This window comes from Gluconacetobacter entanii, assembly GCF_003206495.1.
Classification (GTDB): Bacteria; Pseudomonadota; Alphaproteobacteria; order Acetobacterales; family Acetobacteraceae; genus Novacetimonas; species Novacetimonas entanii.
On the sequence record NZ_NKUF01000001.1, the window covers coordinates 170,357 to 226,186 of the forward strand.

A 55,830-nucleotide genomic window follows, 5' to 3' on the forward strand; every position below is an offset into this window, starting at 1 on the left:
ATGGCGTGGACGTGGCAGCAGGCCAAGGCGGAAGCTGCTTTTGCCCAGGTGGGTATGGATCACGTCGGGACGAAAATCCGCCAGCGTCTTCAGGTAGGACACGCAATATCCCCCACGCCCGGCGCGGACCATGCGTACCGGTGGTGCGATATGGGGGGTGATGTCGCTGCCGGTCAGCGGGTCGGTGGTCCGGCGGTCGATATGGATGCAGACTTCGTGGTGGTGTGCCTGCATCGCGGCCAGTTCGGTGACATAACGTTCTGTTCCGGCAAATTCACGGGTCATTATGCAATGCAGAATGCGCAAGATGACATCCTCAGGAGGCTGCGGGATACACGACTATCGTGCATGGATAGTGGAAAAAAAAACCTACAAAGCGGAGAATGCTTAAAAACTGTTTCAAAGTGGCGCGGACATGCGCCCACCGTCCCGGCGATATGAGAGGGGAATATCGGGGCGACTGCGCTTTTTTCCTTGTCTGCGGGGGACGATCGTGCTTCAACGCGCACCTTCCCTGCCGGGTGCGTGGCATCGTCCCCGGCTATACCCGCGTCATGTGACAGCATGATGGCGCGGCGGACCGTGTCCGTTGCGAAAGGGGTTGAACAGATCCGAAGGGAGTTCCCATGCCATTGTATGAAACCGTGCTGATTGCACGTAACGACGTGTCGCAGCAGCAGGTCGAAGCCATCGCCGATGGCATCGCAACCGTGCTGGAAGCGGAATCCGGTTCGATCAAGAAGCGTGAATACTGGGGCCTGCGTACCCTGGCGTACCGCATCAAGAAGAACCGCAAGGGACACTACATGCTCCTCGGCCTGGATGCGACGCCTGCCGCCATCAAGGAAATCGAGCGTCAGCTCAGCCTGAACGAAGACGTCCTGCGCGTGCTGATGCTGCGCGTTGACGAAATCGACGAGGCCCCGTCCGTGATCCTGTCGCGCAAGGGTGACGAGCGCGAGCGTGGGTTCCGTTGTCCGAAGCCCGCCGGTCGTTTCGAAAGCGGCCGTGGCAACAGTGGCGGCCAGCGCCGCAACTATGACGACCGCGAAGAGTTCCGCGCCCGTAACGAGCGTGAAGAACAGCAGCGCAACAATGCCGGCGCCCCCGCCAGCAGCGAAGCGGAGTAAGAGCTGATGTCCGAGACAACCGAGATCAACCCCGCCGCCCGTCGCGTGGCCGTGGGTGCGCGTCGTCCGTTTTACCGTCGCCGCAAGTCCTGCCCGTTCTCCGGCCCCAACGCGCCGCAGATCGACTACAAGGACGTGCGCCTGCTGAGCCGCTTCCTGTCCGAGCGTGGCAAGATCGTCCCCAGCCGCATCACGGCAGTGTCCGCCAAGAAGCAGCGTGAACTGGCCCAGGCCATCAAGCGCGCCCGTTTCCTGGCCCTGCTGCCCTATATCGTAAGCTGAGGGAGGCAGAACCATGTCCGCAGTAGAACTCATCCTGCTCCAGCGCGTCGAGAAGCTGGGCCAGATGGGCGAGATCGTCACGGTGAAGCCGGGCTATGCCCGCAACTTCCTCCTGCCGCAGGGCAAGGCGATCCGCGCCAACGCACACAACCGCGAGCGTTTCGAGCGTGAGCGCGTGCAGCTTGAGGCCCAGAACCTCAAGCGTCGCGAGGAGGCCGAGCGCCTGTCCGAGCGCATGCACGGCCTGTCCGTCATCCTGATCCGTCAGGCCGGCGACAGCGGCAGCCTGTATGGCTCCGTCACCACCCGCGACATCGCCGAGGCGACGACCAAGGCTGGCCTGACGATCTCGCGCTCGCAGGTTATCCTGCCCGAGCCGATCAAGCAGCTTGGTGTGTACGAAGTCCGCGTGGCCCTGCATCCGGAAGTTTCGATGCAGGTCAGCGTGAACGTCGCACGTTCGGAAGAAGAAGCCGAACGTCAGGCACGCGGTGAGGAAATCGGCGCCGAGCGCGACGATGATGCCTCCGGCTTTGTCTAGGAAGCGGTCGAAACCGAAGCCGCCCCCGAAGAAGCCGTCGCGGAGACGACGGAAGAACACCCCGCCGCCTGATTTGGCGTGCAGGCCGGTCCATCCCTGTGATGGGCCGGATGTTCAAGGCATGAAGGCCCGGTGGGAATGTCCCGTCGGGCCTTCTGTCATTTTGGGAAGCTTTCTCAGGGCTCTGCCCTGAAACCCGCCAAAGGGCATTGCCCTTTGGAAACCATGACTTGCGGTTGTTCCGGAAGCCTCAGACATTCAAAAGTTTTTGGTGAAGCTTTTTTCAAAAAGCTTCAGAAGACGCCGCCTTTATTCTTTGATCAGGAAGCCGAAGACTGACGCCCCAGATGGGCATGGGCCAGCCGGTCGAAATCAGCGATGTCGAGCGTCTCCGCACGCCGGTTCCCCGCAATGCCTGCGGCCTCCAGCAATGCTTCCCCGCCGATGCCCCGCAACGCGCCCCGCAGCATCTTGCGCCGCTGGCCAAAGGCGGCCGCCGTGACCTGCTCCATCGCGCGGAACAGGGCAGGGGCAGGCTGCTGCGCATGGGGGATCAGGTTCACCACGGCGGACTGCACCTTGGGCGGCGGGGAAAAGGCGCCGGGCGGAATGATCATGACGATGCCGCACCGCGCAACCCATTGCGACAGGACCGCAAGCCGCCCGTAATGATCGGAATCCGGCGTGGCGCAGATACGCTCCGCCACCTCAAGCTGGAACATCAGCGTCAGGCGCGCCCACTGCGACGCCTGCCGCAGCCAGCCAATCAGCATCGGCGTGCCGACGTTATAGGGCAGGTTGGCGACGATCTGGCGCGGGGCGGGGCACAGGGTGGTCAGGTCACGACGCATGGCGTCGGCCTCCACCACATGCAGGCGCCACGGATATGAGGCGGCCAGTTCGTTCATGATGACAATGGCGCGGGCATCGACCTCCACCACCGTCAGGCTGGCGGCAGGGGTATTGAGGAGTGCGCGCGTCAGGCCGCCCGGACCGGGGCCAACCTCCACCACGTTTACACCATCGAGCCTGCCTGCCATGCCCGCGATGCGCGCGGTGATGCCGGGGTCGAGCAGGAAATGCTGCCCCAGTGACTTGCGCGCGTCGAGGCCATGGCGCGCGATGACGTCACGCAGCGATTCGCGCGGCGGGGAACCGGAAAGCGTCATGCCTGGCGGGATCAGGACTTGGAACGCATGTCGATGACCGCACGACGGTGCAGGTCACGATCCAACTGCCGCGATGTCTGTTCCACACGTTCATTGAGCAACTGGTCGGCGATCTCGCTTGGTGTCTGCAGGGCGACGTTACGCTCCTCCCGCTTGCAGACCATGATGAGGGCGATGCCGTACATCGACACCAGCGGGTGGCTGGTTTCCCCGGGCTTGAGGCTTTCCATCACTTCGCGCATCTGCGGGTTCAGGCGGTCAACGCGCAGTTCGCCGGGATCGGTGGGGTGTTTTTCGCCGTATTTCTTGTTAAGCGCTTCCATCTCGTCACAGGACTTGATCTTGCCGGCAAGGTCGCTGGCCTGCTGGAGGGTCTGCTTCTGCTGGTCGGACGGGTCCTGCGGGTTGAGGGGCTGCGTAAAGGGCAGGAATGCCTGATGGATGCTCAGGATGGTCGCCATTTCATGGCCGACCGTACGGCGGCTGTTGATGGTCGCGATCACGTACCCACCGGCAACACGGATGGGGTTGGAAATCGCGCCGTCGGGCATCTTGCGCGCGACCTCGACCACTTCGGGGTCAAGGCTGTCTTCCTGCGTCCAGCCGAGCATCCCGCCTTCAAGCGCGCTCTGGCTCTGGGAGAACTGGGCCGCGACGATGGGGAACGGCGCGCCTTCGCGCAGTTCCTGAATGATGGTCTCGGTGAATTTGAGTTCGGTTTCGGGATGGTGGGGATCCTCGACCGGGACGAAGATCTCGCTGATCATGTACTGCGGCTTGCCATCCTCGCGCTTCAGCGCGTCGGTGCGCTGCTGGATCTCGGTCGCGGTGATGCGCCCGCGTGACCCGGTTTCCATGCGCAGCACCTGCGACCAGCCCACCTGCACGCGGATCTGGTCGATCAGGGTCGTGAGCGAGATGCTGTCCTGCGCCAGGCGGTTGCGCAGGGAGTTTTCGGGCATGCCATTGCGCTGCTCGATCCCGGAAATGGCGGCGGCGATCTGTGCGACGGGCACGTTGATGTGCCGCTCCAGCATCGCCTCCATGCGCAGGCGTTCGTCAATCAACTGGCGCACGATCTGCGGGCGCAGGCGGGTCATGATGTCGTCGCTGACATCCAGCCCCGATGACAGCGCGAACAGCCGCCCGCGCGTATCGACATCGCGCTTCGTCAGGACGGATCCATTGACGATGGCGATGATCGAATCCTCGGTCTGCGGTTCCGCGCTGGTGCCTGCATCCGTCTTGTGGCGGGCATGGCGGGTGCTTGCGGCATCGGCGCCGTGGCAGGTGGCGACGGCCATCGCCGCCGTCATCAGCCCCGCGCCCATGCACGATGCCAGCCTGCGTGCCTGCCGGGCCGCACGACGGGAAGGGACGCTGCCAGGGGTGGCGGAAAACCAACGCATTCAGATCAATCTTTCACGCATCATCAGCCATTCATGCCAAACGAACCGATGGTCTTGAACGTCAGGGAGAACATTACGGTCGAATTGCTCTGCTGACCACCAATTGTGGTGTACTGCTTGAGGTACATCACATCAATGCCGAAACAGTCATTCTGGTAGCCCGCATCGCCACCCACGGACACGCTCTGCTGGCGTGACAGGCTGCGGCGGATATATCCCGCAAGGTGCCAGTTGTCCCATGTCGTTGACGCGCCGAATGTCAGTTCGCTGATCGGCTTATAGTAGATCGAGGGCGGCGTCGAGGTATAGGGATTGTTTGCGTAATAATAGTAAGGCGTCACCGGTTCATAGATATAGCCGCCATTGACACGGAAATACTTGAAGCCCGCACTTCCCAGCGCATCGGCGAAATCGACGCGCCCGGCATAGGGATCAAGCCGCATTTTCCCATCAAAATCAAAGAAGTGGTTGGGGACGATGCGCGTGCCCATCACCACGTCCGACAGATGGTGGCTCAGCCCCGAATAGGGGATGCGGTCATGTTCGACATGCTCCTGGAAGCTTTCACCCACCAGTACGTCAACCTGGTGACCGTTCCATGTCCAGTTCGAATGCAGCCCGACATTGGCGCGCAGGCCACCATCAAGCCGGTCCGTCCCGGCATAGCGGTTCAGCGCGAACAGCGTCTGGTCGGTGAATTCATACGACAGGCTGTCTTCGTTGGGGATGAAGCGCGACGAACTGTTGCCGGTGTTGGGGGCAGCGATGATCTGCGCGATCGGTTCAAGGATTTCCGACCCGCGGCCATGGTTGAAGCTGCGCAGGAAGGGCCAGTTGAGCTTCAGCGCCACGGTGGGCAGGACCTGTCCCGCCACCTGGCTGCGGGTGGTCTTGGCATAGTTTGGCTGCTCGTTAAGCTGTGTCGCGCGGTGGATGGCCGATTCGACATGCAGCGTCAGGTCCCAGATCTGCCCCAGCGAGTTGCGGAACGGCCTGTCCCAGTTGAGCGTCAACTGCCCGCGCTGGTCCGATGTCCCGTTTTCACGATAGACGTAGAAATCGGTGGTATCGAGGCTGAAACGCCCGCCAAGCGCGTCAGGCTGCCCGAAATAGCTGTAGGTGTAGCGCGGCAGCACCCATGGCAGGTCGCGGTTGTGGATGATGCCTTCGTTCAGCCCCTGATAGGCCTGCGCATCGACGCGCGAATACGACCCGGTGCCGAATCCCTCAAGGTAGATGTTCGAATTCAGCGTATCCTGCCCGTAGCCGGAAATGCGGTAGTCACGCATGTAGTTGGCGGAACTTGCGACGTTGATATGCGCGCCAAGCCGCCATGTCTTGTTCAGGGAGAACCGGCCCGAGCCAAAGAAATACCCCTGGACGCCGTGGTTGTCCTTACTGTCAACCTCGTCACCGAAAGTATTGATGTAGTTGATGTCATGATGGGTGTCATAGGCGATGCCCGCGCGCACGTTCATGCTGCCGAAGTTGAAGCGGTGGCGGTACTGCGCGCTAAGCTGCGGGCCGGTGCGGGTGGAGAACAGCCCTTCGGCCACCAGGTCCGACTGCCCGTCGATCACCCAGTAATACGGGATGGTGACATACGTGCCGAGATAGCGGTTGTGCGGCGTGAAGCCGGGCGTGAGGAAGCCGCTCTGGCGTCGCACGGACTGGTCGGTCATGGAGAAGGCGGGCAGGTAGAAGATCGGCACGCCAAAGAAATCGACAAATGCGTCACGGAACTCGATGCGCTTGTGCTGCAGGTCATGCGACGCGTCATAGGCGCGGATCTGCCAGAAGGGCGCGCGTTCGGGATGGCGGTCACAGATCTCGCACGCGGTATAGACGACGCGCGTCAGGTCATTGACCTTGCCGCCCGTGCGCCGCACGCCGTTCGCCGCCATGCGGGCGTTGTCGTCCATCTGCGCGTACATCTTGCTCATGATGCCATCGCGCATGCCGTTGCTCAGCTCGGCATAGCTGGTGAACATCACCGTCCCGTCGGGTTCGACCACCGCGACATTGCCCGAGGCCGAGGCCACGCCGGTATTGCGGTCGTAGATCACCTTGTCCGCCCGCATGACCTGGTCGTTCTGCCAGATCTGGACATTGCCGCTCCAGATCGCAAGGCCGTTCTTGCTGTCATAGGCGACATGGTCGGCCTGGAAGGTGACGGGATCGCCCGTGGACACGGTGCTTGACGATGCCGCACCGTGCTGTGTCCCCGTGGTGGCGTCCGGCTGCGACGCTGCCGTCTGCGAATGGACATGCCGCCCCCGCATGGAGGGGGAGTTCTTGCTGGCCGGGGTCGGAAGTGGCTGCGACGCATCGGGGGTCGTGTCCGTCGCGCTGGCCGCGCGTGCCGTCGCCACGCCGCCCGGGGCCCCCAGCAGCATCATCATCCCCCCAAGGATCGTCGCCGACAGCAAGGCGATGCGCGATGCCCGTCTCGGCGGGGCAGGGCGCATGCGCTCAGGGTCGCGGGTGCGGCGCGACAGGGGGAAGGGACGGACCATTAACCGTCCTCTAGATGAAGAAGTAATGAAACTGCAAGACAAAGCCCTGCCCCGGTGGGGGCCCATGCCGCAAGCACGGGGGGCAGGGCGCCCGATTCACCGAACTGTGCCGCGATCTTGGAGATGGCGAACAGTGCAAAACCCGCCCCCACGCCCAGACTGATCATCCGCACCACGCCCCCGCGCCGCGCCGGGCGCATCGAAAATCCCGCCGCCACCAGCGCCATCGTGCCGCACAGGACCGGCAGCGTCAGCAGGCTCTGGAAACGCAGGCGGTGGCGGATGGAGGAAAAGCCCGAACGGTTGAGCAGCTTGATGAACCCCGGCAGCGCCCAGACCGACAGCGTGTTGGGGGAGGCGAGGCTGTCCTGCACCCCCGCCAGCGTCAGGTCGGCGGGCAGCGTCATCTGCCCCATGTCCACCGGGTTTTCATCGGGGCGGAGCAGTCGCGCCCCCTCCAGCACCCAGCGCCTGTTGCCGAGGTAGCCGTGCGCGGCCTCGATACGCGTCAGCATGTGGTCATGCCCGTCAAGGCGGAAGATGCTGACGCCGGAAATGCGCATCACATGGTCACGCAGCCTGACGCGCCGGGCATGGACGATGGCGACGCCATGATCGACAAGGCCGTTGTCGGACTGGCGCATCCACAGGGCGCCGCCGCTCATGTTGATGGTCTTGACCGTGCTTTCACGCAGGTACTGCTGGTCCAGGATTTCCGCCCGGCGGTACATGGCCGATGACAGGGGGCTTATGACCGTGGTGGACAGGGCGCCGATCATGATGGCGCACCCGACCGGCCCGGCCAGGAACTGCCACGCGGAAATGCCCGCCGCGCGCGCCACCACCAGTTCGGACGAACGCGCCAGGCGCCAGAAGCAGATGATCCCGCCAAGCAGGACGCCAAAGGGCAGGATCTCCAGCATGGCGAAGGGGATGTGCAGGACCGCGATCTCGCTGACGAGGGAGGCGGGCACGTTGGGCCTGCTGGAGACGCGGCGCAGCAGGTCGATGAAATCGAACAGCGTGATCAGTCCCGTCAGGAACGCGATCACCGCCAGCACGGCATAGGTGAACTGGCGCGCGATATAGAGCGAGAGGGTCCGGGCGAAGGTCATCGTGGCGGGAGTGTCCCCGGAGCAGGGCCGCGGGTGCGGAATTCGGGCCAGAACAGGATGGCCATGCACACCAGTCCCGGCACGAGGGCGCAGATCCACATCAGCGGCATCAGTGCGAGGTTGCGGCTGGCGAGGTTCTGCACCAGCAGCGCCAGCGCCTGCACCGCGACCACCGCCAGCGTGGCCGCCACGGGACGCATGATGTTGCCATGGCGCGAAAACCCGCCCCCCAGCGCGCCAAGCAGGCCGATCATGGCAAAGGAAAACGCACAGAGCGGCGATGTCAGCCGACGCCATGCCTCGATGATCATCTTTTTCTCGTCACGTGGTGAAAACTGCCGCAGGTTCGGATGCAGCAGGGCGGTGATCGGCAGTTCGTTCGCATCGGGCTGGCGGGTCTGCGTGCCGTGCGGGGCGGACAGGTCGATGGTGTTGCGCTCGAAACTCAGCATGTTCAGCCGTCCCGTCTTGCGGTCGATTTCCTGGCGGGACCCATTGAACAGGACAACGCGCGGCTGGTCATTGATGATGACCAGGCTGCCTTCCTCCGCCAGGATGGTGGCCTGCGCATCAGGCTGGCGGTCGTCTTCGACCATGATGCCATGCAGCAGCCCGTTTTCATCGCGGGTGCGGATATAGACGGTCATGTTGTCCGAAACCTGCGTGAACACCCCATCCTGTATCAGGAAGGCCGCCATCTTGTTGCGGATCTGGTATTCATACTGGCGAAAGCCGTGATACGACGCGGGCACCACCCACAGGTTGAGCGCATAGCACGCCAGTACCGACACCATGGCGCACAGCAGCGCCGGGCGCGCCATCATGAAGGGCGACAGCCCCGCCGCCTGCATGACCGTCAGTTCCCGGTCCGATCCCAGCCGCTGATAGATGAACTGCACCACCACGAATGTCGTGATCGGCAGGATGACCGCGACGAAGGAGGGGATCAGCAGGCTGGTCAACTGCACGAACACCCGCAGCGACAGCCCGCGCCCGACCACCAGCGAGACGAAATGCAGCGACTGCGTCAGCCAGATGAGCAGCACGAGCGCCCCTGTCGTCGCGACGAGCGCCAGCAGCAACTGTCGCAGGACGTAGCGGTCCAGAATCGACAGACGCGTGGAGAAGCGTTGGATGACGGGATAGGCGACAGGCATGCTCCTGTCTAACCCTCATCGCGGTGCATAAAAAGGTATGTTACCGCAAAGGTCTGAAACAGTCTGTGTCCGTCGGGCATCGTGTCGGGTCGTCACGACGTGGCGGGCGGGAAGATTTTGCCCGGATTCATCAGGTCATGCGGGTCCAGCGCCGCCTTTATGCGCCGCATGGTCGCCAGTTCCGCGCCACCGCGCCATTCCGCCATCATGTAGGGTTTGAGCTGTCCCACCCCGTGTTCGGCGGAAAACGACCCGTCAAGGTCGCGCACGATGTCGGCCACCGTGTCCATGATGTCATGGCTGCGCGCCAGGAAGGCGTCGGCGGGCATGTCCACTGGCTGCACCACGTTGAAATGGATGTTGCCATCGCCCAGATGCCCGAACGGCGCGGGGCGGATGCCGGGGATCAGGTCCTCGCACGCCCGTGTCGCGCGCGCGATCAGTTCGGGCACGCGCGCAACGGGAACGGATACGTCGTTCTTCACGCTCGCGCCCGCGCGCTTCTGTGCCTCGGCATGTTCCTCGCGCAGTTTCCACAGGTTGGCGCGCTGCCCCTCGCTCTCGGCCATGACGGCGTCGGTCACGATGCCCTTTTCCATTGCATCGGCCAGCACGCCTTCCATGAACTCGCGCAGGTCGGCGCCCGGGCGCGGTGTCGCAAGCTCCACCAGGACATAGGCCGGGGCGGGCTGTTCCAGCGGCAGGCTGGCCCCCGCGATCAGGTCGTTGACCAGCGCCATGCCCGTGCCCGACATGTATTCGAACGCCTGGATCAGCGCGGGGTCCAGCGCGCGGAACGCACTGAACAGCGCAAGCGCGCCCTGCGCGTCCTCGACCGCGCACAGGGCGACCTCGATCTCCTTCGGCGCGGGCTGGAGCTGGATGATCGCGCGCGTGATGAAGCCCAGCGTCCCTTCGGAACCGACGAAAAGCTGGCGCAGCGCGTATCCGGTGTTGTCCTTGCGCAGGCGGCGCAGGCCGTGGAACACCTCCCCGTCAGGCAGGACCGCCTCCAGCCCCAGCACCAGTTCGCGCGCGTTGCCGTACCGCACGGTGTTGTTGCCGCCCGCGTTCGTCGCAAGGATGCCACCCATCTGCGCCGACCCTTCGGAGGAGATCGACAGCGGCAGCATCATCCCCGCCTCCCGCGCGGCGTCCTGCGCGACCTTCAGGGGCACGCCCGCTTCGACCTCCATCGTCATTTCATGGGGGTCGATGCCCCGGATATGGTTCATGCGCCCCATGCAGATGACCACCTCGTGCCCGCTGTCATCGGGGGTCGCGCCGCCGACCATGCTGGTATTGCCGCCCTGCGGCACCATCGGGACGCCATGGGCGACACACAGGCGCACCGCCTCTGACAGTTCGCGCGTATCCGCCGGGCGCAGCACCGCAAGCGCGCGGCCATGGTACAGGTTGCGCCAGTCGGTGCAGAACGGGTCCATGTCGCCCGCCGCCGTCAGCATCCCCGACGGTCCCAGAAGCTGGCCAAGCCGTTCAAGCAGCTTCGCGGGATCTGCGGGTGTGGGGGATACGGCGGTCATGATGGCAGGCCTCCTGAAAGCTGGTGCGGATACGTCAATGGCTGGGCGGGGGGATGCGTATTCTGCGCGTGCGATTGTGGCGCGGTATAGGGCGCGCTGGCCTGCGCGGGCGAACTGTCCAGCGCGTGGAACAGTTCCGTCACCGCGATCCCCGCCAGCGTGCCGATGGCCAGCGCCAGCATCAGGGTGGTGCGCCGGGGCGTGGCGCGCGTGCCCGTCGCGGCCAGGCGCGCCTGGATCTGCGCCAGCGCCGTCTGCGTTTCCGCGCGTGCCTGCTGTGTCAGCAGCAGTTCGTCCTGCAGCTTGTCATTGATCCTGCGTGAATTGCGCAGTTCGTCGTCAAGCCTGCGGATGCTGTCCGCCATTTCGGAGATACGGCTGTGGGCATCCTTGATCTCCCGCGCCGCCGCCGCGCTCGTGCGTCCGCCGCGCGGGGCGCGTGGCTTGGCTGCCGCGCGGGGCGGGGGATTGGGGGCGATGGCCGTAAACAGGTTTTTCAGCGCGCCACCCGTCGTCTGGTTCTTGCGCGCGCGGGCGCGGATGGCCGACAGCGCGCTTTCCGACTGTCCCGGATTGTCCTCCAGCACGAGTGCCAGAATATCCGACAGGATCTTGAGTTCCTTGGGGTCTAGGCTATCGCTCATGTCAGGTATCGCCAGGGTCGGGTCATCAGGGTCGGGTCATCATGTGCGCGGGCAGGCGGCGCGGGACAGGCGGTCGGCAATGGCGGCGCCCAGCCCATGCGTCGGCACGGGCTGGACCGCGATCGCGCGCAGTCCGCGCCTGCGCCCCTCCATATCAAGAAACCGCAGCCCGGCGAAGAGGCGCGCGGCCGCTTCCTCCAGCTTTTCGCCCGGGCTGAGGTTCCATGTCAGAGAACTGCCGGGCAATTCCGGGCCGAACGCCAGCAGCGCTTCGTCCGGGGCGACGGACACGGCACCAAGGCGGACCGGCAGCGTGGGGGCGTAATGCGACGACAGCCGCCCCGGCGCGGCGGGGCGCGCGTCGCTGCTGTCATGGGGCAGGGTGATGTCGGGGCATATTTCGCGCAGGGCCTCGATCGGGATCCCGCCGGGACGCAGCAGGACCGGGTGCGGTCCCGTCAGGTCCACGATCGTGCTTTCGACCCCCACGGCACACGGGCCGGAATCGAGCACGGCGTCGATCCTGCCTTCCAGCCCGTCAAGGACATGTTCCGCGCGTGACGGGCTGACGCCGCCCGACGGGTTGGCCGAAGGGGCCGCGACCGGAACCCCCGCCGCCGCCAGCAGCGCGCGCGCCACATCCCCCGCCGGCACCCGCACCGCGACGGAGGGCAGGCCCGCCCCGGCAAGGTCACAGATCGCGCAGTCGGCCGTGCGCGGCAGCACCAGCGTCAGCGGCCCGGGCCAGAAACGTTGCGCAAGGCGACGCGCCCGCGCATCGGCGTGCGCATGGACGAAGGCGCTGGCGGCATCGGGAAAATGGCTGATGAGCGGATTGAACGCCGGGCGCTGCTTCGCCGCGAAGATGCGTGCGACCGCGTGGGCGTTGGTGGCGTCGGCGCCAAGGCCATAGACCGTCTCCGTCCCGAACGCGACCAGTCCGCCGCCACGCAGGATGTCCGCCGCCTGCGCGATGCCCGCGCTGTCCGCCGCCAGCCGTCGTGTCATTGCGCGCCGCGGCAGATGAAGGGCGGATTGCGCCACCCCGCCTTGCCATAGGCCAGCGGCGTGCCGTCGAATTCGGTGATGCTGCCGCCTGCCTCCTCCAGCACGGCCTGCGGGGCCGCGGTGTCCCATTCCATCGTCGGGCCAAGGCGGGGATACAGGTCCGCCACCCCTTCGGCCACACGGATGAACTTCACCGCCGATCCGATGTTGCGGATGCTGGCGACGGGCTGGCGCGACAGCAGGTCCTTCAGGCGCGGGTCATCGGCGTAATGGCGTGATGCCAGCACGTCCAGCCCCGCCGCGGGTGCGGTGCGGGCATGGATCGGGTGCTGCCCGGATTCGTCACGCCGCCACGCGCCATGGCCGATCCGCCCGGCATAGACCTGGTGATACGCCGGCAGCGCCACGGCGCCGAGGATCGCGCGACGGTCGCGCACCAGCCCGATATTGACGGTGAAATCCTCCCGCCCCGCCGCGAATTCCCGCGTCCCGTCCAGCGGATCGACCAGCCAGTAGGTCCGGTCGGTCTCCACCTCGATCCCCGCCGCCGCTTCTTCCTCGGCAATGACGGGAATGGACGGGGCGGCGGCCCGCAGCCCGGCAAGGATATGCGCCTCCGCCGCGTGGTCGGCCTCCGTCACGGGGGAATCATCTGTCTTGGTGTGCGTGATGAACCCGCGTGCGCGGATGTCGCGGATCAGGGCTGCGGCCTCCGTCGCAAGACGGACCGCCAGATCGAGCAGGGCCTGATCGTCGGGGGCGTGCAAGGATGGTATGTTCATGCAGATGGCATTAGCTTACTCATGCCGCGCCGTCATGCGTTTATGCGATGCGACATGCAATCACCCGCCGCGGCGGGGCCTGTCCGGCGTGTGCGCCATCGTGGCGCGGGGGAAGGCTTTCCCCGGCGTATCAGGGGCCTGTGCGTGCCCCGCGCGTGATTTTGCGTCATGCGTGGTCTGTTGGTTTTCTCAAGCGGAGCGACTGCTTCATGCTCGATACCGGTTTTTCTGAGTCCCGCCTGCCGCACGAAGGCGTGCTGGCGATTCTGGCGCCATCCGACGGGGCGCCTTCCGCGCTGTATGCGCAGGCGGATGCGGCGACGGATGGTGCGCTGTCGCGCGCGGCGAAGGCGGCGGATTTCTCCTTCGCGGCAAAGGCGTCGTGTGTCGTGCTCGCCCCCGGTGCGGGGCTGGATCGCGTGGTCCTCATCGGCCTTGGCCCGCGCGACGCGATTGACGCGCGCGTGGCCGAACAGGCGGGCGGGACTGTCGCCTCCGCGCTGGGCAAGGTCGCGGCGCGGGCCACGGTCGCGCTCGATACGCTGCCCGGCGGGCTTGCGGCGCATGTCGCCCTCGGGGCGGTGCTGGGGGCCTACCGCTTTGACTCCTACCGCACCACCTGGCGCGAGGGCGAGGCATGGAAGCTCGAAGGGCTGGAATTCCTGGGCACCGACGTCGCCGGGGCGCAGGCGGCATGGACGTCGCTGTCGGCGGTGGCGCGTGGCGTGCTGCTGTGCCGTGACCTGGTCAACGAACCGGCGAACATGCTGCGTCCCGACACGTTCGAGGCCCGCATCACAAAGCTGCGTGACCTTGGGGTGGAGGTCGAGGTGCTCGACCGCGAGGCGATGCACAGGCTTGGCTTCGGCGCGCTGCTTGGCGTGGGACAGGGCAGTTCCGTGCCGCCGCGCACCGTCATCATGCGCTGGAACGGCGGGGCGGAAGGCGAGGCCCCGGTGGCCTTCATCGGCAAGGGCGTGACCTTCGATTCGGGTGGCATCTCCATCAAGCCCGCGGGCGGCATGGAGGAAATGAAGACCGACATGGGGGGCGCCGCCGCCGTGGTCGGCACCATCGCCGCACTGGCGGGGCGCAAGGCGCGGGTCAATGCCGTGGGTGTCGTGGGACTGGTGGAAAACATGCTGTCGGGCGATGCGCAGCGGCCGGGCGACGTGGTGCGTACCGCGTCGGGCCAGACGGTCGAGGTGCTCAACACCGACGCCGAAGGCCGCCTGGTCCTGGCCGATGTGCTGTGGTACGCGCAGGACCGGTTCAGGCCGCGCTTCATGGTTGACCTCGCCACCCTGACGGGCGCGATCGTCGTCAGCCTTGGCAACGAACGCGCGGGCCTGTTCTCCAACGACGATACGCTGGCGCAGCAGCTTGCGACGACGGGCGAGGGCGTGGGCGACAGGCTGTGGCGCATGCCGATGTGCGCGTCCTACCTTGAACTGCTGCGCTCTGACATCGCGGACCTCAAGAACATTGGCGGCCGCGCGGGCGGGTCGATCACGGCGGCGAAATTCCTCGAATGTTTCGTCAACAAGGTGCCGTGGGCGCACCTCGACATCGCGGGCACGGCGTTCGCGCACAAGGGGACGGCCTGCGTGCCGAAGGGGGCGACGGGCTTTGGCGTGCGCCTGCTCGATGCGCTCGTGCGTGAACATTACGAAGGCTGACCGGGGGCGGGTGGCATGGCTGCCGCCCGCTACGGACAGGCCTGCGGAAGGAACTTCATGGCGGAGGTCGGTTTTTATCACCTGACGCGTTCCACGCTGGAGCAGGCGCTGCCTGCCCTGCTCGGGCGGACGCTTGACGCCGGCCGCCGCGCGGTCGTGCGCTGCGGGGACGAGGGCCGGGTCAAATGGCTCGACGATGCCCTGTGGCGCGCCACCGACCCGGTCTGGCTGCCGCATGGCACCCGCGCGCTGGGCCATGAAAGCTGGCAGCCGATCTGGCTGACGGCGGGGGAGGACGTGCCCAACGGCGCGACCTTCCTGTTCCTGATTGATGGCATGTCGGCTGATGGCATGGGCGATTTCGAGCGGGTGTTCGACCTGTTCGACGGCCATGACGAAAATGCCGTCGCGGCGGCACGGCAGCGCTGGAAGGCATGTCGCGAGGCGGGGCACACCCTGACCTACTGGCAGCAGCAGGCGAAGGGGTGGACGCGTCGGTAATCCCTGCACCGAGGCAGGGATGACCCACGGGGCCATGGCGGTCATGGCCCGCAGGCGGCAGACCATGGCAAGGAAAGGCCGCGCAGCATGAAGAACGTTACATTCCCCGATGGCATCACGGTTCCCGCGCTGGGAATGGGGACATGGAACCTCGGGGATGACGAGGCGCGTCGCGATGCGGAAATCCGCAGCATCCGCATGGGGCTCGATGCGGGCCTGCGGGTTGTCGATACGGCGGAAATGTATGGCTCCGGCCGGTCCGAACGCCTGGTGGGACAGGCGATCGCCGGGCGGCGCGACGACGTGTACCTTGTGGACAAGGTCCTGCCCTCCAATGCCTCACGCGATGGAGTGCGCAAGGCCTGCGCGGCGTCGCTGAAGCTGCTGGGCACGGACCATCTGGACCTCTACCTCCTGCACTGGCGCGGTTCGATCCCGCTGGAGGAGACCGTGGCGGGGTTCGAGGACCTGAAACGCGCGGGCATGATCCGGGCGTGGGGCGTGTCCAATTTCGATGTCGATGACATGCGCGAACTGGCGCGGATCCACACGCCGGACCCGTGCTGCGCCAACCAGATCCTCTACAGCCTCGATTACCGTGGCGTGGAATATGACCTGCTGGCCCATGACCGGGCACAGGGGATCGTGACCATGGCCTATTCCCCGCTGGGGCAGGGGGGCGAACTGCTGCGCGCCCCGGTGCTGAAGCGGGTGGCGGCGCGGCACGAGACCTCGCTTGGCCCGGCAACGCCCGCGCAGGTCGCGCTGGCATGGGTGCTGCGGCAACCCGGCGTGCTTGCGATTCCCAAGGCGGGGTCGCCCGCGCACCAGCGCGAAAACATGGCGGCGGTCGAACTGGAGTTGACGAAAGCCGATCTGGCGGAGATTGATGATGCAATCCCGCCGCCGCATCGCAAGGTCTCCCTTGCGATGATCTGAGCCATGACCTGAGTGCCCGGGCATGGCCGTGACGGGGTGGGCCGTCGTCACCATGCCGCGCGGGAGCAGGTCGGATCATCAGCACTACACTCCTTGTCGTTCTGGGCGCGATGCTTGCCTGTGCGCTTGCGCCGCGGGCGTGGCCCGCCACACGCGCGACCTGCGCGCCGCTGCTGCGCGTGGGGTGGGTGGTTGTCATGGTGGCGGTGCTGGCGGCCGAACTGCCCGGCCTGCCGGGGCATGTCGTGGCATCCGGGGGGATGCGACCCCTGCTGGCGATGTTCCATCCCGACCCGCTGGCGCTTCTGGCGCTGCTGCTGGTGGCGCTTGTGGGGCTGTATGCGGGGCAGGGGGGCGCGCTGGCGTGCATCGCCGCCGCGTTCGCCGTGGCGGGTGGCCCGCTGGTGTCGGGCCTGGCCGGGGCGTGCGTCATTGTCGCGCTGCATGATGACGCGGCATGGCGCGGGCGCGGGACCGGGGGGCTTCTTGGCATGGCGCTGCTGTCGATGCTCGATCCCATCGGCAATGGTCCTGCCGCGTTCGCACTGGCCGGGGCGGGGGCCGCCTCACGCGCGTTTGTGCTGCCGGCGGTGGTGCTGATGGCCACGTGGCCGCTGCTGCACCTGTCATGGCGGCCCGGCGGCGGCCGGCGGCATGTGCCCGCGCTGCGCATGGCCGATGTCGCGGGCTTTGTCGTGGGCTGCCACCTGTGGCTGCGTCTGCTGGCCTGCTATCCTGATATTCCTGTCCTGTCCGAACGCTGGGGCGATGCGCTGGTGGCGCTGTCGGCCGGGCTGTTCCTTGTGGCGTCGCTGCGTGCGCTGGTGGCGCGAGACGTGCGCCGTGTCCTGTCGGGCCTGTTCGGCGGCACGGCGGCCCTGCCGGTCATGCTGGCGGGACTGGGGCTGGTGGCGCGGGCCAATGACCTTCCGGACATGCTTGGCGGGGTGGTGGCATGCCTGATGCTGCTGCTGGCGGCAGGAAGCATCGTGTGGGTCGCGCTGCTGGCCCTGTGTGATGCGATCGGGGCGGAGGCCGGGCGTCTGGTGCTGATGCATCTGGGGGGGCTGGCGACGCTGATGCCCCGCCTGTCGGCACTGCTGTCGGTCGGGTTGCTGGCGCTGGGGGGCATGCCGCCGCTGATCGGGTTTTCGATATCGTGGATGCTGCTGCGCCTGTTCGGCGCCATGCCGCATGGGGGAAGCCTTGCGCAGGAAATTCCCGTGGTCTGTGTCCTGATCGTCATGGGCGCGGCGTGGGGCGTGCGGCTGCTGGCGCTGGTGCGTCTGGTGGGGGTCGTGCTGTGCGGGCGGCCGCGTACGCCACGCGGGGCGGGGGCGTGCGATCCGCCGTGGCCGGTCCTTGGCCGGTGTGCGGCAGGCGTGGCGCTGGCCTGCGTGGTGTCGCTGCTGCCCGGCGCGTGGATCGCCCTTGCGCGGGCAGGCATGGCGCGGGTGGTGCGGCAGGCCAATGGCCCGGCGGGTGCGGGCGGGACGCTGTTTGCCCTGCCATCGCCCGATGGCGTGTCCGTGCTGGTGCCGGTCCATGGGTTTGTGCTGCTGCTGGTGGTCGGGGCCATGGTGGGGATGGTGTGGTGGATGCGCGGGGTTTCCGCCACGCGGCAGGTGGCGACATGGGAACAGGGCGCGCCGCCGGCCCCGCCATGGATGCCCTTTGGCGACCCGCTGACGCAGGTGGGGGCGGGTGTGTTCGTGCGCCTGCTGCAGGACATGGCGGGCTGGCCCGAAGGGGCTGCGGCGGGGCTGCGGCGGGCGCTGCGGGCATGGCGCGCGGGGGGACATGCCCTGCTGCTGCCCCTGCGGCGTTTTCCCGATGCGCCGGAACGCCTTGCGCCGCTGGCGCTGCCGGTCGGGGTCGCGATCGCCATGGCCATCCTGTGCTGGCTGGCCTGACATGGGGGGATGGTGATGGGCGCGCTGGCTGTCGGGATGCAGGGACTGCTGCTGTCGGGGATGCATCTGGCGCTGATGGTGCTGATGGCGCCGGTCTGCGCGCGGTTCATCCAGTGGTGCCGGCAGCGCATGACGGGGGTGGCCGGGCCGCCCGCGCTGCTGTCGCGCTGGCGCATGATCGCGCGGGCCTGGTCGTGTCCGGGCATGCGCGCGGCGTCGGGCGCGCGGGTGACGGCGCTGGCGCCGTGGGGGGCGCTGGTGATGGCGCTGGTGGCGGTGCTGCTGGTGCCGTCCTTCTCGCTGGGCATGGCGGGGGAGGAGGGTTCGGACCTGCTGACGGGTGTCGTGCTGCTGTTCGGGGCGGGGGGTGTCCTGTGCCTTGTCGGGCTGGCCAGCGGGCAGGGACGCGAAGGGCGCATGGCGGCGATGCTGCTGGTGGGGATGATGCTCCTTGTGCCGGCCCTGGTGGTGGCTGTGGCCGTGCCGGAAATGGCCACGCCGGGCAGCACGGTTGCGGGCCTTGTGCGCTTCATGCGCATGGCGCAGGACAGCGCGGGCATACGCGGGCCGCTGGCGCTGGCGGGGGGCGCGTTCATCCTGGTCGGGGTGGACCGGGTCGCGGCAGGCAGCGGCCGGGCGTTCGATGGCATGACGGACAACCTTGCCGGGCCGGACCGTGCCATCATGCTGTTCGTGCGTGACCTTGTCGCGCTGGCGTGGATCACGCTGGGCGGGGACCTGCTGTGGCCCGATGCCATCGTCATTCCCGATGCCGCCGGTTCGCCACACCTGTTCGTGGCGATGCTGGTCGCCATCGCGCTGTGGGGTGCCCGCACGCTGTGGCTGTGTGGCGTGGTCGCGTGCCTGCGGACCTTTGTCATGGCGTCGGGACAGGTGGCGCGCCTGCGCGCGGGGCTGGCGCTGCTGTGCGGGTGCCTGGCCATCGTGCTGCTGTTTGCCGGTCGGGAATTCGGATGATGCTGGTCGTGCTGCTGGGGATGATGGTGTTCGTTTCGCTGTTCGGCCCTGATGCGGGCGGGGTGATGCTGGTGTGGCAGGCGGGGCTGGCGGCGGCGTGCCTGCTGATGGTCGCATGGCAGGGCGGTGCGTGGCAGACCTGCCTGCCGGCGGCGGCCGGTGCGGTGGTGCTGGGCGGGCTTGTGGCATGGCACCTGCGCGCGCGCGTCCATCCGGTGCGCCATGGGCATGCCCTGCTGCTGCGCCTTGGCGGCGGGTTGCTGATGGTGGCGCTGCTGTCCATTGCGGTGCCGCCGGATGCGCTGGATGTCGAAGGGCGGCTGGAGGTTGTCGCCGGACTGTCGGCCATTTCATGTGGCCTGATTGCCGCGGGTGTGGAGCGTGACCGCGCGCGTCAGTGCGCGGCGCTGGCCTGCGCGCTGGAAGGATGGCTGCTGCTGTCGGGCATTGCCGGGCGCGCGCTGCCGGTGGTGGTGGGATGCATGATGCTCGCGGCCATGGTGTTCATGATCCGCATGACCATGCCGCGTGATCCCGCCACGGGGGACGGGGCATGGTGATGGGGGGGCTTTCGCCATGGATGTGCATGGCGGTGTGCTGGCCCTACCTGTCGGCTCTGGCGCTTGGGGTGCCGTCGCACGGGGGGGAGCGAACGCGCGCGGCGGTGCTGTCGGTCGTGGGACTGGCCTGCGCCGGTGCCTGGTGGGGCGCGCGCGGGATGTCCGTCCATGACGTGATGCTGCTGTGCCAGCCGGTCCTGCTGTGCCTTGTCACCATGGGCCATGTGGGCGGCGCGGGGGCGTGGGGACGCATTGATGCGATCATGGCGCAGTGCGTGACGGGCAATGCCATGGCGGCGATCGCGGCGGATGATGTGGATGTCACCATCGCGCTGCTGGCGCTGACGGTGCTGATGCGTGTCGCACCGATGGTACTGCGCCACTGGCAGGCGCGCGAGGGATGGCGCTTTTTCCATGCGGGGGCGGCGGGCGTGATCGTGGCGCAGGCCGGGGCGCTCGTGCTGTCGCCGCTGGGCAACGGGCCGCTGGACGGGTTGGGCATGGTCCTGCTGGTGGCGGGGCTTCTGGGGGCGTGTGGCCTGATCGGGATGTCCCTGCCGGTCGGGCGGGATCAGGGACTGTGCATCATGCCGGTGATTCCGGTGCTTTACCTGCTGTCGGGGCCGGTCGTGTCGCTTGATGCGGAACTGGCGGCGATGACGTTGCAGGCCATGATGATCGGCATCGGGTGCGTCATGGTCTGGGTCGCGGCGCTGCTGGTGTGGCATGTCCGGATGCAGGCGCGACAGGCGCACGGACAGCAGGTGCCGTCGCACGATGCATGGCGCTGGGGGCATGTGATGGCGGGCTGGATCGGGCTTGCGGTCATGGGGGCCGGGGCCGGTGGCCCGGTGGGTACGATGGCCTGCGTCCTTGCGATGATGGCCGTGTGCCTGTGCGCGCCCCTGCGGGCACGTTTCGCGCCGTGGCCCGCGCTGCTGCGCCATGTCCGTTCCGGCCTGCCGCCCACCCTGCCATTCGTGGCGATGATGATGACGGTGATGGCGGTGGCACGGGTGTCGGTCTTGGCCATGGTCGCGCTGCTGCCGGCGCTGTGGCTGCTGTTTGTGGGGGCGTCGGCGGATCGGGGCGGCATGGGCGCGCGATCACACCCGGCGGAGACGCCGGGCGGTGTGCTGGCGCGCAATGCCAGCGCGCTGGCCCTGCTGGCGCTGCTGGCGGGCGGGCTTGTGGTCGTGGCGTATCCGGGGGGACTGTGACGATGGCGCAGGTCAGGGACGGCCTTACGGCGCTGGTGGCCCGGTGGGCGGAGGCTCAGGGCGGTGGGCCCGGCGACGTCCCATGGCGTTTCCACCTGACGGAGGATGCATGGCGCGACCTCCTGGCCTGCCTTGTGGCGGACCCGTCGCCATTCGTGGGCATGTGGTGCGACGGCCGCGCGGTGTTTGTCGTGCTTGCGCCGCAGGTGGGGGAGATGCTGGTCATATCGACCCCGGTGGAGATGCAGCGCTACTGGGGTCTGTCGTGCGCCTGTCCCGCCGCAGGCGTGTATGAGCGCATGATCCATGACCTGTGGGGGGTGGAGGCGCTGGATGCCCGTGACCTGCGGCCATGGCTGGACCATGGGGCGTGGGGCGTGACATGGCCCCTGTCCGACCGTCCCGTGCCGGTGCAGGGTGCAAGTGTTGCGGAGTTCCGCGAGGTTGCGGAGGTGATGCGCGCGGGCGGCACGATCTGCGAATATGGTCCCGCGGACGGTGGCTTTCACGCACCGGCCTACCTGCGGCTGGCGGTGCCGGGGGCGCGCGTTGTCGATGCGCAGTGGTGGATGGGATATGCGCATCGGGGGATCGGGGCGCGGATGCGTGGCAGCGACCCGGCGCAGGCCCTGCGTCTGGCGGCGCGGATCGACGGTGCGGCGTCGGTCGCCCATCAGGCCGCGCTGGCCCGCGCCATGGAACAGGCCCTGCGGCAGGAGGTGGCGGGACAGGTCGCGGCCACGCGGGCGATGTTTTGCGAACTCGAACGTGTGGCGACGGTGCTGTTCGATGTCGGAGGCGTGGCCGAAGCCGCAGGGGATGTGCGGCTGGCGCGGGAATGTGCGCAGGCGCGGGAGCATGTGCTGGCGTTCTGTTATGCTGCGTTCGGGAGGCGGATGCTGATGGATGTCGTGACGTTCGGGGGCGATGGGGGGGATGCCGCTGCCTTTGCATCCCGGGCGGAGGAAGTGTGCACATGGCTGCGCGGGGCGCATGCGCGGCTGGAGGCATTGTACCGCCACCCGCGCGGACTTGGCGGCCTTGTGCGCGGACTGGGCGTGCTGTCCGCCGACATGGCGCGCCAGCTTGGCGTGACGGGCGTGGTCGCGCGGGCTTCGGGGCGGGAGGGGGACCTGCGCCACCTTACCCCCGGATATCATGATGGCTGGCTGCCCGCGGGCGTGGAACAGGCGGGCGATGTCGATGCCCGCATGCGTGTGCGCCTGCGGACCGTGGGGGTCAGCCTGCGTATCCTTGATGCGCTGGGTGGCGTCCTGTCGCGCGCGCAGCCTGCGGCGGATACCGCATCGTCGCCGGTTGGGGACGGGGAGGGGACCGGCTGGGCCGAGGGGCCGCGCGGGGCGATCCGCTACTGGGTCAGGATGCAGGCGGGACAACTGGCGGCGGTCGGGATCTGTGAGTCCACGCCCGCCCACATGCTGGCGTCTGAAATCGCGATGCGTGATGCCCATGACACGGACATGCCCGTCATCATGCGTTCCTTTGGCCTGTCCCCGGCCGGTGCGGATCTGTAAAACTATTCCGGGATCATTTAGTGCTGAAAGTAATAAAAGTTTTTGGTGAAGCTTTTTTCAAAAAGCTTCGAAAGACGACACCCGAAAACTTTCATAAGGACTTGCACGACGACGTTACAGGGGAATGCCATGACACGCGCCTTCGCCACTTCAGGCATGGTCTCGGTCTTTTTTCTTGAAACCGGGGGCTGCGCCGGGTGCGCCATGGAACTTGCGGCCCTTGGTGGCGTGGCGGGGGCCGCCGGACGTGCGGGCATCCGTTTCGTGCGCACCCCCCGCCATGCCGATATCCTGCTTGTGGCGGGGCCGGTCACGCGTGCTATGGTCCCGGTGCTGGAACAGGCGTGGCAGGCGATGCCGGGGGCGCGTATCCTGATGGCCATTGGCGACTGCGCCATCGACGGGGGCGTGTTCGGGGAAAATTACGCGGTGCTTGGCGGCCTGCGCGGGCGTGTGCATCTGGACATGTCGCTTCCCGGCTGCCCGCCATCGCCCGACATGATCCTGTCCGCCATCACCCGATGGGTGCGCGAGGTCGGGCTGCCCGCGCCCTCAGACCGCCGGAAGGTCTGAGGAGTCTTCCTCCGCGTGCAGGGCTTCGGCCTCTCTCTTCAGGCGGCGGAAGCTGCGGCGGCTGAGCGGGAGCAGCAGCAGGTAGATCACGCCCGCCCCCGCCAGCGCCCCCCACGGGTCGGCGACAAAGACGGCCGCATACCCCCCGATCCCCAGCATGACCGGCAGGACGAAGGGGGCGGGAACCTTGAAATTCTTGAACGACCAGACCGGCAGCGTGGAGACCAGCAGGAATGCCGTCCCGCTCAGCGTAAGGGCGGGCATCAGCGGGTCGCGCGCCATGTCGTACAGCGCGTTCCAGCCCAGCTTGTGCGCCTCCAGCCCCAGGAACAGCGGGAACATCGCCAGTCCCGCGCCCGCGGGGGCAGGCACGCCGGTAAAGAAATTGCTGGCGTATTTCGGCTGTTCCACGTCATCGAGGCTGGCGTTGAAGCGCGCAAGCCGCAGCGCCATGCATACGGTGAACATGATGCACGGGACATAGCCAAAACGCCCGCCATCCTTGAGCGCCCACAGGTAGAGGACAAAGGACGGTGCCACGCCAAAGCACAGGAAGTCCGAAAGGCTGTCGAATTCCGCGCCGAACCTGCTGGTCCCGCGCAGCAGGCGGGCGATGCGCCCGTCCAGCCCGTCGATGCATGCGGCGATCAGCAGCGCGGTCGCAGCCTCGCCAAAGCGTCCCTCCAGCCCCATGCGCATGCCCGTCAGCCCCGCGCACAGGCCCAGCATCGTCATGATGTTGGGGACCATGCGGTTGAAGGACGGCCCGCGTACCCGCGGGCGCCTGCGCCGGATCAGGCGTCCGCGCCGCCGGGGCGCCGCTGCCGGGGAAGCATCGGTCATTGCGGGTTACAGCCGCGCCATGACCGTTTCGCCACCGGTCATGGTCTGCCAGACCTCCACCAGCGGTTCCACTCCTTCGGGAAGGTAGAGGTCCGTGCGCGAGCCAAAGCGGATCAGGCCAAAACGCTCGCCCTTTTCGTACTTCATCCCTTCCTCGGCATCGCACAGGATGCGACGTGCGATCAGGCCCGCGATCTGCACCACGGCCATGTTGCGCCCGTCAGGCAGCGTCAGGCGCACGGCGTTGCGTTCGTTGAGTTCCGACGCCTTGTCGAGGCTGGCGTTAAGGAACTGCCCCGCGTGATAGGCCACGCGGGTTACCGTCCCTGCCGCGGGCATGCGGTTGACATGCACGTCCAGCACCGAAAGGAACGTCGCGATCCGCCACACCGGCGTGCTGCCCATGTCGAGTTCGGGGGGAGGTGCGATCTTTTCCACCGAAACGACGTGACCGTCGGCCGGGGCGACCACCGCATGCGGATCCGCCGGGATCACGCGCCTGGGGTCACGGAAGAAATACAGGCAGAAGCCGAAGAACAGGCCGCACGCCGTGCCCGCCAGTTTCGTGGCCCGGAACGGCAGCGCACGTCCGAGCAGCGCACCCGCGCCGGAGGCCAGCAGGAAGGGACGGGCCGCCGGATGTGGGGGCGACATGACGAGCTTCAGGGATTGGATCAGGGACATGGGACAAGCTTCATGAAGATTTCGCAAACCAAGGTCAAGAGCGCAGTGCGGGGCCGCCGCCATGGCGTGGCGCATTTTTGCCCGCGCCGGTGCTGCTGCGGCTGAAGGCATCGGCGCGGCGCAGGCGCAGCGCGGGCATGCGGATCGGGGCCGTGGCGTTGCCCACCGGGGCATAGGCGTCCTTGACCGCCTCGATCACGCAGACCCCGCCAAGGTAGGGCAGTAACCGCGTGCCGGCGCGTTCCAGCATGCCCGACCACCGCCGTCCGCCCGTTGGCCCCACGGGGGGGAAATACAGGGCATTTTCATGCCGCTCCACCCGCAGGCACGCGGTGGCGAGCGCGCGGGTGATCTGCCGGTGCGAAAATGGCGTCCCCTGGCCAAAGGGCGACGTGTCGGCATGCGCCCACATGCCCGAACGGTTCGGCACGACAAGAAGCAGGCGCGCATCATCCTTCATCACCTTCCACACCTGACGCAGCAGTACGTTGCGTGCGTCCGTGACCTCCAGCGCGTGGACCATCACGACACGGTCGAAAAACAGGTCGTCAAAGGGGAAGCGCCCTTCCGCCACGACACATTCGCGGCCGGTCGGTCCCTCCGCCGGGGCGGGACGCGTGACCAGCGTGTCCAGCCGCGCGGACACGCATGTGGTGATGTCATTGTCCCACAGCGACAGGTAGGGCACGGTATAGCCCACGCCCAGCACGCGTCCCCCCGGCGCGTCGGGCCAGAACGACGACAGGTGCCGCCGCAGGTGGGTGGCGGCAAGCTTCCCGCGGGGGCTGGCATAGAACTGGCTTGCGATGCGCGTGTTTTCTTGCATTGTCCACCGTTAGCACAAACAGCGCGCCCATGTGGGCGGTGGCAGGCGGCATGCCTGTGGCGCATGGGCCGCGGACAGGCCCCGGCACGGTGGCGCAACCGGAGAAAGGGAAGGCAGATGACGCTTTTCATACAACCCGTTCCGATATTGCAGGACAATTACGCCTGGTTCCTGCGCGATGGGCAAAGCGGGGCCTGCGGCATTGTCGATCCGGCGGAGGAGGGGCCCATCGTCGCGGCCATTACCGCGCATGGCGGCAGGCTGGACCGTATTTTCCTGACGCATCACCATGCCGACCATATTGCCGCCGCCGATGCGCTGCGTGCGCGTTACGGGGCGCAGGTGATCGGGGCTGCGGCCGACGCGCGCCGCCTGCCACGCCTCGATATCGCGGTGGGGGACGGGGACCACGTGATGCTGGGCGCGGCGGAGGCGATCGTGATCGACACGCCGGGCCATACACGCGGCCATGTCAGCTACTTCTTTCCTGCGACACCTGCGCTGTTCTGCGGCGATACGCTGTTCAGCATGGGATGCGGGCGCCTGTTCGAGGGAACGGCGCGCGAAATGTTCGACAGCCTGCGCAGGATCGCCGCCCTGCCGGATGAGACACTGATCTGCTGTGGCCATGAATATACCCTGTCGAACGCACGCTTTGCCCTGCATGTCGATCCCGCCAACGCGGCGGTGGCCGAACGGATGCGCGAGGTGGAGGCCCTGCGCGCGCAGGGCCGGCCCACAGTGCCGGTGACTTTGGCCGAGGAAAAGCGCACCAACCCCTTCCTGCGTGCGCCGGATGTGGCGACGCTTGCGAAACTGCGCCAGGAAAAGGATGTCTTCCGGTGAAACTGTACAGTTCCGTCCTCAGCCCCTATGCCCGCAAGGTCCGCGCGGCCATCCATGCGCTCGGGTTGCAGGATCGGGTGGAGATCATCAACGTCAACATCTCCGCATCCCCCGCCGAGGTCGTCAACGCCAATCCGCTGTGCAAGATCCCGACGCTGCTGGGCGATGACGGGACGGCGATGTACGACAGCAGGGTCATCGTCGAATATCTGGGCGTCGTGGCCGGGTCCGACATGCTGGTGCCCGCCGCCGGCATGGCGCGGTGCATGGTCCTGCGCACGCAGGCGCTGGGCGACGGGATCGCGGATGCGGCCATCCTGTATCGCGGCCTTCTGGCGGCAGGGATTGCGCCCGACGCGGGGCCTGCCGTGCGGCAGATGGCGGCCGTGGAACGCGGTCTTGCGGCACTGGAGCGCATGGCGCGCGAGTCGGCGCCGGATGCGGTGGCGCGGCCCGATGCCGGTGCGCTGTCGGTGGGGTGCGCGCTGGGCTTCCTTGATGCACGATTTGCGGAACTGGGGTGGACAGGGCAGTATCCGGCACTGGCGGAATGGTATGCCCGCCTGTGCCGGGTTGACTGCATGCGCCGCAGTGCGTCGCAGGACACGGCAGGGACGTGCCCGAGTGGTGCGTCATACCGATAAAACAGGGCGTTAAGCCATAAGGTTCCGCGCAGAAGGAGCACAGTCTATTGTCGCCACCGCACGTTCCGGTTGTCATCAAGAAATATGCCAACCGGCGATTGTACGATACCGATCGTTCGACCTACATCACGCTCGACAGCCTTGCCGCAATGGTCAAGGAGGACCGCCCCTTTGTCGTGCTTGATGCAAGGACGGGCGACGATATCACCCGTGGCGTGCTGGCGCAGGTCATCCTGGAGGAGGAAACAAAGGGCCGCGCGATGCTGCCGGTCCCGTTCCTGCGGAAGTTGATCCGCTGGTATGGCGACAGCAGGCAGGACGAGGTCTCGGAATATCTTGAACGCATGATGGACGAATTCATCGCCCGGCAGGCCGATGCGTCCCCGGAACTGAGCAGTGCGCTGGGTGCGGAAAATGCGGAAATCATCGGACAGGTGATGTCGATGTTCACCTCGCTCCATGCGGTGGAGCGCGGGGTCGGAAGCGGCCCGTCGGTCGAAAGCCTCGTGCGGGAGGTCATGGACCTGCGTGCCGAGGTGCAGCGCCTGCGGGGCGACGGGGCGGGCGCTACCGCATCGTAACCGGGTGCAGGTGCGGGGGGGCGCATTCCCTGCCGTGCCTGCTTTCGCGCATCCGGCATCGCGGTGGGGAAAAGTGTTTATCCACATTACCGCCGTCACGTAACGGACATGTTCCCCCGCCATGGGGATGATGTATGTGACAGGCGGGTTACAGCGCATATGCGCGTAAATTCTGCATGAAAAACAGGATCATGCATCACCATGCCTTCCGCGCGGGGCGGGTGGTCAGGGCGTGCGCGATGGCTGGGGCGTGCAATGGGGCATCAGGTCCGTTGCCGGGTTTCTACGGTTTCGCGGGTGTTGTCGCGCTGTTTCCAACAGGATTATCCACAGCCGGCGCCAGCAGCGGCAGGCCATTTTCGCGCGACAGGGTTTCCCACGCCGTGACGATGGCCGGCAGGATCTGCGCGCGTTTCGTGGTGCATGACAGTGGCGCGCCCAGCACAATGTGAATGGTGCCCGGATGCTTGATGAAGGCGTTGCGGCCCCAGTGCTGGCCGGAATCGGTGGCCACCGGGATGACCGGCAGGCCCGAATGCGCCGCCATGGCCGCGATGCCGGGATGCAGTTTCCCGATCTCCCCCGGGGGCATGCGCGTGCCTTCGGGGAAGATGATGATCTGGCGATGGTCCTCACGCGCCTGGTCGGTTGCCGCCAGCAGCGCACGCAGCGCCTTTGCCCCGCCGGTGCGTTCCACCGGGATCATCCCCGTCAGCAGCAGCATCGGGCCGACCAGCGGAATGCGCGTCAGTTCGCTTTTCATGACATAGGTCGGGCGTTCCACGAGGTTCATCCACACCAGCGTGTCAAAGGCCGACTGGTGCTGGCACGCCAGCAGGCACGGACCATCGGGCAGGTGTTCGCGCCCGCTGACGACGATGCGGATGCCGCAGATCAGCCTCAGCCCCCGGATCGTCAGGCGCGTCCATGCCTGTGCATAGGACAGGGCGCATGACGGGACGAACGCACGGATCGGCAGCGCCGCGATCCCCATGACCAGTGTGAGCATGAAGAAATACAGATTGAAGATGCAGGCGCGCACGAACGTCATGTCAGGCGAAATCCCTCGGAGGCTGTCTGGAAAAGTGATCCGGGTAACATGCTGAAAAAACAAGGAAGTTTTTGATGAGGCTTTTTTCGAAAAGCTTCGGAAGACGCCGCCTTTCCGAAAAAGAGGGGGCATCCGGAAACTCTTGTTTCCATCCAGAAAATTATTTTCAGATACGTCCTCAATGCAAAAAGGAACGGTGCACCACAAATGGCAACGGACGGGGTATGACCCTGTAACACCAGAAAATCCCCGCCAAGACAAGGCGCGCGCCCCGCATGGGCGGTGCATCAGGGTGTGGCGGCGTGGGCGACGGGGCGGGTGTCGTCATGGTGGATCAGGCCATGCACCGGCCGCGTCCAGCGCGCGGTATCAACACAGGCCAGCAGCCATTTGTCATATTCGACCACCAGCAGCCGCCATGTCGCAAGGCGTCGTGGATGCGCAAGGGCGGGTGGCTGCACCGCAAAGGGATACAGCGTGACGCCCGGCACGGCGCGGGCAATTTCCATCATGGCGCGGCGGATGTGATATCCCGCCGTCACCACGATCAGGGAATGGATGCCATGGGTGCGTACCCATTGCGCCGTCTCATCCGCATTGCCCAGTGTAGAGGTCGCCTGCCGCCCCAGCGTGGTATGCAGCCACACCCCCAGCGGCAGCAGGCGTGGCGTGCGCGTCAGGAAATCCCCCAGTGTCGCATGCGGGTCCACGCCGGAAATCAGCAGTTGCCGCGCCCGGTGCTGCGCCATCAGTTGCAGCGACGCCTCGATCCGGCCCTGCCCGCCCGTCAGGGCGACGGCCCCGTCACAGGGCGGTGGCATGCGTGGCGGGCGGCGGGCGTCGCGCACGAACCACACCAGCCCCATCGCCCATGATGCGACCAGCATGCACGCCACCGCCAGCACCAGCAGCAGGACACCGCGCCGCGCGGGCGCTTTCATGGCAGCCGGCGCAGCCATGCGCGCACCGTCATCTGTGTCGTCACCCATCCCAGCGCCGCCGCCCCCACCGGCAGCGCGCCAAGCATCGCCAGCAGCGAGGACGGCAGCACGCCAAGGACCTGCGTCGCGGACGCGGCATTCCATGCGGCGGGCGAGAACACGGCCTGCATGTCGGGCATGTCCGCGCCATTGAACGGCGCCGCCAGCAGGCACAGCACGACCAGCACCGGCATGGCGAGGACACTGCCACACGCCCCGCCCAGCAGCGCAAGCGTACCCACCCGCCATGCAAAGCGCGCGGCGATGTAGCCGTCCGTCGCGCCGAGGGAATGGATCAGGTCGATCGCCCGCCTGCGCGCCTGAAGTCCCGCGCGCGTGGCGGCCATGATGACGACGGCCGACACCGCGATGACGATGAAGATCGCCAGCAGCGCACAGGTCTGCAGGCTGTCGGCCAGGGCTGCGAGGCGGTCGCTCCAGATGCTGTCATGCTCGACCACGATGCCGGGCACCTGCGCCTGCAATGTGCGCATCACGCCATCGGGCAGGTGGTGCGCGTCGCGGGCATGCACCTCGATCACGGCGGGCATCGGCAGGACAAGGTCGCTGCCCTGTTCGATCCATGGCGCCAGCAGGTTGCGCAGTTCCCCATCCGTCAGGCGATGCACCGCGCCCGGATCATCGCCCGCGGCGGCGGACAGGGTGGCCATCGCCGCCTGTATCCGTGTCGTGGCCCCATTCCCCACAGCCGTGCCCGGCGTGCCGGTGGCCGGGGCATCGGGGTCGGGCACCTGCACGGTCACGACCGCCCCCGCCCCGTGCGTCCAGCGCGCCGAGAGCGCATGCGCTCCGATCCCCCCCGCCAGCGCAAGGGCGGCGAGGAACGCCATCGCGCCGACCAGGAACGGCAGCAGCCGGTCAGGGATGGCCTGCCGCAGGGCAAGGCCATCGCGGCGTCGCGTGCCGGGCCACAGGGCCATGTCCTCAGCCCTCCTGCACGAGGTAGCCCTGCATCAGTTCGATCGCATGGGCGGGATATTTGCGCACGAGCGCATCGTTATGCGTCGCCACGACAATCGTGGTGCCCAGTTCCGCAAGCCGGTGGAACATGGTCATCAGGCGCGTGGCCTGCCGGTCATCAAGGGCATTGGTCGGTTCATCCGCCAGCAGCAGGGCGGGGCGGTGGATGACGGCGCGCGCGATCGCCACGCGCTGCTGCTCCCCCCCCGAAAGCTGCGGGGGCAGGGCGTCGGTGCGCGATCCCAGGCCGACCCATTTCATGATGGCGTTGACCTCGTGGCGGATCTCGCTTTCGGGGCGCATCTGCAGGCGCAGCGGCAGCGCCACGTTGTCAAATGCCGACAGGTCATCCAGCAGCCGGAAATCCTGGTAGACGACGCCGATGCGCTGGCGCAGGCGTGCGATCACGCCGCGCCGCGCCTGCATCACTGGCACGCCCAGCACATCGACCATCCCCGACGACGCCCGCGCCTCCAGCGCCAGGATCCGCAGCAGGCTCGATTTCCCCGCGCCCGACGGGCCGAGCAGCCAGCGGAATTCCCCCTGCGCCACCGCCACGCTGACATGGTTCAGCGCCGCGCCCTTCTGCGCCGCGGGATAGAGGTAGCTGACGTCCTGAAGCCGGAACATCTGGGATCTGTTACATGCTGCGCGCCGCGACGGCGGAGGCTGTCGCGCACAGGGCGGCCGCCGCCATCAGCGCCAGCCCGTCAAAGATCAGCGAAGACGGGGTCAGCAGGTGGCTGCCGACGCTGATGTGATCGGGAATGGAGTGGGAGACACGGACAATGACATCATGCGCCTGCGGGTCGCTGGCCTCGGACGAGGTGCTGACAATCCCCATCAGGTGCGGCAGCGCGCTCCAGCCGATCCCCACGATCAGCAGCAGCGGCGCCAGCAGTTCGGCCACCTGCTGCACGAAATAGAACGCGAAATAGCACACGGACCACACTGCGATGCGCACGGCATTGACCCATGCGGGACGTCCGGTGGTGTTGGCGCTATTGGAAAGTGGGGTGTCCATTATCAAATATCTCCGGCATGAAGGTGCGATGCGCCGCCCGGCCTGTCGGGAACGCATTCCTGCCCGAGGTAGCGACGGCTTGTGTTAAATGCAAACTTCTGCCTTGTACACACAGATCGGGGTGCATGGAAACGGATAGCAGCGTGCCGGGGAACCGTAACATGGAAGAGGGCAGGCGATCAGGGCACGACGCACATGCGCAGGCCCGTGCGCCGGGACACGCACCGGGTCACGCGCCGGGGCACGAACTGCGCGCGATGGTCGTGTTCGGCGTGGGCGCTCAGGTCTATGCCCTGCCGGTGGGCGACGTGCATGAATGTATCCCCGCGCCCGCGCTGTCGCCGCTGCCGGTGGATCTGCCGCACCTGCCGGGATGGTTCTGGCTGGGGCGCACGCGCGTGCCGGTCATTGACCTTGCGGTGCTGATGGGCGCGAGGCCGCCCGTGGCGCTGCATGCATCGGACCTGCTGTACCGCCCGCTGCTGCTGTGCGCCGTTGCGGGGATGGAGACCGGCATGGGCGCGCATCCGGGCTGGGTGGCGCTGCTGGTGGACCGGGTGATGGATGTGATGCAGGTGCGCGCCGATGCGATCATGCCACTTGGTATTGATCGCGGGGCGGGAGACTGTATTGTCGGCGAAATCGATCGCGGAGGCGAACCACCCGCCATCGTGATGGAGATGGATGGCGTGCTGCGGCACAGCGAACGCCACAGGCTGTCGGGCCTGATGGCGCGTGAGGAGCAGCGCGCGGCGTTATGGACCGCAGATGGGGCGCGCGATGTCTGAAGTCAGCGCGGGGTTGCGCCGGGTCATCTCCGTGATCACCGCGCGGACCGGCCTGCATTATTATACCGACAAGCCGGCGCTGCTGGAAAAGATCATCGCGGCGCGGATGGCGGCACTCGGGTGCAGGGGATATCTCGACTACCTCGAACACCTCAATGACGAGGCGCTTGGCGATGCGGAATGGCGTGAGCTTGAATCCGCCATCACCATCGGGGAGACCTTCTTCTTCCGCTATGCCGAGCAGTTCCGCGCGCTCGAGACCACGATCCTGCCCGAACTGCTGTCGCGCCTGCGCGCGATGCGCATGCTGCGGATCTGGAGTGTCGGGTGCGCCAACGGGGCGGAACCGTATTCCGTGGCCATCGTCCTCAGGCACCTGCTCGAACGCCGGGGCGAGGACGGGTGGACTATAGAGATCCTGGGCACCGACATCAGCACCCGTGCGCTCGACCAGGCGCGGCAGGCGGAATTCGGCTGGTGGGCGCTGCGTGACCTGACCCCGCGCCAGCGCGCGGAATGGTTCGTCCCGGTGGTGGAGGGACGGACGTGGCGGCTGAAGGAATGTTATCGCCAGATGGTGCGCTTCCGCCATGCCAACATCATGGACCTGCCGCACGGGCGCGGGCCGGTCGGGCCGTTCGACCTCGTGCTGTGCCGCAACGTGCTGATCTATTTCGACCCGGTGCAGGTCGCGCGGCTTGTGCGCGAAATGGCGCAGCGCATGACGGCGGGGGGATGGATGCTGGTCGGGCATTCCGAACCGATGGAACAGTTCGAGAATTTCATGCAGCCTGTGCGCCTGCCCGGCACGATGGCCTTTCGCACGCGCGAACGTGGCGATGCCCCCATCGCGCCGCGCACGCCAGCGTCCAGGGGGGGGCTGGTGTCGGCCCCGCCCACCCTGCCGCGTCCCGCGCGCACGGTGCGTCATGTGTCCCCATCCTCGTCCGTGCCGCAGGCCGTGGCCGATCCCGCGCGTGAAGGCGGGCGGGAGGCCGGAATCCTGCGCACCATCCGCCAGCTTGCCGACAGCGGCGCGCCGCGTCGCGCGGTGGGGATGTGCCGTGAATACCTGCGCCGCGCGCCCATGGCGGTCGGGGTCTATTTCATGCTGGGCATCCTTCTGCTGGCGCTTGGCGAACATGAAGGCGCGGTGGAGGGATTCCGTCGCGTGATCTACCTGCGCCGTGGCCATGTGATGGCGCGCTGCTACCTCGCGCACCTGCTGGAGGGGACGGGCGCCGCCGAGGACGCCCGCCGCCTGCGGGCGCAGGCGCGTGAACTGGCGATGTGCCTGTCGGCGACGCATGTCCTCGAAGGGGGCGGGGGTCTTACGGCGGGTGGCCTGCTGCGGATCCTGCAGGACAAGGAAAACCATGACGCGGGGCTTCTGGCCGCGCTGCCTGACATCGCATCGGGCCTGTCATGACGCGGCGCGACGACGCAACGGGCGGGGACATGCCCGCGGACGGGGAACCCGCCGACGCGACGCAGGACCGCTTCGCCCGGCGCATCCTTGCCGAACGCGCCGCCCTGCTGGCCGCGCGCCATGACGCGAACACCGCGCAGGAGGCACCGGGGCGGCGGGTGCTGGTGCTCGATGTGGGCGGGCGTGAATGCTGCATCGACCTTGATGCGGTGCTGCGCGTGACCGACCCGGCCTGGAGCGACATGCCCCGCCGCCCCGACTGCCCCGCAAGCGTGCGTGGCGTGTACGGCTATCAGGGGGATCTCTATACCGTGTTCGACCTCGCCATGCTGCTGGAGGAGGAGGCGCAGCCTGAACCGGGGGTCATGATCCTGCTGCGTTCGGTGTCTTCCGTGCCGCTGGCGCGCATCGCGCTGCTTGCGGGCGCGGCCAGAGGCGTTATGGATATTCCCGCCACCGCACCATCCGTCCTGCCATCGGGCTTTCCCACCGCCGTGCTGCCCGGTGGGCGGCATGTCGTGGCGCTGGACCCGGTGCGTCTCTTTTCCGTCCGTTATTCCGGAGTGTAGCCTGTCGTGACGATTGCAAACCGTCTGTTGTTCGGCTTCATGGTCGGCGTCCTGCTGATGGTCTCGCTTGGCGTCTATGCGCTGGGACAGATCCGCGACGTCCGCGATGAAATGACCATCATCGTCACGCGCGACCTTACGGTCTATCGCCAGTTGACGCTGATCCGCGTGGATGAAACCGACCTTGCGGCGCGGCGCCTTGCGATCGTCGCGCATTACTATGCCCATGATTACGAAAATGCGCCCGGTGCGCTCGATGACGCCATTTCCGACTGGGACGAACGCGCGCATCAGGCCGACGAACTGCTCAGCAGCGTTACCGCCGGCGCGGACGAGGCGGAGCGCCTGGCCCAGTCCACGGACCAGCGCGACATGTTCGCCACCGTATCGGGGCAGTTGCGTGAAATGGCGCAGCAGGTGCTGGTGGACGAACGCGCGGTCGGCGCGCTGTTCCATGCGATGCGCGCGGGCGACCAGCAGGTGGTGCGCGAACAGGTCGGGCGTATCGAAAGCCGGGAGAAGGAGATCGACCAGCTTGTCAGCCAGGCGGCCTCGCTTCTGGACCGTGGGGTGCGGGTTGCGGAAACGCAGGGCGGCGCGTCCTATGACTACAGCCGCCGTTCGCTGGCCATCGGGCTTGGGGCGGCGGTGATCGTGGCGCTGATCGTGACATTCTGGACGCGGCGTTCGATCATGGAACCACTGGCCTCCATCATGCATGTGATGGAACGCGTGGGGCAGGGTGACCTTGCCACCCGGGCGAAGGTGGGCGACATGGGCGAAAACCGTGACGAGGTGGCGCGCCTTGCCGCCGGGCTGAACCGCATGATCGACGGCCTGCGCGAAATCGCGCGCCAGAGCGGGGAGGTCACGCGCGACCTTGACGTGGCGGTGGCCGACATCCGCGCCTCCACCCAGCAGCAGGCCGCAAGTGTGGAGGAGCAGTTCGCCGCCATTCAGGAAACGGCCGCGACCGTGGACCAGATCACCCATTCCGGCGCGCAGATCAGCAAGCGCGCGCGTGAGGTCATTTCCTCCGCCGAGGTGATCGTCCACAGTTCCGCAAGCGGCCTTGACGCCGTGGAGGAGACGGCCCGCGCGATGGCGCGCACCCATGACGGGGCGGAGGCCGTGGCGTCGAACATCGTCGCCCTGTCCGAACGGACCGAGGCGATCAGCGAGATCATCACCACCGTCAACGACCTGTCGGAACGTTCCCACCTGCTTGCCCTCAATGCCGCGATCGAGGCGGCGGCGGCGGGCGAGCACGGGCGCTCCTTCGCCGTGGTCGCGGCGGAAATGAAGATCCTCGCCGACCAGTCGCGCGATGCGACGCAGAACGTGCGCTCCATCCTTGGCGACATCCAGCGCGGCATCAACACCTCGGTCATGCTGACCGAGGAGGCGGTCAAGCGTGTCTCCGCCGGGCGGGAGCGCACCGACATCGCCTACAAGACCATCGAGCGCATGACCGGCGGGATCGAGGAGGGCGTGCATGCGTTCCAGCAGATCGTCGCCTCCACCAACCAGCAGCAGCTTGGCATCGAGCAGGTCATGACCGCATTGCAGAGCATCCGCCAGGCCAGCCAGCAGACATCGGGCGGCACGCGCAACCTGGAGGCATCGGCGAGCAACCTTGGCAAGCTGTCGAAGCAGTTGCTGGCGATTTCCGCCCGGTACCGGACCTGACGCCCGGTTGTGGTTGATCTCAGGCAGGAGCTTCTGGCGGTTTTCGACGCGGAATATCGCGACCACCTGCGCGTCATCCGCGATCTGCTGACTGCCGGGTGTGGCACACGCCAGGCACTGGCGGAGATTTTCCGCCGCATGCACTCGCTCAAGGGGGCAGCGCGCGCGGTGGAAATCCCGGCGGTGGAGGAAATCGCCCACGACGTGGAAAACCGCCTGTCCACGCTGATGGAACGTGGCGGAACACTTGACGATGCCGATATCGCGACCATTTCGCGTGCGCTCGACGATATCGACGCCATCATGGAGCCCACGCCGCCGCCCGCGTCCGTGGCGCCGCCCGATGGCGCGCCGGACGGGCGCGCGGCCCCGCCCGCCACCGGCGACGGCGGGGGGGAGGCCTATGTGCAGGTTCCCGTCTCCCGCCTCGATGCGCTGTCCGGGGCGGTGCATGACCTGATGGGCGTGGCCGAACGCCATGACCGGCTGTGGGAACGCCTTGGCGACCTTATGCGTGACATGCGTGCGCTGTCGCATGCGCCGCAGCGGATACAGGCCGACCCGGTCGCGATCTTTTCGCGCATGACGCGGCGCCTGATGGCTATCGGGCGTGACCACGAACTGATGACCGGGCAGGGTGATCGCGCCCTGCAGCGTCTGGGCGAGGAAGTGCACGCCATCAGCCTTGTCCCCGCCGGGACGGTGTTCGGGTCGCTTGCCGCGATGGCGCGGCGCATCGCGCGCGAACATGGTGGCGCGCAGGCGCAGGTGGAGGTGCGGCTGCGCGGGATGGAGGTGCAGGCCGAACGCCGCGTGATGCAGGCGCTGCGTGATCCCGTGCTGCACCTGCTGCGCAATGCCATCGTCCATGGCCATGAAAGCCGCGCGCAGCGTCTGAAGGCCGGAAAGCCGGAACAGCAGACCATCACGCTGACGGTGACGCTGACGGGGGTGCGCCTGCAGGTCCGGGTCAGTGACGACGGATGCGGGCCCGACCTGAAGGCGATTGCCGCGCGCGCGGTGCGCCAGGGCATGATCCATGTCGATGCGCCGCTCGATGCGCGGCAGTTGCTGGCGCGGGTGTTCGAACCCGGCTTTTCCACCCGTGCGCATGTGGACCACCTTGCCGGGCGCGGGGTCGGCCTGTCGATCGTGGCGGAGGCCGCGCGCGCCCTGCACGGTACCGTTGCGATGGAACAGGGGCAGCCCTGCGGCACGGTCGTGACCCTGACGGTGCCGGTATCGCAGCGCCAGCGCACCGTCCTGCTGGTGGAAAACGGGAAGCGGATGATCGGCCTGCCCGGTCGCGTCATCCGGCACCTGCTGCGTGTAATGCGCGAGGACATCCGCATGGTCGATGGCTGTCCGTTCGCTGTCCTGCCGCATCCGGAGGCAACCGGCACACAGCCGCAGGCCACGGACGGGCAGGCGGAGGAGGAACTGGTGCCCATCGTGCCGCTGTCCGCCTTCGTGGGGGAGGACGACGTCCCCGCCTGCCTGCCGGAGCGCAGTGGCGCGGTCACGGTCGCGGTGATGGAGGTCGATGGCGTGTCATGCGGTTTTGCCGTCGAACGGATGGTGGAGGTGCGCACGCTGCTGATTTCCGATGCCTCCGCCGTGGGACTGGACAGCGAACTGGTCCCCGGCATCGCATGGCCGCGCGAGGACAGGCCCGTTTTCGTCATCAGTCCCGACCGCCTGTTCGAACGCTGGCGCGCGCGCAAGGGCAGGGGCATGCATTTCGCGCCCGCCCCGCCGCCACAGGCCACGCCGGAGGCCCGGCGTGCGCCGCTGGTGCTGGTGGTCGATGATTCCATCACGACGCGCACCCTGCAGAAGACGATCCTGCAGGCCCACGGGTTTGACGTGATGCTGGCGGTGGATGGGGAGGAGGCGCTGATGATGCTGCTGCAGTCATCGCGCCGGGTCGATGTGGTCGTGACCGACGTGGAAATGCCCCGGATGGACGGTTTCGCCCTGCTGGCGGCCATCCATGCCGACCCGCGCCTGGCGGATATCCCCGTCGTGCTGATGACGTCGCGCGACAACGAGGAGGAGATCCGCCGCGGGCTGGAAGGCGGCGCGCGTGCCTATATCACCAAGCAGAAATTCGACCAGGGCGAACTGCTGGCGACGATCCGGGGGCTGTTGTGATCCACACCCCCACCATCCCCGCCGCGGCCCCGCGCTCCGTCCTGGTGGTGGAGGATTCGGCCGTCCTGCGCCACCTGCTGTCACACAGCATCCGCAGCGACGCGCGCCTGCGCCTGATCGATGCGGTCGAAAGCGCGGAGGAGGCGATCCGCCTTGTCCCGCACCTGCGCCCGGACGTGATTTCGATGGATGTGTGCCTGCCCGGCATGGATGGGCTGGAGGCGACGCGCCGCATCATGGCGCAGTGCCCGACACCCATCGTCATCGTCAGCGACGCGCTGGATGCGCAGGTGTCGATGAACGCGCTGCGTTCGGGGGCGCTTGCGGTGATCGAAAAGCCGCGCGGCCTGACGTCGGAGGCCGGGCGCGCCGCCGTCAGCGCGATCACGACGCAGCTTTACATCATGAGCCAGGTGCCCGTGATCCGCCGCCGCCTGCTCGATGCGGGCGCGCATCCGCCACAGGCCGCGCCACTGGTGCCATGGACGGTTGCGCCGCGTATCCTCGCCCTTGCCGCTTCCACCGGGGGGCCGCGCGCCTTTGCGCAGGTGCTGGGCGCGCTGCCGGCGGATTTTCCCCTTCCCGTCGTGGGGGTGCAGCATATGGGCGGACCGTTCATGGAGGGGTTCGCCCACTGGCTGGACCAGCAGGTGCCCATGCCCGTGGCGCTTGCGCGCCATGGCGAGGTGCTGCGACGCGGGCATGTCTATATCGCGCCGGGGGACCGGCACCTGGGCGTGGGTACGCGGGGGGAGGCGGTCCTGCTCGACATGCCGCCGGTGCAGGGGCAGCGGCCATCGGCGTCGGTCCTGTTTTCGTCCGTCGCCCGCGCCTATGGCCGCGGCGCGCTGGGCGTGCTGATGACCGGGATGGGCGAGGACGGGGCGCAGGGCCTTGGCGACATGCGCCGCGCGGGTGGCTATACCATGACCGAGGACCGCAGCACCGCCGTCATCCATGGCATGCCCGGTGCCGCGGAACGTGCCGGCGCAACCTGCATCAGCCTGCCGCTGCCGGACATCGCGCCACATATCGAACGTCTCCTGAGCGATAGTGCCGACCCGCCCGAGGGGGTGCGTCCCCCGGGCGACAGATACCACGGAACATGACCCGATCATGACAGTACAGCCCGATGACGACCGTCCCGCCACCGTCCTGCTGGTGGAGGATTCCGATACGCAGGCCCTGCGCATCCGCTACATGCTGCAGGGCCATGGCTTTACCGTCGAACGCGTCGCAAGCGGGGAGGCGGCGCTCGATACGCTCGACAGCCATATCCCCGACCTCGTGATCGCGGACTATCACCTGCCGGGCATGAATGGCGGGCAGCTTGCGCGGCAGTTGCGCATGAACGCGGTGACGCGCACCATCCCGGTCCTGATCCTGACCGAAGGGATAGAACCGGGGCTGGAGCGTGAAGGGCTGGAGAGCGGGGCGGACGCCTATGTGCCCAAATCCTCCGATTCCACGCTGATCGTCTTTCGCATCCGCGCGCTTTTGCGTGAATATGCGGGCAATGTCCGCGCGCGTCCGGGGCGTGTGTTCCGCCGTGCGCGCATCCTGGTCGTCACCCCGCGCCATGACGCGACCACCGATGGGGGGAAGGTCTGGGCGCTGATCGACCTGCTGCAGCGCGACGGGCATATCGTGACCATCTGCGCCGATCCCGCGCATTTCGACCAGCAGATACTGCTCGACCCCGAACGCGCGCCCGACTGCGTGGTGGTGGACCTGACGGTGGGCGGGTTCGATGGGGTGGTGTTCTGCCGCAGGCTCGACGAACTGCGCCAGGAGGTGCTGATGCGTGGCGGCGTGCCGCTGCGCATCCTTGCCATAAGCCCGCCCAGCCCGGACCAGCGCGAATTTTCCGCCCGCGTGTTCGAAACGGGTGTCGATGACCTTGTGCCCGATGATGTCGCGCCCTCCGTTCTGGCGCTGCGCATCCGCGTGCTGGTGCGGCGCAAGCTGTTGCAGGATGATGTCCGCCGTATCGAGGTGGAACGCCAGAACCGCGAGATCGCGATCAAGAGCGCGCGCGCCGAGGCGGCGGCCATCGCGTCGAAGGCGTCGCTGGCGGAGGCGCTGGAGCAGGCCAACCGCGAACTGGCCGACGCCAACCGCAAGCTGATCGAGACACAGGGCAAGCTGGTGCAGACGGCCAAGATGGCGTCGCTGGGTGAACTGGTGGCAGGCATCGCGCACGAGATCAACAACCCGCTGGCCTTCATCCTTGCGCACAAGGACACCGTGGCGCGTGGACTGGAACGCGTGATGGACATGGAGGACGCGTCCACCGATACCGGGCGTGACGGGCGCGAGGCGATCCTGCGCAAGTGCCGCGACCGCGTGGCGTCGATGAACCTTGGCCTGCGCAGGATCCAGAACCTCGTGCTGAACCTGCGCAAATTCTCGCGACTGGACGAAGGGCTGTTCCAGGTCATCGACGTGCCCGAGGCGCTGGAGACGGTGCTGGCGCTGCTGACGCAGAAACTGGGCAATGGCATCGTCGTGCACCGCGATTACACCGCGCCGGAACGTCTGTACTGCCAGGCGGCGCTGCTGAACCAGGTCATCATGAATATTATCAGCAATGCCGCCGATGCAATTGTGGAGGCGGCGGAACGTGATAATCCGGTATCGGACACCCCGGCGCGGGGCCGCATCGACATCCGCACCGAACTCAGGCGGGAGGGGGAGGATGGCGTCCCCCATTACGTCTTCACGATTTCCGATACCGGTCCGGGCGTCGCGCCCGAGGTGCAGGAACGCATCTTCGAACCCTTCTTCACCACCAAGCCGGTTGGTGCGGGAACGGGGCTTGGGCTTGCGATCGCCTATGGCGTGGTGCAGGCCCACCAGGGAACGCTGACGGTCGCCAACCGTGAGCACGGCGGCGCGCAGTTCACCATTTCGGTGCCATGGCGCGCGCAGGACTCCGAAGACGGCCATGGTGGGTCCGACGGGCGCGTATCCGGTGGACAGGCAGGGCAGGCATGATGGGAAAGAGCACGATATGACAACACAGCCCGCGCGTCCCGTCATCCTGGTGGTGGATGACGAACCCGAAATCCTCGTCGCGCTGACGGACCTGCTCGAAGATGCCTTTACCGTCGTCTCCACCACGTCGCCGGTGGAGGCGCTGGAGATCCTTGCACAGCGCAATGATGTCGATGTCATCGTCTCCGACCAGCGCATGCCCGAGATGGGCGGCGATGTCATGCTGGCCCGCGCGCGTGAGATTTCCGACGCGCAGGCGATCCTGCTGACGGGCTATGCCGATATCGGCGCGGTGGCCGCGGCCCTGAACCAGGGGCGCATCTCCTTTTATTCGCACAAGCCATGGGACCCCGACGCCCTGCGCGCGATGATCGTGCAGGCGGCGGACTATCACCGGCTGGAACGCGAACTGCGCACCGAACGCCAGTTGCTGCACGGGCTGCTCAATAACCTGCGCGCGGGCCTTGGATTCAAGGATGCCGAAGGGCGTTTCGTGCGGATCAACCGGCAGGCAGCCGATTTCTATGACCGCGACATCGCCGCCTGCCTTGGCCAGCGGGAGGAGGACCTGTGCGATCCCGTGCTTCTGCCGGCCCTGCGCGCGGCGGAGGAGCGCATGCGCGCGGAGGGCCGTGACGAGGCCGCGGTCGAACTGCCGCCGCAGGTGGGGCGCGCCCATGGCCGCTGGCGCGAGTTCACGCGCGTCGTGCTGGAGGACGGGGAAAGCCCCGATGTCTATTCCGTCGTCATAAACCGCGACATCACCCGCCAGCAGGAAATGGAAGGCCGCCTGCGCCAGGCGGAGAAGATGCAGGCCCTTGGCACGATGGCCGGCGGGATCGCGCATGATTTCAACAACCTGCTGACGGCGGTGCTGGGGTCGCTGGAACTGGCCCATGACATGCTGCCACAGGATGAGGGCGCGGTGCTGCGCCTGCTCGACAATGCCACGGCGGCGGCGCGGCGCGGGGCGTCGCTGACGCGCAGGCTGCTCAATTTCAGCCGCCCGCGCGACCTGAGCCTTGAGCCGATCGACGTGAACGCCCTGCTGCACGGCATGAAGGACCTGCTGGCGCAGACCGTGGTGTCGCGGCAGGACAAGGCGCTGGCGACGCCCTGTTCCATCGTTGTCGATACCGCAGCATCCGACGGGGGGCTGCCGCCGGTCTGCACCGATGCGGGGCAACTCGAACTCGCGGTGCTCAACCTGTGCATCAACGCCGTGGACGCGATGCCCGAAGGGGGCGTGATCCGCGTGTCCACCGCACTCAAGCGCGTGCGCGAGGTCGTGGCGGGCACCAACCTCGTGCCCGGCAGCTATGTCATGGTGTCGGTGCAGGACCAGGGCATGGGCATGTCGGAGGAGACGCTGGCGCGCGTGTTCGAACCGTTCTTCACCACCAAGGACGTGGGACGGGGCACCGGGCTTGGCCTGTCGATGATCTATGGCTTCGTCCGCCATGTCGGTGGCGAGGTGCAGGTCCACAGCACCCCCGGCGTGGGTACGCGCGTGGACCTGTGCCTGCCGGTGCAGGACGGGACCGTGCGGGAGGAGAAGGCGGACGGGACCGTGCCATCCACCATGCCGGACCGGCCCCTGCGCATCATGGTCGTTGACGATGAACCGGGCGTGCGCGCGGTCACGGCGGGGTTCCTGCGCGCCCGCGGGCACGAGGTCCATGACTATGCCGGGGGCAGGGCCGCCGTCGCCGCGCTGGAAGAAGGGGGGCTGGGTCCGCTGGACCTTGTCATCATGGATGTGATGATGCCCGAGATGGGAGGGCAGGAAACCGCGCACCGCCTGCATGCGATCCAGCCGGACCTGAAGGTGCTGTACCTGACCGGCTATGCCAACCTTGGCACCCTGCCGAAGGGGGGGAATGTCATGCACAAGCCCTTCACCCGCGCGGGGCTGGCGGAACAGATCGGGCGAATCATGCGCGGCGGGGCCGCAGCGAGGCCGGACGGGCATGAAGCAGGGCACGGATGATGCCGCGCCCCCTTGTGCTGTGGGGCAAATCTCCTATTTCTTCATGATATGCAAGATCATCATGTAAACCCCCACGATCCGATTGGCTGGCACGGCACAACCATCCTGTGCGTGCGGCGTGACAACCAGGTGGCGATGGCCGGCGACGGCCAGGTGACGCTGGGTGCGACCGTCATCAAGGGCAATGCGCGCAAGGTACGCCGCATCGGCCCGTCGGGCAGCATCCTTGCCGGGTTCGCCGGTGCGACCGCCGATGCCTTTACCCTGCTCGAACGGCTGGAAGCGAAGCTGGAACGGTATCCGAACCAGCTTGAACGCGCCTGCGTCGAACTGGCGAAGGACTGGCGCACCGACCGCTACCTGCGGCGGCTGGAGGCGATGATGGCCGTCGCCGATGCGGATCATTCCTATACCCTGACCGGCAATGGCGACGTGCTGGAGCCCGAGGACGGCATCATCGCCATCGGTTCGGGCGGGAACTATGCCCTGTCGGCCGCGCGTGCGCTGCTGGGGATCGAGGGGCTGGGCGCGCGTGAGATCGCGCAGCGTTCAATGAAGATCGCGGGCGATATCTGCGTTTACACGAATTATTCCGTCACGGTGGAAACGCTGGGCGGTGATACGGACAAGGTAGAGGCATGATGGAAATCCCCAATCATTCCCCGCGGGAAATAGTCTCCGAACTCGACCGGTTCATCATCGGGCAGACCGACGCCAAGCGCGCGGTGGCCATTGCGCTGCGCAACCGCTGGCGGCGCGCGCAACTGCCCGAGGGCCTGCGTGAGGAGGTCGTGCCCAAGAACATCCTGATGATCGGCCCGACAGGCTGCGGCAAGACCGAGATCGCGCGTCGCCTTGCCCGCCTTGCGCAGGCGCCGTTCCTGAAGGTCGAGGCGACGAAGTTCACCGAAGTCGGCTATGTCGGGCGCGATGTCGAAAGCATCGTGCGTGACCTCGTGGAGGTCTCGATCAACATGCTGCGCGACCTGCGGCGCAAGGACGTGCAGGCCAAGGCGGAAATGGCCGCCGAAAACGCCCTGCTCGACGCGCTGGTGGGCGAAGGCGCATCCGCCGACACCCGCAACAAATTCCGCCGCATGCTGCGCAATGGCGAACTGGAGGCCAAGGAGGTCGAGATTTCGGTAACCGAGGGGCCGTCGCCTTCGGGGCAGGCGGACATGCCGAACATGACGCCGGGCACGGTCATCAATTTCTCCGACATGATGAAGGGCTTCATGAACCGCATGCCCCAGCGCCGTCGCATGACGGTGGCCGAGGCCCGCGCCGCCCTGACGCGTGAGGAGGCGGACAAGATGCTCGATACCGAAAGCCTGACGCGCGAGGCGGTGGCCCATGCGCAGGATCACGGCATCGTCTTCCTTGACGAGATCGACAAGGTCTGTGCCCGCGCGGAAAGTGGGGCGCGCGGTGGCGACGTCTCCCGCGAGGGGGTGCAGCGCGACCTGCTGCCCCTGATCGAGGGGACGACGGTTTCGACCAAGTACGGCCCCGTGCGCACGGACCATATCCTGTTCATCGCATCGGGCGCGTTCCACATCGCCAAGCCGTCGGACCTGCTGCCTGAACTGCAGGGGCGCCTGCCGATCCGTGTGGAACTGTCGTCGCTGACGCGGCAGGACCTGCGCCGTATCCTGACGGAGCCGGAACATTCGCTGCTGACGCAGTACACCGCGCTGCTGGGCACGGAAAAGGTGGAACTGCGCTTTACCGACGATGCGGTGGATGCGCTGGCCGAACTGGCTGCGGACATCAACGAACGGGTGGAGAATATCGGCGCACGCAGGCTGGCGACCGTGATCGAACGCCTGCTGGAGGAGGTGTCCTTTACCGCCACCGACCGCGCGGGGCAGACCGTGGAAATCACCGCCGCCGATGTTCAGGAAAAAGTGGCCCCGCTGGCACGCAAGGGCGACCTGAGCCGCTTTATCCTGTAAATCCCCATAAGATTGGCAGAACGTTTTTGGGCGCCGCCTTTTTTGCGAAAAGGCGGCGTTTCCTGAAGCTTTTTTGAAAAAGCTTTACCAAAAACGTCTTTATGATTTGCAGGCCACGCCTGTGACGCAGTGCCTGCGGGCAAGAGGAAGAAGATGACGGATCCATTCGTAAAGCCCGAAGACGATACGGCGGCGGACGCGATTGCGGCGATTGCCGATGAACTGGCGCTGTTCGATGACTGGATGGACCGGTACCAGTACATCATCGAACTTGGCCGCAAACTGCCGCCTTTCCCAAAGGAATGGGCGAACGACGCGCATCGCGTCCCCGGATGCCAGAGTCAGGTCTGGCTGGAAGCGAAGCAGGAAGGCGACGCCCTGTTCCTGGCCGGGGCGTCGGATGCCGCCATCGTCTCCGGACTGGTGGCGCTGCTGCTGCGGGTCTATTCCGGGCGCAGCAGGGAGGAGATCCTGCAGACCGACCCCGGATTCCTGCGTGAACTCGGTCTGGTGCAGGCGCTGTCAACCAACCGTGGCAACGGGGTGGAGGCCATGGCCCGCGCCATCCGCAAGGCCGCAGCCACGCAGGACGCGGCCTGAACACCCGCCCGCAGGTGCCGTCCCTGCCCGTCGGGCAGGGGGCTCAGTATTCCTGAACGACGTCGAAGCCCGCCGCGTCAACCGCATTGGCCAGCGCATCGGGGTTGGTGAACGTGTCGTCGCACGTCACGACGGCCTCTCCCTTCTCAAGCGAAACCTCCACGTCGCAGACGCCTTCGATGTTTTCGAGGGAACGGCGCACCTTGGCCGCGCAACCATCGCAGGTCATGTCTGATATCTTCAGGGTGAATTTTTCCATCTGGAACTTTTTCCTTACGTCGTCATGGGTGCTGTCTTGGTGTGCCATCGGTTCAGCAGCAGCGAACTGGTGACCACCGATACGGAACTCATGGCCATGGCGGCCCCGGCGATCGCGGGGTCCAGCATGCCAAAAGCCGCAAGCGGGATGCCTATTATATTGTAGATGAAGGCAAAGAACAGGTTTTGCCGCACCTTGCGCAATGTGGCGCGTGACAGGGAGATCGCATCGAGTATCCCGCCAAGGTTGTCACGCATCAGGATCACGCCCGCGGACTGCACCGCGATGTCCGACCCGTGCCCCATGGCGAAACCGATATCGGCCATGGCCAGCGCGGGGGCATCGTTGATCCCGTCGCCAACCATGCCCACCACATGGCCCTGCGCGCGCAGCTTTTCAATCTCCGCCGCCTTGTCCTGCGGCAGGACACCGGCAATGAAGCGGTCCATGCCCAGCGTGCCGGCAATTGCCGCCGCCGCCTGCTGGTTGTCGCCCGTCAGCATCAGTGTCGCGATCCCGTCGCGGCGCAGTGCCGCGATACAGGCGGGGGCTTCGGGCCGGATACGGTCACTCAGCGCGATATAGCCCACCACGCCCCGCGCCCCCGCCACGCCAATGACGGTGCGCCCCTGCTGCTCCAGTTGCGTGACGATTTCGGGCGTGTCCGTGGCGTCAGCCACGAAATGCGGCGCGCCAAGGCGCAGGCGTTCGCCCTGCGCCGTGACCCCCTCCACCCCCCGGCCGGGCAGGGCCGTGACATCATGGACCGCAAGGGGGGTAATCGCGTGCTGGCGCCCATAGGCGACGATGGCGCGGGCGAGGGGATGTTCCGAATCCTGTTCCAGCGCACAGGCCATGGCCAGCAGGTGCTGCGTGTCATGGCCGGGCAGGGGCGTGACCTCGCGCACTTCTGGCTGTCCCAGTGTCAGCGTGCCCGTCTTGTCCAGCACCAGCAATTTTATGGTGTGGGCATGTTCCAGCGTGTCGGCATCACGAAACAGCAGGCCCGCGCGCGCGCCGCGCCCGGTGGCGACCATGATGGCCGTCGGCACCGCAAGGCCGAGCGAGCAGGGACACGCCACCACCAGCACGGCGATCGTCCCCGTCAGCGCCATGGTCGCATGGCCATATACCGCCCACCCGATGAGGAATGTCAGCAGCGCGATCCCCAGCACGCCGGGCACGAAAACGGCGGAGATGCGGTCCACCAGTTGCTGCACCGGGTCGTGCGAGGCCTGCGCGTGCTGGACCATGCGCACGATCTGCGACAGGGTGCTGTCGGCGCCCACATGTTCGGTGCGGATACGCAGCACGCCATTTTGGTTGAGGGTGGCGCCAATGACATGGTCATCGACCGTGCGCGCCACCGGCACGCTTTCACCGGTCATGGCGGACTGGTCCACATCGGACTGCCCGGCGATGACGACACCATCGACGGGAATGCTCTCCCCCGGTCGCACGACAACGACATCGCCAACCCGCAGGGCAGCAACAGGCATGTCGGTCACCTTCCCGTCGCGTTCGACATGCGCAACCTGTGGCTGAAGGCGCAGCAGGCCCGCGATTCCCTCCCGCGTGCGGTCACGCGCGCGCGCTTCGAGCAGGCGACCAAGCAGCACGAGCGTGATGACCACCGCGCCGGATTCGAAATAGACATGCCCCTTCAGCGAAAACAGCCAGATCACCGTGCTCGACAGCCACGCGACCGTAGTGCCCATCACGACCAGGACGTCCATGTTCGCCACGCCGCCCCGGATGGCCTTGTAGGCCTTCTGGTAAAACGGCCAGCCACAGCCGAACTGCACCAGTGTCGCCAGCAGGCATTGCAGCCATAGCGGCAGCATGAAATCCATCCGGCCCGACACCATATCCACCATGCCCAGCAGCAGCGGCAGGGTCAGGATGGCGGACAGGGCGAACATCGCACGCTGCCGCCGCATGGCCGCGACATGGTCCTGTTCCTGCGCATCGCCTTCGTCGGAGGGGAGCGTGGGGTCGCGCACGGGGGCGGCGTCGAATCCGCCCCGGCGTACCTGCGCGATCATGGCGGGCAGATCCGCAAGGCCGGGGACATAGGTCACATCCGCCTGTTCCGCCGCGAAATTGACGTGGGCCGTGACACCGGGCAGGCGGTTGAGCAGCTTTTCAATGCGGCTGGCGCAGGCGGCGCAACTCATGCCCGTAAGCTGTAGCGACAGGGTCTGGGTGGGGATATCGAATCCCGCCTTGCGCACGGCCTCGAACACGGGGGCGAGGGCCGACGGCGTAAGGGGCGCGGCAAGGCCGACCGTGGCCTGGGCGGTGGCGAAATTCACGCTGGGCGTGGTGCCGGGGACGCGCCGTATGACCTTTTCGATCCGGCTGGCGCAGGCGGCGCAGCTCATGCCCGTGATGGGGAAGGTTACAGCCGTCTGCGCTGCCGTGGCCATGACTTCATTCCTGAACTGTCACGCCCGGTCGAAACCTGCCAACCGGCGCGTGCCCCGCATGTTGGCGCAGGCGGCGGCCAATGCAACCCCACCCGCGCCAGGCCGTCCGGATCATGCCACGAAACCGGGCGTGGGGGACGTCAGTCCACCGTGCTCATGCGGGTTTCATCGACGAACTTTTCGGTATCGTCGTCCAGCTTGCGCGACTTGCGCCCGGCGGGGCCGTGGACATACAGCGTCTTGCGGTCAACCTTCTGGTTGGTGCCATCTGGCTTCAACGGCATTTCATAGACCGGCTTGCGCGCATGGTCGGCCATCTGCAGGTCCGGGTTGAAGACCGAGTTGAACTTCCAGATCATGGTCAGGAAGTTGGTCTGCCCACGCAGCGCAAGGCGCAGCGCGATGCCCAGCGTGTCCTTGATCGCGGCCCAGCCCAGATGCTTGTTGTTGAGCACCTGCTGCGTCTTCACCAGTTCCTCATAGAACTCGCGCAGGGGCAGGGTGGTCGGCATGACCGCGTGCTGGATGTCGAACAGGCGGTAGTCGCGTGTCGTCAGCTTGCGCGATTCGCTTTCCCAGATCTCGGTGCCGGGATAAGGCGTCGTGACCGACAGGTTGACGATGTCCGGGATTTCCAGGCACCACTGGCGGATGACCTCGAAACGCTCGCGGTCCCATGACGGATCGGCGATCAGGTTGATCGCGACGATCAGGTCGAGCGAACGGGCGTAATCCAGCGCCTCGAAATTGCGGTCCATCGACACGCGCTTGCGGAAGCGCTTCAACCCCTCGGCATCAACGGCCTCAAGGCCGATGAAGATGTAGCTGAGGCCGATTTCCTTCCATTCGCGGAAGACGTCCTTGTTACGCAGCAGCACGTCTGCGCGGGTTTCAAGGTAGTATTCCTTCTTGATGCCACGCCGACGGACCTCGGCGGCGATGGCCATGCCGTGTTCGGCATGCACGAAGGCCACGTCATCGACGATGAAGATGCCGGGTTCCTTGATCTCCTGCAGTTCCTGGCCGATCACTTCCGCGCTCGCGGTGCGGTAGGAGCGGCCATAGAACGTCCATGCGCTGCAGAACGTGCAGTCCCACGGGCAGCCACGCGCGAATTCGATGGAGGCGGCAGGGTCCAGCGTGCCGATGAAATACTTGCGGCGATGGCGCAGCAGGTCGCGCGCAGGGCGCACCCCGTCGAGGTTTTCGACAAAGATCGGCGGCGGCCCGTCGCCATCCATCGTCACGACGCCCGGCACGGTCAGCAGGTCCTCGCCCTTTTCCCATGCGGCAAGCAGAAGGCCGACGGTCGCGTCGCCTTCGCCCTTCAGGACGCAGTTGATCTCCCCGTCGGACAGCGCCAGCACGTCGCGCGCGATGAAGGAGATGGAGTGGCCGCCAATGAACAGGAACACATTGGGCAGGCGCTTGCGCGTTTCCTTGCACAGGTCGATGATTTCGGGAACGTTCGCAAGGTAGTTGCCCGAAAAGCAGATCGCGTGCGGACGGAATTTGTCGATGCGTTCCCAGTAATCGTTGTGATTTTCCACCTGGAGGTCGATGATATCGACCTCGTGCCCCTTGTCACGCGCAGCGCCCGCGACAAGTTCCAGGCCCAGCGGTTCCAGTCGCAAAAATACTTTTGTGTACATCAGCGAACTTGGATGAACGGCCAGTAATCTCATTATTTCACCTCGGGCATGGGTGGGGGCAGGGCATGTGCGGACGTCCACATACGCAATCCAGAGGAAAATTTACAGGCTTCCCACGGCGGTATTTGACGTTTTTATAAATCGCACCCAATTATAAAAAAACCGGATAAGCTACGAAGGGTGACAATATAAGACCATAATGTCACCCAATTCACAGTTATATCACCTATGCGCTGATGATATATCGGTGTGCGGCCGGCGCATGAAATGGCGGTCGGGTGCGCCGGGCCATGACCTATGCGAAAAACGAAGGGCTGGGCTGGCGTCGCGCATGTGCGGGCCTATCGCGGCGGGGGCTTTCATGTCACACTCCCGCGTCAACCTCCGGGGGCGAGATGAAGCGCAAGATGCTGCGAAAAGTGACGGGTCCATTGATGCTGCTGGCATGCGGCGGGGCGATGGCGCTGGGTGGATGTTCCGCCGAAATCGGGCGCATGCCGTATGAAAGCGATGTCCGCTGCCTGCGCAAGGAACTGGGCACGCAGATGCATCTGAGCTTCCCACTTGCGGCCAATACATGCCAGCGCATGACCGATCATAACTTTGCGATCGGCTCGAAGAATCCGCAGCCCATCCCGCTGAACCTGCACGGCGCGCCCGACCTGCAGAAGCAGGCGGACGAATACGGATACAGCTACACCCGCTGATCCGCGCGGCGGGCGCGGACCAGTGCCCGTGGCGTCAGTTTTCGAGTTCGCTGTCCCAGTAAAGGTAGTCGCGCCAGCTTTCATGCAGGTAATTGGGCGGGAAGGACCGTCCGTTATCCTGCAAAAGCCAACTGCTGGGCTGCTGTGGCGTGCGGGAGGGATACATGCGCAGTTCATGCGGCATGTAGGATCCCTTCAGCAGGTTGCACGGGCTGCATGCGGTCACGACATTTTCCCATGTGGTGCGCCCCCCCTTGGATCGGGGAATGACATGGTCGAATGTCAGTTCGTGCGTCGGCAGGCGTGTATTGCAGTACTGGCAGGAAAAATTGTCGCGCAGGAAGACGTTGAACCGGGTGAAGGCCGGGCGCCGCGCGGTCTGGATGTAATCCTTCAGCGCGATGACGCTGGGCAGGCGGACCTCATGTGACGGGGAATGGACGATTTCGTCATATTCGCTCAGCACCGAAACCCGGTCGAGCCAGACCGCCTTGATCGCATCCTGCCAGGACCACAGCGAAAGCGGGAAGTAGGACAGGGGCCGGAAATCTGCGTTCAGGACGAGGGCCGGGAAATGTTGACTGTCAGAAAGCACGGGCGCATCCTTGAGGTGATGCCGCCACACAAGTCTTCAGGCGTCCTTTACTTTGAACCGAACGCCGATCATGTGCGCCGTCATGAAGTAACTGCCCCGAATCTATTGCAGACCTCATCCCATGTGGCAAGGGATGGACGGGGCGAATATTCGCGCCATTCTTCCCGGCCCGTGCGGACCATATGGGGACATTCCTTGCTACCTGACTGTTATCGTGTCGAAAATGCCTGACATCACCCGCTTCGCCCCCAGTCCCACCGGGGGGCTGCATCTGGGGCATGTCGCCTCGGCACTTGCGGGGTGGCGTGCCGCAAACGAGTCGGGGGGCCGTTTCCTGCTGCGGATCGAGGACATAGATCCCGGCCGTTGCCGCGACGCATTCGCCCATGACCTGATGGACGACCTGCGCTGGCTCGGGCTGGAATGGCCCGAACCGGTGCGGTGGCAGTCGCGGCACCTTGCGGATTACGCGGCGGTGCTGGCGCGGCTTGGCGCACGGGGCCTGGTCTATCCGTGTTTCTGTACGCGGCGTGACATCGCGGACGAAATCGCCGCCTCCGCCCATGCCCCGCACCATGCCCCCGATGGCAGCGTGGTCTATCCGGGGACCTGCCGCCACCTGTCCCCGTCGCGGCGGGCGGCGCTGCTGGCGGCGGGGACACCGCACGCCATGCGCCTGGACATGGAACGCGCGCTGTCGGTGCCCGGCGCGCGCGACCTGACATGGCATGAACGTGGGGAAGGGCCACAGCGCTGCCATCCCGAACTGTTTGGGGATGTGGTGCTGGCGCGCAAGGACGTGATGGCGTCCTATCATTTATGTGTGACGCATGATGATGCGTTGCAGGGGATCACGCTGGTGACGCGCGGCGAGGACCTGCGTCCCGCGACCTCCCTGCATCGCCTTCTGCAGCACCTTATGGGCTGGACGGCGCCGGAATACGCCCATCACCCGCTATTGTGCGATGCCTCGGGCCGCAGGCTGGCCAAGCGTGACCGGGCCATGACCATCGCCGCGATGCGTGCGGCGGGGATGAGCGCGCAGGCCGTGCGCGCCGCGGCGGGCGACCCCGGTCCCATCATGGCATGAGCGGGCGCCCCGGTGGCGGGCAAACATGGGAGTGGTGCATTTGTGCTGTTTTCACGGCGACGGCTTCGCACTAGGGTTCCCAACCGGACGTTCCAGCAAGGAACGGTAACTTCATGTCATATGGATCTCGGTCTCATGGATCTTATCGCCGCCCGTCTTGACAGGATCAGCCCCAGCCAGACGATCGCCATTTCCACCAAGGCACGTGAACTGAAAGCCGCGGGCAAGGACATTATCAGCCTTTCGGCGGGCGAGCCCGATTTCGACACGCCCGCCAACATCAAGCAGGCGGCCATCCGCGCCATCGACGCCGGGCAGACGAAATATACCGACGTCGCCGGCACGCCCGCGCTGCGCAAGGCCGTGGCCGAACGGTTCCGCCTTGATTCCGGGCTGGATTACACGTCGGACGAGATCATTGTCTCCAACGGGGGCAAGCAGGTCATCTACAACGCGATGGTCGCGACCATCAATCCGGGGGACGAGGCCATCATCCCGGCCCCGTGCTGGGTTTCGTATCCCGATATCGTCGCCCTGGCCGAAGGGGCGCCGATTGTCGTGCCGTGCATGGCCGAACACGGGTTCAAGATGCGCCCTGCCGACCTGGAGGCCGCGATCACGCCGCGTACCAAGTGGCTGCTGCTCAATTCCCCCAACAACCCGACCGGCGCGGCCTATGACGCGCAGGAACTGCGCGCGCTGTGCGATGTGCTGCTGCGCCATCCCGATATCTGGATCCTGACCGACGATATCTATGACAAGCTGGTGTATGACGGGTTCAAACCCGCCACCATCGTGCAGGTCGAACCGCGCCTGCGGGACCGCACCGTCACGATGAACGGCGTGTCGAAGGCCTATGCCATGACCGGCTGGCGCATCGGGTTCGCGGCCGCACCTGTCGAACTGATCCGTGCGATGAACAAGCTGCAGGGGCAGTCCACCTCCGGCCCGTCCTCCATCAGCCAGGCGGCAGCGCTTGAGGCGCTGAGCGGCCCGCAGGACTTCATCGCGGAAATGGTCGCGACCTACCAGGGGCGGCGCGACCTTGTGGTCAGCATGCTCAACCAGGCATCCGGCCTGCACTGCGCAACGCCCGAAGGCGCGTTCTATGTGTTTCCCTCGCTGCGTGGCTGCCTTGGCAGGACCAGCGCGGGCGGTGCGCGCATCGACAGCGACAGGGATTTCGTGACGGCCCTGCTGGATGAGGAAGGTGTCGCCGCCGTCCATGGCAGCGCCTTCATGTTCGCGGGGCATTTCCGCATTTCCTATGCCACCGATACCGAAAGCCTGAAGGAAGCCTGCCTGCGCATCCAGCGCTTCTGCGGCGGCCTGCGCTGAAGACGGGACCAAGACCATGACAAGCAGTAACGAGGTCCCGGACGGGTTTCTGGCCGGATGCATGGACCGGCTTGAAACCCCGGCGACCATCGCCATGGCCCAGCGCGCGCGCGCGCTGAAGGCGCGGGGGGAGCAGGTGCTTTCCCTCGCACTTGGTGAACCTGATTTTCCCACGCCCGCAGGCGTGATCGAGGCCGCGCACCGCGCCGCGCTCGACGGGCAGACGAAATATCCCCCCGTGGAGGGCACGCCCGCGCTGAAGGCCGCGATCATCCGCAAGTTCGCGCGTGAAAATGGCCTGACCTACGAACCGTCGGAAATCATGGTCTCCAACGGGGGCAAGCAGGTCATCTTCAATGCCTTCATGGCCACGATCAATCCGGGGGACGAGGTCATCGTCCCGCGCCCCTACTGGGTCAGCTATCCGCTGATCATCAGCCTGTTTGGCGGGGTCCCGGTATTCGTGGACTGCCCGGAGGAAAGCGGGTTCCGCCTTGATGCGGCGGCGCTGGAGGCGGCGATCACGCCACGGACCAAGTGGCTGGTGCTCAACTTCCCCAACAACCCGACGGGGGCGACGACCACCCGCGCCGACCTTGAGGCGATTGCCGAGGTGCTGCGCCGTCATCCGCGCGTGCATGTCCTGTCGGACGAGATTTATGAACATCTCGTCTATGACGGGCAGGCGCATGTCTCCATCGCGCAGGTGGCGCCGGACCTGAAATCGCGTGTGCTGACGCTCAATGGTGTGTCAAAGGCCTATGCCATGACCGGCTGGCGCGTGGGCTATGTCGGTGGTCCTGTCGGCCTGATCCGCGCGATGGCCAGCATCCAGAGCAGTTCGACATCGGGCATCTGCTCCATCAGCCAGGCGGCGTCGGTCGCGGCCCTCGACGGGCCATCGGGCGTGGTGGAGGTGATGCGCGAAACCTATGACCGGCGCCGCAGGATGGTGGTGGGCGCGCTGCGCCAGATCCCGCAACTGACCTGTGCGATGCCGCTTGGCGCGTTCTATGTCTATCCGGGGATTGCGGCGTGCATTGGCCGCACCAGCGCGGGCGGTCGTCTGATCGGAACGGACGAGGATTTCGCCATCGCCCTGCTGGAGGAACAGCATGTCGCCGTCGTCCATGGCAGTGCGTTCGGCAAGGGACCGTATCTGCGCCTGTCCTATGCCACGTCCGATGAAATCCTGGTCGATGCCTGCGGGCGGATTGCGACGTTCGTCGCCGGCCTAACCTGACGTCTGCCCGTCGGTCGCGGGCGGGGACAGCGCGAATATTCCTTCTGTCAGCAAAGATGGCAGGAGGAACGCCGCCGCCGGAAGGCCGCACAGGCCCATGGCCACCGCCGTGGCCGCCATGGCCGTGACATAGGCCAGGCGCCCGCCAACACGTTCGGCCATGACAAAGGCAAAGGCCCCGCCCACGCCGGTCATGGCCCCGATCATGGTGCGCCACGGGTGCTGGCCCGCATTATGTCCCATGCTGTCGATAATCTGGCTCAGCGCGGAGGACTGGTCCACCGACGTGCCGCTCATCCCGAACATGAGGGAAAAGGGCAGGATCAGCACGCTCAGCACATCACGCAGCAGGCCGACGAATCCGCTGACAAGCGGGATCAGCAGAAGGATGGCGACGCACGAGCTTGTACTCAGCGCCACGACCAGAAGCCCGATCCGTCGCTGTTGTCCCGCTGTTATCGGATGGTCATGCATCCGTCCTGTCTCCATGCCCGATATCGTGCGACACGCATGCCGTGTGGTGGTGGCCCCATCGCGGGGCCTGTGGCAAGACCGGGAAAATAACGCCCCGGATCATGACGGGTTTATTTCTGGTTCTTCCGCATTTTTCGTGATGGGTATCTTGTACTGTGGTTCTGGAACTGGAAAATCCTGAAAGTCGCCCACTTTCATGGATATTCCCCAGTGTCAC

At 66.5% G+C, this 55,830-nt stretch carries 53 protein-coding genes (1 of these 53 running past the window's edge); 30 read left to right on the forward strand and 23 right to left on the reverse strand.

Annotation, left to right across the window (positions count from 1 at the left end):
* On the reverse strand, nt 1-285 hold the beginning of the coding sequence (locus CFR72_RS00785) for a glycosyltransferase family 4 protein (protein WP_110912157.1). The gene continues 711 nt to the left of window position 1, outside the view; only the first 285 of its 996 coding nucleotides appear in the window; it begins with the start codon at nt 283-285; the stop codon falls past the left edge of the window.
* Between the two features lie 341 nt (nt 286-626).
* Between CFR72_RS00785 and rpsF the strand changes: the two genes are divergently transcribed.
* Genes rpsF through rplI form a run of 3 tightly spaced genes read left to right on the forward strand, consistent with a single transcriptional unit; the run spans nt 627 to nt 1,953 of the window.
* Nucleotides 627-1,130: a 30S ribosomal protein S6 gene (rpsF, locus tag CFR72_RS00790; protein ID WP_110912158.1), complete on the forward strand. Its 504-nt coding sequence runs from the start codon at nt 627-629 to the stop codon at nt 1,128-1,130.
* A gap of 6 nt (nt 1,131-1,136) precedes the next feature.
* Nucleotides 1,137-1,412, forward strand: coding sequence for a 30S ribosomal protein S18 (gene rpsR / locus CFR72_RS00795; RefSeq protein ID WP_110096040.1), 276 nt, complete (start codon nt 1,137-1,139; stop codon nt 1,410-1,412).
* A 13-nt stretch (nt 1,413-1,425) separates the two neighbouring features.
* A complete protein-coding gene (rplI, locus tag CFR72_RS00800) occupies nt 1,426-1,953 on the forward strand; it encodes a 50S ribosomal protein L9 (protein WP_110912159.1) in 528 nt (175 codons plus the stop codon).
* 320 nt (nt 1,954-2,273) lie between these two features.
* Here the strand turns inward: rplI and rsmA are convergent, their stop codons facing one another.
* From rsmA to cysQ, 9 genes are all read right to left on the reverse strand, one after another.
* Nucleotides 2,274-3,122, reverse strand: a complete 849-nt coding sequence (gene rsmA / locus CFR72_RS00805) for a 16S rRNA (adenine(1518)-N(6)/adenine(1519)-N(6))-dimethyltransferase RsmA (protein WP_110912160.1) — start codon at nt 3,120-3,122, stop codon at nt 2,274-2,276.
* A gap of 11 nt (nt 3,123-3,133) precedes the next feature.
* Entirely contained in the window at nt 3,134-4,531 is a 1,398-nt protein-coding gene (locus CFR72_RS00810) for a peptidylprolyl isomerase (RefSeq protein WP_110912161.1), read from the reverse strand.
* 23 nt (nt 4,532-4,554) lie between these two features.
* Nucleotides 4,555-7,047: an LPS-assembly protein LptD gene (locus tag CFR72_RS00815; protein ID WP_408869949.1), complete on the reverse strand. Its 2,493-nt coding sequence runs from the start codon at nt 7,045-7,047 to the stop codon at nt 4,555-4,557.
* Nucleotides 7,047-8,162 carry an LPS export ABC transporter permease LptG gene (lptG, locus tag CFR72_RS00820; protein ID WP_110912162.1) on the reverse strand — a complete coding sequence of 372 codons (1,116 nt, stop codon included), beginning with the start codon at nt 8,160-8,162 and terminating at the stop codon, nt 7,047-7,049. The genes CFR72_RS00815 and lptG overlap by 1 nt, the downstream gene beginning before the upstream one ends.
* A complete protein-coding gene (gene lptF / locus CFR72_RS00825) occupies nt 8,159-9,319 on the reverse strand; it encodes an LPS export ABC transporter permease LptF (protein WP_110912163.1) in 1,161 nt (386 codons plus the stop codon). Before lptF ends, lptG begins: the two co-directional genes overlap by 4 nt.
* A 92-nt stretch (nt 9,320-9,411) precedes the next feature.
* Nucleotides 9,412-10,863: an FAD-binding oxidoreductase gene (locus tag CFR72_RS00830; RefSeq protein WP_110912164.1), complete on the reverse strand. Its 1,452-nt coding sequence runs from the start codon at nt 10,861-10,863 to the stop codon at nt 9,412-9,414.
* Nucleotides 10,860-11,507, reverse strand: a complete 648-nt coding sequence (locus CFR72_RS00835; RefSeq protein WP_110912165.1) for a hypothetical protein — start codon at nt 11,505-11,507, stop codon at nt 10,860-10,862. Before CFR72_RS00835 ends, CFR72_RS00830 begins: the two co-directional genes overlap by 4 nt.
* Before the next feature lie 39 nt (nt 11,508-11,546).
* On the reverse strand, nt 11,547-12,515 hold the full coding sequence (locus CFR72_RS00840) for an L-threonylcarbamoyladenylate synthase (RefSeq protein ID WP_110912166.1): 969 nt from the start codon (nt 12,513-12,515) through the stop codon (nt 11,547-11,549).
* On the reverse strand, nt 12,512-13,297 hold the full coding sequence (cysQ, locus tag CFR72_RS00845) for a 3'(2'),5'-bisphosphate nucleotidase CysQ (protein ID WP_110912167.1): 786 nt from the start codon (nt 13,295-13,297) through the stop codon (nt 12,512-12,514). The genes CFR72_RS00840 and cysQ overlap by 4 nt, the downstream gene beginning before the upstream one ends.
* 209 nt (nt 13,298-13,506) lie before the next feature.
* Between cysQ and CFR72_RS00850 the strand changes: the two genes are divergently transcribed.
* The 9 genes from CFR72_RS00850 to CFR72_RS00885 all read left to right on the forward strand — a co-directional run bounded on the left by CFR72_RS00850 (nt 13,507) and on the right by CFR72_RS00885 (nt 23,195).
* A complete protein-coding gene (locus tag CFR72_RS00850; RefSeq protein WP_110912168.1) occupies nt 13,507-14,976 on the forward strand; it encodes a leucyl aminopeptidase in 1,470 nt (489 codons plus the stop codon).
* Between the two features lie 57 nt (nt 14,977-15,033).
* Nucleotides 15,034-15,477: a DNA polymerase III subunit chi gene (locus CFR72_RS00855; RefSeq protein WP_110912227.1), complete on the forward strand. Its 444-nt coding sequence runs from the start codon at nt 15,034-15,036 to the stop codon at nt 15,475-15,477.
* A gap of 87 nt (nt 15,478-15,564) precedes the next feature.
* Nucleotides 15,565-16,416, forward strand: coding sequence for an aldo/keto reductase (locus tag CFR72_RS00860; protein ID WP_110912169.1), 852 nt, complete (start codon nt 15,565-15,567; stop codon nt 16,414-16,416).
* Nucleotides 16,417-16,526: 110 nt separating this feature from the next.
* Nucleotides 16,527-18,329 (forward strand): proton-conducting transporter transmembrane domain-containing protein, encoded by a 1,803-nt coding sequence (locus CFR72_RS00865; RefSeq protein WP_110912170.1) that lies wholly within the window; start codon nt 16,527-16,529, stop codon nt 18,327-18,329.
* A gap of 15 nt (nt 18,330-18,344) precedes the next feature.
* Entirely contained in the window at nt 18,345-19,307 is a 963-nt protein-coding gene (locus CFR72_RS00870) for a hypothetical protein (protein WP_146220633.1), read from the forward strand.
* On the forward strand, nt 19,304-19,867 hold the full coding sequence (locus CFR72_RS00875; RefSeq protein WP_110912172.1) for a hypothetical protein: 564 nt from the start codon (nt 19,304-19,306) through the stop codon (nt 19,865-19,867). Before CFR72_RS00870 ends, CFR72_RS00875 begins: the two co-directional genes overlap by 4 nt.
* 26 nt (nt 19,868-19,893) lie before the next feature.
* Nucleotides 19,894-21,087 carry a hypothetical protein gene (locus tag CFR72_RS17420; RefSeq protein WP_167400257.1) on the forward strand — a complete coding sequence of 398 codons (1,194 nt, stop codon included), beginning with the start codon at nt 19,894-19,896 and terminating at the stop codon, nt 21,085-21,087.
* 2 nt (nt 21,088-21,089) lie between these two features.
* Nucleotides 21,090-22,622: an NADH-quinone oxidoreductase subunit D-related protein gene (locus tag CFR72_RS00880; RefSeq protein WP_167400258.1), complete on the forward strand. Its 1,533-nt coding sequence runs from the start codon at nt 21,090-21,092 to the stop codon at nt 22,620-22,622.
* A 129-nt stretch (nt 22,623-22,751) separates the two neighbouring features.
* A complete protein-coding gene (locus CFR72_RS00885) occupies nt 22,752-23,195 on the forward strand; it encodes an NADH-quinone oxidoreductase subunit B family protein (RefSeq protein ID WP_110912174.1) in 444 nt (147 codons plus the stop codon).
* On the opposite strand, the gene CFR72_RS00890 is transcribed toward CFR72_RS00885, so the two are convergent.
* From CFR72_RS00890 to CFR72_RS00900, 3 genes are read right to left on the reverse strand one after another with little or no spacing between them, the layout of a single operon-like run.
* Entirely contained in the window at nt 23,175-24,038 is an 864-nt protein-coding gene (locus tag CFR72_RS00890; protein ID WP_167400259.1) for a CDP-alcohol phosphatidyltransferase family protein, read from the reverse strand. The two genes, CFR72_RS00885 and CFR72_RS00890, sit on opposite strands and share 21 nt — an antisense overlap.
* 6 nt (nt 24,039-24,044) lie before the next feature.
* Nucleotides 24,045-24,722, reverse strand: coding sequence for a phosphatidylserine decarboxylase (locus CFR72_RS00895; protein ID WP_110912175.1), 678 nt, complete (start codon nt 24,720-24,722; stop codon nt 24,045-24,047).
* Between the two features lie 34 nt (nt 24,723-24,756).
* Entirely contained in the window at nt 24,757-25,548 is a 792-nt protein-coding gene (locus CFR72_RS00900) for a methyltransferase domain-containing protein (RefSeq protein WP_110912176.1), read from the reverse strand.
* Between the two features lie 117 nt (nt 25,549-25,665).
* On the opposite strand from CFR72_RS00900, the gene gloB reads away from it, so the two are divergent.
* Genes gloB through phaR form a run of 3 tightly spaced genes read left to right on the forward strand, consistent with a single transcriptional unit; the run spans nt 25,666 to nt 27,619 of the window.
* Complete coding sequence (gloB, locus tag CFR72_RS00905) at nt 25,666-26,394, forward strand: hydroxyacylglutathione hydrolase (RefSeq protein WP_167400260.1); 729 nt, start codon at nt 25,666-25,668, stop codon at nt 26,392-26,394.
* Entirely contained in the window at nt 26,391-27,038 is a 648-nt protein-coding gene (locus CFR72_RS00910) for a glutathione S-transferase (RefSeq protein WP_167400261.1), read from the forward strand. The genes gloB and CFR72_RS00910 overlap by 4 nt, the downstream gene beginning before the upstream one ends.
* 47 nt (nt 27,039-27,085) lie before the next feature.
* The gene (phaR, locus tag CFR72_RS00915; protein ID WP_110912179.1) at nt 27,086-27,619 is read left to right on the forward strand and encodes a polyhydroxyalkanoate synthesis repressor PhaR; all 534 of its coding nucleotides are present in this window, start codon (nt 27,086-27,088) and stop codon (nt 27,617-27,619) included.
* Nucleotides 27,620-27,902: 283 nt separating this feature from the next.
* On the opposite strand, the gene CFR72_RS00920 is transcribed toward phaR, so the two are convergent.
* The 5 genes from CFR72_RS00920 to CFR72_RS00940 form a co-directional block, all read right to left on the reverse strand.
* The gene (locus CFR72_RS00920) at nt 27,903-28,670 is read right to left on the reverse strand and encodes a lysophospholipid acyltransferase family protein (protein ID WP_110912180.1); all 768 of its coding nucleotides are present in this window, start codon (nt 28,668-28,670) and stop codon (nt 27,903-27,905) included.
* 287 nt (nt 28,671-28,957) lie between these two features.
* On the reverse strand, nt 28,958-29,629 hold the full coding sequence (locus CFR72_RS00925; protein ID WP_110912181.1) for a YdcF family protein: 672 nt from the start codon (nt 29,627-29,629) through the stop codon (nt 28,958-28,960).
* A complete protein-coding gene (locus CFR72_RS00930; protein ID WP_110912182.1) occupies nt 29,608-30,591 on the reverse strand; it encodes a cell division protein FtsX in 984 nt (327 codons plus the stop codon). Before CFR72_RS00930 ends, CFR72_RS00925 begins: the two co-directional genes overlap by 22 nt.
* Nucleotides 30,592-30,595: 4 nt before the next feature.
* Nucleotides 30,596-31,261: a cell division ATP-binding protein FtsE gene (locus CFR72_RS00935; protein WP_110912183.1), complete on the reverse strand. Its 666-nt coding sequence runs from the start codon at nt 31,259-31,261 to the stop codon at nt 30,596-30,598.
* Nucleotides 31,262-31,271: 10 nt separating this feature from the next.
* Nucleotides 31,272-31,655: a hypothetical protein gene (locus tag CFR72_RS00940; RefSeq protein WP_110912184.1), complete on the reverse strand. Its 384-nt coding sequence runs from the start codon at nt 31,653-31,655 to the stop codon at nt 31,272-31,274.
* Between the two features lie 125 nt (nt 31,656-31,780).
* Between CFR72_RS00940 and CFR72_RS00945 the strand changes: the two genes are divergently transcribed.
* From CFR72_RS00945 to CFR72_RS00995, 11 genes are all read left to right on the forward strand, one after another.
* Complete coding sequence (locus CFR72_RS00945) at nt 31,781-32,443, forward strand: chemotaxis protein CheW (protein WP_167400262.1); 663 nt, start codon at nt 31,781-31,783, stop codon at nt 32,441-32,443.
* Nucleotides 32,436-33,872: a CheR family methyltransferase gene (locus CFR72_RS00950; protein WP_244182087.1), complete on the forward strand. Its 1,437-nt coding sequence runs from the start codon at nt 32,436-32,438 to the stop codon at nt 33,870-33,872. The genes CFR72_RS00945 and CFR72_RS00950 overlap by 8 nt, the downstream gene beginning before the upstream one ends.
* Nucleotides 33,869-34,441 (forward strand): chemotaxis protein CheW, encoded by a 573-nt coding sequence (locus CFR72_RS00955; RefSeq protein ID WP_320442946.1) that lies wholly within the window; start codon nt 33,869-33,871, stop codon nt 34,439-34,441. The genes CFR72_RS00950 and CFR72_RS00955 overlap by 4 nt, the downstream gene beginning before the upstream one ends.
* Before the next feature lie 6 nt (nt 34,442-34,447).
* Nucleotides 34,448-36,130: a methyl-accepting chemotaxis protein gene (locus CFR72_RS00960; RefSeq protein WP_110912186.1), complete on the forward strand. Its 1,683-nt coding sequence runs from the start codon at nt 34,448-34,450 to the stop codon at nt 36,128-36,130.
* A 9-nt stretch (nt 36,131-36,139) separates the two neighbouring features.
* Entirely contained in the window at nt 36,140-38,284 is a 2,145-nt protein-coding gene (locus tag CFR72_RS00965; protein ID WP_110912187.1) for a response regulator, read from the forward strand.
* Complete coding sequence (cheB, locus tag CFR72_RS00970; protein ID WP_233042971.1) at nt 38,281-39,393, forward strand: chemotaxis-specific protein-glutamate methyltransferase CheB; 1,113 nt, start codon at nt 38,281-38,283, stop codon at nt 39,391-39,393. Before CFR72_RS00965 ends, cheB begins: the two co-directional genes overlap by 4 nt.
* A gap of 7 nt (nt 39,394-39,400) precedes the next feature.
* Nucleotides 39,401-41,281, forward strand: coding sequence for a response regulator (locus CFR72_RS00975; protein WP_110912188.1), 1,881 nt, complete (start codon nt 39,401-39,403; stop codon nt 41,279-41,281).
* Nucleotides 41,282-41,297: 16 nt separating this feature from the next.
* Nucleotides 41,298-43,271 carry a response regulator gene (locus CFR72_RS00980; RefSeq protein ID WP_110912232.1) on the forward strand — a complete coding sequence of 658 codons (1,974 nt, stop codon included), beginning with the start codon at nt 41,298-41,300 and terminating at the stop codon, nt 43,269-43,271.
* 48 nt (nt 43,272-43,319) lie between these two features.
* Entirely contained in the window at nt 43,320-43,913 is a 594-nt protein-coding gene (gene hslV / locus CFR72_RS00985) for an ATP-dependent protease subunit HslV (protein ID WP_110912189.1), read from the forward strand.
* Nucleotides 43,913-45,226 (forward strand): ATP-dependent protease ATPase subunit HslU, encoded by a 1,314-nt coding sequence (hslU, locus tag CFR72_RS00990; protein ID WP_110912190.1) that lies wholly within the window; start codon nt 43,913-43,915, stop codon nt 45,224-45,226. Before hslV ends, hslU begins: the two co-directional genes overlap by 1 nt.
* A gap of 153 nt (nt 45,227-45,379) precedes the next feature.
* On the forward strand, nt 45,380-45,826 hold the full coding sequence (locus CFR72_RS00995) for a SufE family protein (protein ID WP_110912191.1): 447 nt from the start codon (nt 45,380-45,382) through the stop codon (nt 45,824-45,826).
* Between the two features lie 43 nt (nt 45,827-45,869).
* On the opposite strand, the gene CFR72_RS01000 is transcribed toward CFR72_RS00995, so the two are convergent.
* From CFR72_RS01000 to hpnR, 3 genes are all read right to left on the reverse strand, one after another.
* Entirely contained in the window at nt 45,870-46,085 is a 216-nt protein-coding gene (locus CFR72_RS01000) for a heavy-metal-associated domain-containing protein (RefSeq protein ID WP_110912192.1), read from the reverse strand.
* A gap of 14 nt (nt 46,086-46,099) precedes the next feature.
* Nucleotides 46,100-48,514 carry a heavy metal translocating P-type ATPase gene (locus tag CFR72_RS01005; RefSeq protein ID WP_110912193.1) on the reverse strand — a complete coding sequence of 805 codons (2,415 nt, stop codon included), beginning with the start codon at nt 48,512-48,514 and terminating at the stop codon, nt 46,100-46,102.
* Between the two features lie 140 nt (nt 48,515-48,654).
* Entirely contained in the window at nt 48,655-50,199 is a 1,545-nt protein-coding gene (gene hpnR, locus CFR72_RS01010; protein ID WP_110912194.1) for a hopanoid C-3 methylase HpnR, read from the reverse strand.
* 374 nt (nt 50,200-50,573) lie between these two features.
* Between hpnR and CFR72_RS01015 the strand changes: the two genes are divergently transcribed.
* Nucleotides 50,574-50,873, forward strand: a complete 300-nt coding sequence (locus CFR72_RS01015) for a hypothetical protein (RefSeq protein WP_390669992.1) — start codon at nt 50,574-50,576, stop codon at nt 50,871-50,873.
* A 34-nt stretch (nt 50,874-50,907) separates the two neighbouring features.
* Here the strand turns inward: CFR72_RS01015 and CFR72_RS01020 are convergent, their stop codons facing one another.
* The gene (locus tag CFR72_RS01020; protein WP_110912233.1) at nt 50,908-51,468 is read right to left on the reverse strand and encodes an HNH endonuclease; all 561 of its coding nucleotides are present in this window, start codon (nt 51,466-51,468) and stop codon (nt 50,908-50,910) included.
* A gap of 223 nt (nt 51,469-51,691) precedes the next feature.
* Here CFR72_RS01020 and gluQRS point away from each other — a divergent pair, with 223 nt between their 5' ends.
* The 3 genes from gluQRS to CFR72_RS01035 all read left to right on the forward strand — a co-directional run bounded on the left by gluQRS (nt 51,692) and on the right by CFR72_RS01035 (nt 55,139).
* The gene (gluQRS, locus tag CFR72_RS01025) at nt 51,692-52,558 is read left to right on the forward strand and encodes a tRNA glutamyl-Q(34) synthetase GluQRS (protein WP_110912196.1); all 867 of its coding nucleotides are present in this window, start codon (nt 51,692-51,694) and stop codon (nt 52,556-52,558) included.
* 135 nt (nt 52,559-52,693) lie between these two features.
* Entirely contained in the window at nt 52,694-53,896 is a 1,203-nt protein-coding gene (locus CFR72_RS01030) for a pyridoxal phosphate-dependent aminotransferase (RefSeq protein WP_110912197.1), read from the forward strand.
* Between the two features lie 16 nt (nt 53,897-53,912).
* On the forward strand, nt 53,913-55,139 hold the full coding sequence (locus CFR72_RS01035; protein WP_408869950.1) for a pyridoxal phosphate-dependent aminotransferase: 1,227 nt from the start codon (nt 53,913-53,915) through the stop codon (nt 55,137-55,139).
* On the opposite strand, the gene CFR72_RS01040 is transcribed toward CFR72_RS01035, so the two are convergent.
* Nucleotides 55,131-55,613 carry a hypothetical protein gene (locus tag CFR72_RS01040; protein ID WP_110912198.1) on the reverse strand — a complete coding sequence of 161 codons (483 nt, stop codon included), beginning with the start codon at nt 55,611-55,613 and terminating at the stop codon, nt 55,131-55,133. The two genes, CFR72_RS01035 and CFR72_RS01040, sit on opposite strands and share 9 nt — an antisense overlap.
* Nucleotides 55,614-55,830: the final 217 nt, after the last annotated feature.

What these genes read in the sequence shown, in the direction of transcription:
- CFR72_RS00920 (WP_110912180.1), bottom strand. Translation starts at nt 28,670, where the DNA reads ATGACGTTCGTGCGCGCCTGCATCTTCAATCTGTATTTCTTCATGCTC.
- CFR72_RS00955 (WP_320442946.1), top strand. Translation starts at nt 33,869, where the DNA reads ATGACGCGGCGCGACGACGCAACGGGCGGGGACATGCCCGCGGACGGG.
- CFR72_RS00865 (WP_110912170.1), top strand. Translation starts at nt 16,527, where the DNA reads ATGCTTGCCTGTGCGCTTGCGCCGCGGGCGTGGCCCGCCACACGCGCG.
- rpsF (WP_110912158.1), top strand. Translation starts at nt 627, where the DNA reads ATGCCATTGTATGAAACCGTGCTGATTGCACGTAACGACGTGTCGCAG.
- CFR72_RS00940 (WP_110912184.1), bottom strand. Translation starts at nt 31,655, where the DNA reads ATGGACACCCCACTTTCCAATAGCGCCAACACCACCGGACGTCCCGCA.
- CFR72_RS00810 (WP_110912161.1), bottom strand. Translation starts at nt 4,531, where the DNA reads ATGCGTTGGTTTTCCGCCACCCCTGGCAGCGTCCCTTCCCGTCGTGCG.
- hpnR (WP_110912194.1), bottom strand. Translation starts at nt 50,199, where the DNA reads ATGAGATTACTGGCCGTTCATCCAAGTTCGCTGATGTACACAAAAGTA.
- CFR72_RS00815 (WP_408869949.1), bottom strand. Translation starts at nt 7,047, where the DNA reads ATGGTCCGTCCCTTCCCCCTGTCGCGCCGCACCCGCGACCCTGAGCGC.
- CFR72_RS00980 (WP_110912232.1), top strand. Translation starts at nt 41,298, where the DNA reads ATGACAACACAGCCCGCGCGTCCCGTCATCCTGGTGGTGGATGACGAA.
- CFR72_RS00840 (WP_110912166.1), bottom strand. Translation starts at nt 12,515, where the DNA reads ATGACACGACGGCTGGCGGCGGACAGCGCGGGCATCGCGCAGGCGGCG.
- rsmA (WP_110912160.1), bottom strand. Translation starts at nt 3,122, where the DNA reads ATGACGCTTTCCGGTTCCCCGCCGCGCGAATCGCTGCGTGACGTCATC.
- CFR72_RS17420 (WP_167400257.1), top strand. Translation starts at nt 19,894, where the DNA reads ATGGCGGTGTGCTGGCCCTACCTGTCGGCTCTGGCGCTTGGGGTGCCG.
- CFR72_RS00925 (WP_110912181.1), bottom strand. Translation starts at nt 29,629, where the DNA reads ATGGCTGCGCCGGCTGCCATGAAAGCGCCCGCGCGGCGCGGTGTCCTG.
- CFR72_RS00930 (WP_110912182.1), bottom strand. Translation starts at nt 30,591, where the DNA reads ATGGCCCTGTGGCCCGGCACGCGACGCCGCGATGGCCTTGCCCTGCGG.
- CFR72_RS00850 (WP_110912168.1), top strand. Translation starts at nt 13,507, where the DNA reads ATGCTCGATACCGGTTTTTCTGAGTCCCGCCTGCCGCACGAAGGCGTG.
- CFR72_RS01005 (WP_110912193.1), bottom strand. Translation starts at nt 48,514, where the DNA reads ATGGCCACGGCAGCGCAGACGGCTGTAACCTTCCCCATCACGGGCATG.
- CFR72_RS00885 (WP_110912174.1), top strand. Translation starts at nt 22,752, where the DNA reads ATGACACGCGCCTTCGCCACTTCAGGCATGGTCTCGGTCTTTTTTCTT.
- cysQ (WP_110912167.1), bottom strand. Translation starts at nt 13,297, where the DNA reads ATGAACATACCATCCTTGCACGCCCCCGACGATCAGGCCCTGCTCGAT.
- CFR72_RS01035 (WP_408869950.1), top strand. Translation starts at nt 53,913, where the DNA reads ATGACAAGCAGTAACGAGGTCCCGGACGGGTTTCTGGCCGGATGCATG.
- CFR72_RS00945 (WP_167400262.1), top strand. Translation starts at nt 31,781, where the DNA reads ATGGAAACGGATAGCAGCGTGCCGGGGAACCGTAACATGGAAGAGGGC.
- CFR72_RS00975 (WP_110912188.1), top strand. Translation starts at nt 39,401, where the DNA reads ATGACAGTACAGCCCGATGACGACCGTCCCGCCACCGTCCTGCTGGTG.
- CFR72_RS00870 (WP_146220633.1), top strand. Translation starts at nt 18,345, where the DNA reads ATGGGCGCGCTGGCTGTCGGGATGCAGGGACTGCTGCTGTCGGGGATG.
- CFR72_RS00860 (WP_110912169.1), top strand. Translation starts at nt 15,565, where the DNA reads ATGAAGAACGTTACATTCCCCGATGGCATCACGGTTCCCGCGCTGGGA.
- rpsR (WP_110096040.1), top strand. Translation starts at nt 1,137, where the DNA reads ATGTCCGAGACAACCGAGATCAACCCCGCCGCCCGTCGCGTGGCCGTG.
- CFR72_RS00835 (WP_110912165.1), bottom strand. Translation starts at nt 11,507, where the DNA reads ATGAGCGATAGCCTAGACCCCAAGGAACTCAAGATCCTGTCGGATATT.
- CFR72_RS01030 (WP_110912197.1), top strand. Translation starts at nt 52,694, where the DNA reads ATGGATCTTATCGCCGCCCGTCTTGACAGGATCAGCCCCAGCCAGACG.
- rplI (WP_110912159.1), top strand. Translation starts at nt 1,426, where the DNA reads ATGTCCGCAGTAGAACTCATCCTGCTCCAGCGCGTCGAGAAGCTGGGC.
- CFR72_RS00950 (WP_244182087.1), top strand. Translation starts at nt 32,436, where the DNA reads ATGTCTGAAGTCAGCGCGGGGTTGCGCCGGGTCATCTCCGTGATCACC.
- CFR72_RS00900 (WP_110912176.1), bottom strand. Translation starts at nt 25,548, where the DNA reads ATGCAAGAAAACACGCGCATCGCAAGCCAGTTCTATGCCAGCCCCCGC.
- CFR72_RS00935 (WP_110912183.1), bottom strand. Translation starts at nt 31,261, where the DNA reads ATGTTCCGGCTTCAGGACGTCAGCTACCTCTATCCCGCGGCGCAGAAG.
- CFR72_RS00855 (WP_110912227.1), top strand. Translation starts at nt 15,034, where the DNA reads ATGGCGGAGGTCGGTTTTTATCACCTGACGCGTTCCACGCTGGAGCAG.
- gloB (WP_167400260.1), top strand. Translation starts at nt 25,666, where the DNA reads ATGACGCTTTTCATACAACCCGTTCCGATATTGCAGGACAATTACGCC.
- CFR72_RS00880 (WP_167400258.1), top strand. Translation starts at nt 21,090, where the DNA reads ATGGCGCAGGTCAGGGACGGCCTTACGGCGCTGGTGGCCCGGTGGGCG.
- CFR72_RS01015 (WP_390669992.1), top strand. Translation starts at nt 50,574, where the DNA reads ATGCTGCGAAAAGTGACGGGTCCATTGATGCTGCTGGCATGCGGCGGG.
- CFR72_RS00890 (WP_167400259.1), bottom strand. Translation starts at nt 24,038, where the DNA reads ATGACCGATGCTTCCCCGGCAGCGGCGCCCCGGCGGCGCGGACGCCTG.
- CFR72_RS00895 (WP_110912175.1), bottom strand. Translation starts at nt 24,722, where the DNA reads ATGTCCCTGATCCAATCCCTGAAGCTCGTCATGTCGCCCCCACATCCG.
- CFR72_RS00995 (WP_110912191.1), top strand. Translation starts at nt 45,380, where the DNA reads ATGACGGATCCATTCGTAAAGCCCGAAGACGATACGGCGGCGGACGCG.
- CFR72_RS00830 (WP_110912164.1), bottom strand. Translation starts at nt 10,863, where the DNA reads ATGACCGCCGTATCCCCCACACCCGCAGATCCCGCGAAGCTGCTTGAA.
- CFR72_RS01000 (WP_110912192.1), bottom strand. Translation starts at nt 46,085, where the DNA reads ATGGAAAAATTCACCCTGAAGATATCAGACATGACCTGCGATGGTTGC.
- hslV (WP_110912189.1), top strand. Translation starts at nt 43,320, where the DNA reads ATGCAAGATCATCATGTAAACCCCCACGATCCGATTGGCTGGCACGGC.
- CFR72_RS00875 (WP_110912172.1), top strand. Translation starts at nt 19,304, where the DNA reads ATGATGCTGGTCGTGCTGCTGGGGATGATGGTGTTCGTTTCGCTGTTC.
- lptF (WP_110912163.1), bottom strand. Translation starts at nt 9,319, where the DNA reads ATGCCTGTCGCCTATCCCGTCATCCAACGCTTCTCCACGCGTCTGTCG.
- lptG (WP_110912162.1), bottom strand. Translation starts at nt 8,162, where the DNA reads ATGACCTTCGCCCGGACCCTCTCGCTCTATATCGCGCGCCAGTTCACC.
- hslU (WP_110912190.1), top strand. Translation starts at nt 43,913, where the DNA reads ATGGAAATCCCCAATCATTCCCCGCGGGAAATAGTCTCCGAACTCGAC.
- gluQRS (WP_110912196.1), top strand. Translation starts at nt 51,692, where the DNA reads ATGCCTGACATCACCCGCTTCGCCCCCAGTCCCACCGGGGGGCTGCAT.
- CFR72_RS01040 (WP_110912198.1), bottom strand. Translation starts at nt 55,613, where the DNA reads ATGCATGACCATCCGATAACAGCGGGACAACAGCGACGGATCGGGCTT.